The organism is Streptomyces eurythermus (genome assembly GCF_014649115.1).
GTDB classification, from domain to species: Bacteria; Actinomycetota; Actinomycetes; order Streptomycetales; family Streptomycetaceae; genus Streptomyces; species Streptomyces eurythermus.
The window spans coordinates 56,360-112,878 of the sequence record NZ_BMSK01000023.1 but is presented as its reverse complement, the minus strand read 5'-3'; the positions used below and the strand labels follow the sequence as shown (position 1 = coordinate 112,878).

Below are 56,519 nucleotides of genomic sequence, written 5' to 3'. Positions count from 1 at the left end.
GGGTGGTGGTCCGGGTGGCCCATGGGCCGGTCCGGCCGGCGGGGAGGTACGCGTCGGCCGGGGCGGGCGCCCTGCAGGGCGGGCGGGTGGTCCGTGGCGGTCGGTACGGGCGGCTTGTGGGCCGGCGGGTGGCCCATGGGCCGGTCCGGCTGGCGGGGAGGTACGCGCCGGCTCGGAACGGGTGCCCTGCAGGGCGGGCGGGTGGTCCGTGGCGGTCGGTACGGGCGGCTTGTGGGCCGGCGGGTGGCCCACGGGTCGGTCCGGCTGGCGGGGAGGTACGCGTCGGCTCGGAACGGGTGCCCCGCAGGACGGGCGGGTGGTCCGTGGCGGTCGGTACGGGCGGCTTGTGGGCCGGGCGGGTGACCCATGGGCCGGTCCGGCCGGTGGGGAGGTACGCGTCGGCTGGGGCGGGTGGCTCGGGGCGGGCGTCCCGTGGGCCGGCCGGTGGCAGCCCGGGTGGCCCCGTGGGCCGGTCCGGGTGGCGGATCGCGTGGTCTGCCGGCGCGGGCGGCCGGTCCGTTCGGTCCGGGTGGTCCGTTCGGTCCGCGCCGGCCGTTCGGGCTCCCCGGGGCGGTGAGGGGCCGCCGGGCCTCGGTGAGCGGTTGGCGGTCCGGTGGGCGACTGGCGGCTCGGTGGGCGGTCCGCGGGTCTCGGTGGTCGGTCGGCGGCTCGATGAGAGCGCGGTGGTCGGTGAGAGGGCGGTAAAAAGCGTGCTCGGGGGCCATCGTGTCCGGCCGGGCCGCCGGAGGCCTTGGCAGACTGGGGGCGTGCCCCAGACTGTGCTGCTCGCCGAAGACGACCGTGCCATCCGCCATGCCCTGGAGCGTGCCCTGACGCTGGAGGGGTACGAGGTCACGGCGGTCGCCGACGGTGTGGAAGCGCTGGCGCAGGCCCACACCAACCCGCCGGACGTGCTCGTCCTCGACGTGATGATGCCCGGCATCGACGGCCTCCAGGTGTGCCGCGTGCTGCGCGCCGAGGGCGACCGCACCCCGATCCTGATGCTCACCGCCCTGGTGGAGACCGCCGACCGCATCGCGGGCCTGGACGCCGGCGCCGACGACTACGTGGTCAAGCCGTTCGACGTAGAGGAGGTCTTCGCGCGGCTGCGGGCGCTGCTGCGCCGCACCAGCCCCGCCCCGGTCGCCGCCCCCGGCCCCCCGGAGGGCCCGGTGCGGGAGGTGGCGCAGACCGCGAGCCGCCAGCTGGAGGCCGCCGGCCTGCGCATGGACCTCCAGGCCCGCCGGGCCTGGCGCGGCCGGCGCGAGCTGGAACTGACCCGCACCGAGTTCGAGCTGCTGGAACTGCTGGTGCGCAACGCGGGCATCGTCCTGGACCACTCCACCATCTACGACCGGATCTGGGGCTACGACTTCGGCCCCGGCTCCAAGAACCTCGCCGTCTACGTCGGCTATCTGCGCCGCAAGCTGGACGAGCCCGGCGCCCCGCAGCTGATCCACACCGTGCGGGGCGTGGGTTACGTGCTGCGGGAGGACTAGATGGGCCCGCGCCGGCGGCTGCCGGAGCGGCCCCGGCCCAGGCTGGTCTCGCTGCGCACCACCTTCGCGGTCTCCTTCGCCGCCGTCACCGCCGCCGTCACGGTCCTCGTCGGCATCCTGTCGTACAACTCCGCCGCGCGGCTCGTCCGGGTCGACCAGCAGTCGGTGTTCACCCAGGTCGTGCAGGACGTCCGGGACGAGGTCCGGCAGCAGCCGATGGGCCCCGAGGACTTCTCTTCCTCCCGTCCCGGACACGACCTGGTCCGCCCGGCCCGCACCGACGTCCAGGTGCTCGGCGCGTGGGGGCAGATCGTCGACGACGGCTCCCCGGTGCTGCCCGTCACCTCCCGGGACCGGGCGGTGGCCGTCGCCCGGCGGGCCGGGGAGGTCGTCGAGCACAAGGACGTACGGGTGGACGCGGACCTGTTCCGCATCGCCACCGTCTCGCTCGGCGACGGGCGGGGCGCGGTGCAGGTCGCCCAGGAGTTCAGCGACACCGAGGACCTCCTGCGGGCGTTGCAGCAGCGGACGCTGATCCTGATGGCGGCGGTCGTGGTGGCGGCCGGGCTGTTCGGCTGGTGGCTGGCCCGGCGCATCACCCGCCGGCTGGTGGTGCTGACCTCCGCCGCCGAGGACGTGGCCCGCACCCGGCGACTGGGCATCCAGGTGCCGGTGACCGGGCTGGACGAGGTGGGGCGGCTGGGCCGCGCCTTCGACCGGATGCTGGGGCGGCTCGCCCAGTCGGAGGAGGACCAGCGCCGGCTGGTGCAGGACGCGGGGCACGAGCTGCGCACCCCGCTCACCTCCCTGCGCACCAACATCTCGCTGCTGAGGCGCATCGACGAACTGCCGCCCGAGTCCCGGGAGGAGCTGGTCGCCGACCTCACCCAGGAGGCCCGGGAACTGACCGACCTGGTCAACGAGCTGGTCGACCTCGCCGCCGGGCAGTCCGACGCCGAGCCGCCGCAACGGGTGGACCTCGCCGACCTCGCCGAGGACGTGGCCGGGCTGGCCCGGCGCCGTACCGGGCGGCCGGTCGTGCTGCACGCGAGCGGCGAGACGACGACCTACGGGCGGTCCGGGATGCTCCAGCGGGCCATCTCCAACCTGGTCGAGAACGCGGCCAAGTTCGACCGGGACGGCACCGCGCCGATCGAGGTGAGCGTCACCGGCCCGGCCCGGCCGGGCACGGTACGGGTGGAGGTGCTGGACCGGGGGCCCGGGATCGCCGACGGCGACCTCGTGCGCATCTTCGACCGCTTCTACCGCGCCGCCGACGCCCGCTCGCTGCCCGGCTCGGGGCTCGGCCTGTCCATCGTCCGCGAGGTCGCCCTGGCCCATGGCGGGGCGCCGTTCGCCTACCGGCGCGAGGGCGGCGGCTCGGTCATCGGCTTCACGGTGGGCGGCGGTCCGGTGGGGGACGGCGGGGCCGGCGGCTGAGTACGGGTGTGCGTCGGGGGCGGTGGCCGGGTACGGGGACCTGCCCGGGTGGCGGCTGAGTACGGGTACCTATCCGGAGCGGGTAGCCGTGCCCATCCCCGGGCCGCCCGGGGCGCCGTAGCGTCGCCGTATGCCCGACGAGACCACACCGGCCGCGACCACTCCCACCAGCACCGATACCGGCACCGGGCGGGGGCCGGTCGCCGGCTGCCTGGGCTGCGGGGGGCTGCTCGTCGCCGTCGTCCTCGCGCTGGTCGCCGTGCTCGCCTGGAACGCCGGGGCCGGGACGGACCTGCCCCGGGTCGCGCCCCAGGACAGGGCGGACCGCGCCTTCGGGTACTCCCGGGAGGCGTACGGCGTCCTGGGCTTCACCCGCGCCCTGCCGCCGGGCGCCGGCGGCACCGGCGGCCGCGCGCGGAACGAGTTCGGCGCGGAGTACTGCCACGACGGCGGACTGCTCGGCATGGAGGACAAGACCGTCGACGGCGCCTACCGGCTCTACCACGAGTGGGCGCTGGACGACGTCCCCGCCGACCAGGCCGTCCCCGGTCTGCGGCGGCTGCACCGGCGGCTGGCGGACGAGGGCTGGAGGGTCACCTCGTACACCGAGGGCGGGACCGGCAAGGACTGGTCGCTGTACGTCCAGCGGGACCGCCGGGCCGAGTGGATGACCTTCACCTGGGACCCGGAGCAGCGGTACTTCACGGGCGGCGCGGGCGTGCCCTGCGCCTACGACCCCGCCTGGACGCACAGCGACAGCGACACGTACGCCATCGACACGTACGACCCGGACACCGCCGCCGAGGCCGTGACACCGCCCGTGCTCGGACCGGGCGGCCGGTGAGCGTCAGACGCCGTCGCCCGCGTCCCGCTCGCGCCGCCGGTCCGCCGTCAGCAGCCAGGCCAGGTTGCCCACCGCGGCTCCGGCGGCCACCGCGGCGGCGATCACCCCGCCGGTCGCCAGGCCGTCGCTGAACAGGTGCGGGCGCCGGTCCAGGCTGTGCAGCCCGAAGCCGCACAGCTCGTACACGCCGACGGCGGCGATGGCCAGGCTGACGACCAGCACGGTCACCGTCGGCGCGAGACTGTGCGCACAGACCTCCGTGCCGGGCTCCGACTCGGTCGTGTCCTGCATGCGTCCCCCGTTGAACAGGCGTGTGAACGGCCCGGTAGTTGCTGGCGGTTGGGAACCTACAATACGTAGGGTCGGTAGGGTCGGTGCCGTGCGGATCTACATCAGCGCGGACATGGAGGGCGTCACCGGGCTCGTCGACGCCGACGACGTCCAGCCGGGCGGCCGGGACTACGAGCGGGGCCGCGCCAAGATGGCCGAGGACGTGAACGCCGCCGTCCGCGGCGCGCTCGCGGCCGGCGCCGCCCACGTCCTGGTCAACGACGCCCACGGCCCCATGCGCAACCTCCTCCCCGAGACCCTGCACCCGGCGGCCCGCCTGGTGCGCGGCAGACCCAAGCAGCTCGGCATGCTGGAGGGGCTGACCGGGGAGTACGACGCCGTGCTGTGCGTCGGCTACCACTCCCGGGCCGGTGCGCCGGGCGTGCTCAGCCACAGCTTCATGGGGCACGAGATCGAGGACATGTGGCTGGACGGGCGCCCGGTCGGCGAGATCGGGCTCGCCCAGGCCACGGCGGCGGCCCTCGGCGTGCCCGTCGTGGCCCTCACGGGTGACGACGCGGCGTGCGCGGAGATGACGGAGTGGGACGCCTCGGTCGCCACCGTCCCGGTGAAGTACGCCCGCGACCGGTTCTCGGCCGAGCTGCGGCCCGAGGCGGAGGCGCGCGAGGCGATCGAGGAGACGGTGGCCGCCGCGCTGACCCCGGCCCCGCGCCGGCCCGCCCCGTCCGCCGCCGAGGCCACCCTCGCGGTCCGCTGGCAGTCCGCCTCCGTCGCCGCGACCCTGCTCGGCATCCCCGGGGTGACGGCCGACGACCCCCGGACGGTCCGGGCGACCGGCCCGCTGCCCGCGCTGTACCGGCAGTTCGGGGTGTGGATGCGGGTGGCGTCCTCGCTCACCGACCAGCCGCCGTACTGCTGACGCGCGCTCACCGGCCGGCCGCCGTACCGCTGAGGGTTCACCGGCCGGGAGCAGGGGGTGCGGGTGTCCGGGGCGGCGGGCTTTCCGTGACCGGGCCGGGTCGTCCGTCACCGGCGGCGGGGCTCGCGCAGGAACGCCGCGCTGCCGACGGTGCCGACGAGGGCGAGGGCCGCGTTCAGCGCGATCGCGGTCTTCAGTCCGCCGAGCACGGCCAGGGCGCCCGTACCGGTCATGGCGGCGGTGGCGACGGCGCTCATCACCGGCGTGCCCATGGTGATGCCGATCTGCTGGGTCATCGTCGCGAGCCCGGTCGCCAGGCCCTGTTCGTCATCGGCGAGACCGGACGTGGCGGACACCATGAACCCGACGATGACCAGCATGTTGCCCACCCCGCCCGCGAAGGTCGCGGCCAGCAGCAGCCACAGCGAGGCGTGCCCGGTGCCGAGCCCCAGCAGGGCCGCCGTGAACACCGCCTGCGTCAGACCGCCGGCCAGCAGCGTCCGGGTCGCGCCGAAGCGGCCGATCAGCCGCGGGGCGAGCGCGCCGCCGACCACGGTCCCCGCGCCCAGCACGCCGAACGACAGCCCGGCCGCCAGCGGGGAGAAGCCCAGCACCTCCTGGAGGTAGAGGGTCAGCAGGAACACCAGGGACGTCTCGGTGAGGAACGCGACCAGCCCGGCGAGGTTGCCCCACGCCACCGACCGCCGGCCCAGCACCCGGGGCGGCACCAGCGGCGCGGACACCCGGCGCTCCACGGCCGCGAACACCCCGAGCAGCCCCACCCCGGCCGCGAGCGGCAGCAGCGTGGCCGGCGCGCCCCAGCCGTGCTCACCGGCCTGGGTCAGCCCGAGGATGACCGCCAGCAGACCGAGGGTGACCGTGACGGCACCCGGTATGTCCAGCTTCGGCCGCTCGGCGGGCCGGGACTCGGCGATGACGGCGGGCGCGACGAGGAGCACGGCGAGGGCCACGGGTACGTTGACGAAGAACGCCCAGCGCCACGACAGCAGGTCGGTCAGCAGCCCGCCGAGGATCGCGCCCGTGGTGAAACCGGCCGACATCAGCGCCCCGTTGAGACCGAGCGCCTTCTCCCGCAGCGGGCCCTCCGGGAAGGACGTCGTCAGCAGGGACAGCCCGGCCGGGGTGACCGCCGCGGTGGCCAGCCCCTGGAACACCCGGGCGGTGAGCAGTACCTCCGGGTTCTGCGCCAGCCCGCCGGCCAGCGAGGCCGCGCCGAGGACGACGAGGCCGCCGAGGAACAGCCGGCGGCGGCCGAAGAGGTCGGCGACCCGCCCGAACAGCAGGGTGAACCCGGCCGCGCACAGGGCGAACGCGGTGCCGATCCACTGGAGGTGGTCGAGGGAGAAGCCGAGGCCCGCGCCGATCACCGGCAGGGCCACGTTCAGGATGGAGAAGTCCACGGCCAGCATGAACTGGGCCGCGAGCAGCAGCACCAGTACCAGGCGCAGCCGCGGGGTCAGCACGGCGGGCGCGGCGTCGGCCGGCCGTGTCGCTGTGACGGACATGACGGGTCCCTTCTGTACGGCGGGGCCGCCGGGTCTACGGCGGAGTGGGGCGGTGGGGCGTACGGCGAACTCGTCGGGGTTCCGTCCCGTCGGGGTTCCACCGGAGTCGCCGTGCAGAAGACTCGTCCGCCGCGGCCGGCCCAGCCAGCACCGCCGTGGGACCGGTCGCCGTGAGGGTGGTCATCGCGTGACCACCCTCGGGCATCCCGTTCGCGCCGCCGGGCGGGCAGGATGGACGACGACCGCCGTACCCGCCGTACTCGCTTCATTTGCGGTACCTGCCGTACCCGCCGTACTCGCCGCAGGAGTACGCCGCACACCCCGGAGGCATCCATGGACGCGCCGTCCGAGCTCGGAGAGTTCCTGAAGTCACGCCGTGCCGCGCTGCGGCCGGAGGACGTCGGGATCGCGACCGCGCCGGCCCGCCGCCGGGTCGCCGGGCTGCGCCGCGAGGAGCTGGCCCTGCTCGCGGGCGTCAGCATCACCCACTACACCCGCCTCGAACAGGGCCGCGCGGCCGGGGTGTCCGACTCGGTGCTGGAGGCGATCGCCCGCACCCTGCGGCTCACCGAGGACGAGACCGCCCACCTGAAGGACCTGGCCCGCCCCGCCGCCCCGCGCCGCCCGGCCGCGCCCCGCGCCGAGCACGCCTCCGCCTCGGCCCGCCGGCTGCTCGCCGCCATGACGGACGTACCCGCGCTCCTCCTGGACCGGCGGGGCGACGTCCTGGCCTGGAACCGGCTCGGTCACGCCCTGCTCGCCGCGCACCTGCCGTGGGAGGGCCCGGAGACCGCCGGCGGCCGGCCCAACCTGGTGCGGATGCTGTTCCTGGACGAGGAGTACCGGGCGAGGTACACCGACTGGAAGGAGGAGGCCCACCTCGCGGTCGCCTCCCTGCGCCTGGTCGCCGGCCGGCACCCCGACGACCGCGCGCTGGCCGAGCTGATCGGCCGGCTGTCCATACAGAGCGAGGAGTTCACCGCGCTGTGGGCCCGGCACCCGGTCCGCACCTGCGTCTCCGGCACCAAGTCCCTGCGCCATCCGGCGGTCGGCACCCTGGAGCTGGGCTTCGAGAACCTGTGCCTGCCGGGCACCGCCGGCCAGCGCGTGATCACCTACACCGCCGAGCCCGGCTCCCCGTCCGACGCGGCCCTGCGCCTGCTGGCCGCCACGGCGGTACCGGCCGAGCGGGCGGACCTGCCCGCGCTGGACGCGCGCCGAACCGTCTGACGCCGCCCTGAGGCGTGCGGGCGCGTCAGGTCCGCGTCACGGGCTCCGAGGCTGAACCGTTCGACGCCGTCCTGGGGCGCGCGGTCGCGTCAGGTCCGCGTCACGGGCTCCGAGGCTGAACCGTTCGGCGCCGTCCTGGGGCGCGCGGTCGCGTCAGGTCCGCGGTCCGGCCCCGAGGACGTCGAGCATGGCCCGGGTCGCCGCGCTCGGCGGGAAGCGGCTCCAGGCCAGGTACTCCACCCGGTGCGGCCCGTCGGCCACCGGGACCAGCGCCAGCCCGGGGTCGGCGGCGGCCAGCGGCCGGACGAACGCCGAGGGCAGCAGCGCGACGCCGAGCCCCCGCCCGATCAGCCCGGTGATCAGCTCCACCACCCCCACCTCGTAGGCGACCTCGCGGACCAGGCCCGCCGCGGCGAACGCCTGGTCCGACTGGGCCCGGGCGGGCGTCCCGGCCACGAAGTCCACGAACGCCTCCCCGGCGATGTCCCGCAGCGTGACCCGCTTTGCCCCGGCCAGCCGGTGCCCGGCCGTCACCACCAGCACATGCTCGTCGTGGTCGAGCGCCACGCTCTCCACCCCCGTGGGCCGCTCGCCCTCCGGCAGCCCGAGGAAGGCGATGTCCAGCTCGCCGCGGCGGATCGCCGCCGCCAGCTCGTCACTGCGCCCGGACCGCAGCAGCACCCGCACCTCCGGGTGCCGGGCGCGGTAACGCTGCAACAGCTCCGGTACGTCCACGGCGGCGGTGGTCACGATCACCCCGACGGCGAGCCGGCCGCGTACCACGCCGGTCGCGGCGGCGGCGTCGGCCACCGCGCGGTCGACGGCGGCCAGTGCCTCCCGCGCCCGGGCCACGAACGCCTCGCCCGCGTCGGTGAGTTCGACCCGGCGACTGGAGCGGGCGAACAGCCGTACCCCCAACTCCCGCTCCAGGCCCGCGATCCGGTGGCTGAGCGAGGACTGCGTCACGTAACACCGCTCGGCGGCGCGGGTGAAGTTACGGGTCTCGGCGACGGCGACGGCGTACCGCATCTGCTGGAGGTCCACCCAGCCATGGTTTCTGTACATGGCTGTGATGGCAACCATGGCTTGGACGCATGGCCGGCCGGCGACCGAGACTCCTCACATGTCCTCGTCCGCCCAGCCGCAGGCCGCCGCCGTAGCCGCCACCGCCACGCCGGCCGCCCACCGGCAGGCCACCGTCCTGCTGACCGCCCTCGCCCCCGCCGCCTGGGGCACCACCTACGTCGTCACCACCGAACTCCTCCCGCCCGGACACCCGTTGTTCGCGGGCCTCATGCGCGCCCTGCCCGCCGGGCTGGTGGGCCTGGCGCTCACCCGGGTGCTGCCGCGCGGGGACTGGTGGTGGAAGGCCGTCGTCCTCGGCCTGCTCAACATCGGCGGCATGCCCCTGCTGTTCGTGGCCGCCGAACGGCTCCCCGGCGGGGTCGCCGCCACCCTCGGCGCGGCCCAGCCGCTGCTGGTCGCCGGGCTGGCCGCCCTCCTCCTGCGCGACCGGCCGACACCCTGGCGGCTGGCCTGGGGCGTGCTCGGCGTGGCCGGCGTCGGGCTCATGGTCCTCGGCCCCGGCGCCCGGCTGGACGCCGTGGGCCTGCTCGCCGGCCTCGGCCATACGGCGACCATGGCGGGCGGGGTCGTCCTGACCAGGCGCTGGGGCCGGCCGACGGGGGTCGGTCCGCTGGCCCTGGCCGGCTGGCAGCTCACGGTCGGCGGGCTGCTCCTGCTCCCGCTGACCCTCGCCTTCGAAGGCGTGCCGGAGCGGATCGACGCCGGCGCGGCGGGCGGCTACCTGTGGCTGGGCAGCATGGGCGGCCTGATCGCGTACACGCTGTGGTTCCGCGGCATAGCCACCCTCCCGGTGGGTGCCATCGCGCCCCTGGTCCTGCTGTCCCCCCTGGTCGCCACGGCCATCGGCGTGACCCGGGGCGAGTCCCTGAGTCCGTCCCAGACCTGCGGCTTCGCCCTGTCCCTGGCGGCGCTGCTCGCCGCGCAACTCAACCCGCCCCACCGCAGAAGGAGCACCTCCCGATGACTTCCCCCCTGACGATCGCGGTCCTCGGCGCCACCGGAATGGTCGGCAGCCGGATCACCGCCGAGGCCACCGCGCGCGGGCACCGGGTGCTGGCCCTCGCCCGCAAGCCGGCGAGCGGGCACCCGTCCGTGACCCCGGTCCCGCTGGACGCGGCGGACCCGGACGCCGTACGCCGGGCGCTGACGGACTCGGGCGCGCACGCCGTGGTGCTGACCCTGCGGACGTACCCGGCGGACGAGGACTTCCTGGTCGGCACCACCCGGGCCGTCCTGGACACAGCCGCCGGCCTCGGCATCCGGGTCCTGGTGATCGGCGGCGCCGGCGCCCTGCGCAGCCCCGGCAGCCCGGACCTCCTCCTGGCCGACAACCCGGACTACGTCCCCGCGGAGCTACGCCCGGTCGCCGCGGCCGGAGTGGCCCAACTGGACGCCTGCCGCGCCCACGCCCACCCCGACTGGACCTACCTCAGCCCCCCGGTCCTCCTCGAGCCCGGGGCCCGTACCGCCCGCTACCGCCGTGGCACGGACACCTTGCTCACCGCACCCGACGGCCGCTCCTGGATCAGCGCGGAGGACCTCGCGGCGGCGGCCGTGGACGAACTCGAACACCCGGGCGCGGAACGGCACTTCACGGTCGTACAGGCCTGACGGAAAAGATCGCGGGGGCCCCGCGGGGCACGTAGGCTCGGGGCGTGCGGCCGACCGCGGGCGCGCCGGGCGGTGCCCGAGGGGTCGGACGAAGGGAGCGTCCCGCTGTGACGCGTGCGCACGAGGAAGAAGTCCTGGCCCGGATCGCCAAGGGGCTGGTCTACACGGAGTCGGAAGCCGCCTTCCAGGCCCCCCGGCGGCGCACCGAGCAGATCTTCGCGTACAACCACACCCCGCCGGGCGAAACGGAGAAGCGCCGCTCGCTGCTCGTCGAGATCTTCGGCTCGGTCGGCGAACGCACGGTGCTGCTGCCGCCGTTCCACGCCGGGTTCGGCAGCAACGTGCACATCGGCGACGACTTCTTCGGGAACGTGAACCTCACGTTCGTCGACGACGTGGACATCCGCATAGGCGACGGCGTCATGATCGCGCCCAGCGTGACCCTGACGACGACGGGCCACCCGGTGCATCCCGACCGCCGCGCCGACTTCGGACGCTTCTCCGAGCCGATCGTCATCGAGGACAAGGTCTGGATCGGCAGCAACGCGGTCGTCCTGCCCGGCGTCCGCATCGGCTACGGCTCGGTCATCGGCGCCGGCAGCGTCGTCAGCCGCGACATCCCCCCGATGACGGTGGCGGTCGGCACCCCGTGCCGCCCGGTCCGCACGATCACGGAACGGGACCTCACCACGCGCATGGCCGGGGACTGACCCGTGCACGGGGAACCGTAGGGGCGAGACGGCACTACCGCTCCGCGTAGCGCAGGAACTGCCAGCCCAGAACGGCCAGGGCGACTAGCTGTGCGAGGGAGACGATCACGAGCAGAGGCTGGACGGCGGAGGAGCACCAGAAGGCCGTCACGCAGATCACCGGCACGGCCACGTACGTGAAGAGGTCCACCACAAGCTGCAGTCGCTTGCGCGTCGTTCGGGTCGCATCATCGCGGTGGTAGGTTTCCCAGCCGAACACCGCGCCGTGAGCGCCGCTGAGCTCGGCCAGCCGCGGTCCCAGCCGGTCGCGGATATAGCAGCCGACCGCCGAGATCTTCTCGTCATTGACCAGGTAGGTCCAGCCCAGGACCAGGCAGACCGCGGGGGCGGCGAGCAGCAGCTGGGCCTGACTGCTCTCCACGGTGATCGCCACGACCGCGGTGACCGCGGCGAGCGTGAAGTAGAGCAGATTGTCACGGAAGCCTATCCGGGTCTTCTGCTCCTCCTTGAGGCGGTCGTACTCGGTCAGCAGCAGTCTGCTCTCGGTGACGTCGTCCGTGGCGGTCACGGCCATTCCTGATCTCGGGTTCCGACTGGGTGAGGAGTGGGGCGGGAACCGGCGCCGGACCCCGCCCCACTCCGGAGGTCCGGGAGGATCAGCCGACAGCATGGAAGAAGGGCAGGTTCTTGGGATTGTTCCGGTCGATCCAACCCTTTCCGTCCGCCGCGATTCCTTCCAGGAGTTGGAAGGTGTGGACGAAACCAGCCGCATCGAGGTTGATGTCGGTGATTTCCTGGGCATTTTCGCCCGGCAGGAGTTGATCGGCGTCGGCGTCCTTGACGTGGATGTTCCTGGCCGGCCCGTTGGTGAGGTAGAGCTCCAGGTCGTAGCCGGCCTCGCTGTGTTCCGTGACCTGCACGGAGGACAACGCGTCGAACCGGTAGTTGCTCCGCTGCCGGTTGCCGCGCCGCGCGTTGGTGAAATCGAATTCCGCACCGACTTCGCGTACGCCGTCCTGTGTGACCAGGAATAGCCGGAAGGCGTAGCGCGAGTACCGCCAGGGACCACCCTTCACGCGTCCTCGCCTGTAGGGGCGCGCGGGGGTCAGCAGGATGGTGTGGGTGATCAGATCGCGCCAGGTGAGCTGGTAGTGGCGGAGCGCTTCGTCGATGAACAGAGTCTTGTCGCAGGCGAGCCAGGTCTCCATTTCCAGCTCACTGGGACGCGTGGCGTCCAGGTACGACTTCCACTTCTGGTACGCCGCCTGCCGCGCGGCGAGCTGCTCCTGGTATTCCCGGGTCTCCTCTGCCAGGCGGCGCTCCTCGCCCCCGGCCTCCAGCCACGAGGACGCGGCCGCGCGTCCGGACCAGACCGCGCCGGCCACGGCCAGGACGGCCAGCACCAGCTGTGATCCGCCGCCGCCCGAGGCCACCGTTCCGAGCAGGCCCAGTGTCATGAAGCCGAGGACGACGAGGGCGAACACGCACAACAGCTTGGCCCCCGCGGACGTCTGGTTCAGGCGGCGCTGATCGAACAGAGTGCCTTTGCCATACCGGTCCTGGGCATCCTCGGCGAGATGGCGGATCAGCCAGTTGACGCGGTCCACGTCGATCCGGCTTTCGCGGTAGAGGACCGCGATCTCGGCGGCGAGGCTGTCGCGGATGTGGGTGGTGTGACCGAGCCATTCCTGGGAGGTGAGTCCATACGGCACGCGGACGCTGAAGTAGTGGTCGAACGAATGGCGGACACGGTTGGTGAACCCATCCCCGGTGGAGGCGGGATCGCGCAGGTTCGGGATCTGGAGCCAACGGCTCTTGATCTTCAGGTGATGTTCCTGATACCACCACCCGCGACCGAAGTGAGCCGCGGTCAGGCCCGCGACGAGCGCCACCAGTAACTCGACGGCTGCCGAGGCCGGATCCGCGACCAGGGCCAGCACCGCGAGGCCCGCCGTGACGACGGCGAACAGGCCGGCTCGGACGGGGAGAGCCGCCCGGGCGGCAGCAGCGGTGCTCGGACGGGGCGGCAGGGCCCGTGGTCCGATGGGGTCGGGTTCGAAATAGGCCCAGACCCGTTGCACCCGTTGGTTGTCCAAACGCTCCGCCTCGGCCCACATGCGGCGCTCGGCCCACAGACCGTCTTTCAGCCCCCCGGTGAGGACCAGGTCGAAATGATGGAAGATCTTGTCACGCAGGCCGGGAGACAGGGATCGCAGCCGCTCCAGCACGCGTTCCGTCTCGCCGTCCGGGGTGCCGCGCATCGCCAGCAGGTCGAAAGCGACACGAAGAGCGTCCTTCCACTCTCCCTCGGCATAGGCGCGTACGGCCTCGGAGGCGCGCTGCAACTGCTGGCGCTCTTCGGTGCTGAGGTCGTGATAGGCGCGCGTACTGAGCATCGCCAGTACCCAGTGGAAGCGGACCTCCGCGTTGTCGTAATTCTGGGCGATCGCCTGCCTGATCAGGTCACGAGCACGGCTGGGGACGCCATCCTCGAGGAACCGCACGCCGATCTTGTACTTTTCCTCGGGTGTCGCGTCCTGATGGCCGATGGAGATGTGGGCGTTGTGTACGACCCCGGCTTGCATGGCGACGGTGGAGTCGTATGCCGAGTTGTACGTGACACCGCTGTCGTCGTTCATGACAGGCCACCCGCCGCGACGACCAGAGGGGCCAGCCTGGTCACCAACTCGGGGGAGTCCGCGACCAGGCCGCGTAACCTCTTGAGCGCGATGGTCGTCCTCTTCACCGACTCGGGAGCGGTGTCCCTCGCCGCGTGGCGGGCGAGGCCCAGTTCGACCAGTGCCTCCCGGTAGGTGTCGTCGTCGAGAGCGCCCTCGGTGTGGTGGTGGCTCAGCAGCTCCTGGAAGGCGTGGAGTTCGGCTACCAGGTCGGTCGTCGAACCGGTCGCTTCCGGGCTCGTGTGCAAGTGGACGCTGCTTCCGTTGACCGAGCCGGCCATGATGCCGACGGTGCTGTTGTGGGCGGTGTTGCGGACATGGTCCTTGAGCCTGTCCGCCGAACGGGCCCTGTCTTCCTTGGACATTGCGGTCTTCTCCTGTTCCCCCACCAGTTCCACGGCCAGCCGTGTGGCGAACGCCGCCGCGTTCGCCGCGGCTCGTGGCTGCCAGTTGCGGTCCTTCGTGCTGTTCTTCGTGCCGTCCGCGCGGTCGCTGATTCCCCGGATGATGGCCACCGGAGCCCCGTTGAGATGACCGGCCTGCGCCACACCGGCGGCCTCCATCTCGATGGCCAGCGCGTCGTTGTAGTGCTGTCGGATCCACCGTGCCTCGGCGGAGATCGTCGAGTTCTGCACGATCTCGCCGGCGGCGATCGCGCCGAAGCGCACCTGCGGGGGGCGCCCGTGGCCGGGTGTGTCGTCGGCCCAGTCGTTCACGCGGGCCAGGTGCGAGCCGAGCTGGCTGATGCCGTGGGCCGTCTCCCACACCCGGGGTCGGCTCTTGAGCCCGTCGTCCTCGCTGGTCCCGCCGTGGTAGGCGTACACGTGGGTCGCCATCACCACGTCGCCCAGCCTGGCGGTGTCCCACAGAGCGCCGGCGACGCCGACGAACAATACGGCCACCGGTGAGAACTCCTGGATGGCGCGCTCGGCGATCACCGCGGCGGAATGATTGCCTTTGTTCGTCAGGCCGAGCGCGACACGGCACGAAGTGCCCTGCACGGTTCCCACCTCGAACAGCGTCCCCCGCTCGTGCCGGTGCACTTGTGCGCCGGCCAGTTTCCGGCGCACGGCCTGGTATTCGAGATTGAGGGCGGTGAGAATCACCACCAGGTCTTTCGACATCTATTCTCCTTCCTCTCCCGTGCTCTCTTCCGTTGTGGACGGCACAGGCCGGATCAGTGGCGGGATCAGTACCTTTTGGGGTCCGGCCCGGTACAGCCGCGCGGGCCGCCCTCCCGTGCTCCTGCGTCCCGAACCGGCGGGGACGATGAACCCCTCCACGGCCTGGACTTTCCGGTAGAAATTACGGGTGTCGAGTTCGGTGCCCCAAACCGCCTCGTACACCTGTTGCAGCTCGGCTATGGTGAAGAGTTCTCCGCAGAATGCCGAGGCCAGTGCCGTGGATTCGAGCTTGCTACGCGCGCGCTCGATTCCGTCGGTCACGATCCGCCGGTGATCGAAGGCCAGTCTCACCTCGCCCGAGAGGACGGATTCCGCGGGGACCCACGCGGCGTCCGCGGCGTCGGTTCCCGCGACCGGCTCCGGGAGTCCCGGCGCGATCGCCAAATGGGCCACGGAGACGACTCGCCCGCGCGGATCGCGACCCGCTTTCCCATAGGTGGCCAGCTGTTCAAGGTGCACCCACCCGGCGGTGAGAGCGGTTTCCTCACTCAGCTCACGGTGGGCGGCGTCGAGGATGTCCTCCCCGGCGTGATTCAGGAATCCGCCGGGCAGAGCGAGCATGCCCTGGAAGGGATCTTCACCCCGCTCCACGAGCAGGACGCACAACCGCCCCTCGCGCAGCGTCAGGATCACGAGATCGACCGTCAGTAGTACATGTGGCGGTGACCAGTCGTCAGCTTCCATGTGAGTCACCGTACTTGGCTTTCTGTCATTTTGACAAGAAGCGGATGTCGAGGGGGCCCTTGTTGTACGGTGCGGCCCCTCGCAGAGGTCGAGCCGTCGTCCGCTCGTCGAGATCCGGGCGACGAAGACGAGCGTGAAGAAGCCGCCCGGGCCTTCCACGCCCCCGAGGTCGTGGACCGCGTGGGCGATCTTGAGCGCTTCCGGTCGGACGGCCGGACCGGCCTCCTCGCTATAGCTCGCGGACGGCCGTAGCAGTTGCTCGGTTCCCCGGGCTCGTTCCTGTCGGCCGGGAGATCCCACCTGCCCTTGGCGAACTTCGCCCGATCACCACGCTGGAGGGGATCCGCGCGGCCGTCGGTCTCGTCGTGGATGATGACGGCGGCGACCAGCAGGGCCATGGATCCCGCAGCACGCTCGAATGCCTTGGGCCGGTCGTCGGCTATGGGCTGAGCCCTGAGGGGCTTCGCCGACCGGAGTGGGCATGCCGGGGAAGCTCCTCGCGGGCGCGGCGGCGAGTTCGGCGGCGCCGGCAGCCGTCAGGGACGGGCGGACATTCCTGTGCGCTCCGCGAGATCGCAACGCGCGGCATCCGCTTTGAGTCTGCCCTGGACAGGCACGTGGCCCGCAGAAACGCCGCGTGCAGGGAAAGCGCCTGGGCCGCGAAAGCCCTGTGGCCGCCGCGTGTTCACGGTTTGCCCGGCCTCGGTGTTCTGGAAGCGTTCTGGCCTGAGCAGTTGGTTGTGGGGGCGGCAGTGGTCAGCCAGTGGCAAGGCGCGGTTCGCCGTGGAAGACCTGTCGGGTATGCCAGTTGCGGTGAGCTGCGGCAAGAGGGTGCGAGCCGGGCCAGTGGCCGATGGAGGACGGTCCGAGAGGGCTATGACGTGGTCGTGGGCGGCGGAGCTGTGGCCGATGAAGCGTTGTTGGACCCTAGCCTTCAACAATGCCGAGCCGCCCGCTCGCGCATGAGCGCGGGTGGAGCCGTCGGTCAGCCCATCTGCTCGCGGGCGGCCTTGAGATCGTCCACGAGAAAGACGTCTTGAGACCACTGCCCGGGCCATGCGGCGAGTACGAGGTCCTTCGGTCCCGCCTGCGCCAGCAGCGCTCGCTTCTCGGTTATTCGTGTTGCCTGCGTAACGACACCCTTGGCGTCGACCCGGATCAGGGTCACGGTCTGCCCGCGCCAGGGAAAGGACCCCTCCACATCGCTCGTGCGGCGGAGGGAAGAGGCGTCGAAGTCGGCAAATCTCGGCATGGCGCGAACTCTAGTCCGATCTTGAGCGCCGTCGAGGTGCTTTCCCTGCCTTCGTCTCCCCGTCCGGGCCTTCGCGGGCGGGACAAGATTCCCTCCCGCCCGTGATATACGGCTGCCCGCGGCCCCCGACGTACCCTGCCGAAACCGCACCGCTTCAGCCACCAACTGGGAGTCGCCGCATGACCGCACCGACCGCCCCGGACAAGAAGCCCTTCCTGTACGTCGTCGTGTGTGCGGCGGGTGTTGCCCGAGATGTCGGCAAGCTGATCACGGCTGCCCAGGAGGCGGACTGGGATGTCGGTCTCGTCGCCACGCCGCAGGGGCTCGGTTTCATCGACGTCGAGGCGGTCGAGGCGCAGACCGGCTACCCGATCCGCTCAGCCTGGCGGTCACCGGGGGATCTGCGCCCGCTGCCTCCGGTGGACGCGATCGCGGTGGCTCCGGCCAGGTTCAACACGGTCGACAAGTGGGCCGCCGGGATCTCGGACACCCTGGCCCTGGGCATCCTGTGCGAGGCGTACGGCATGGGTGTCCCGACCGTGGCCCTGCCCTGCCTGAACTCCGCCCAGGCCGCCCATCCCGCCTACCGGCGGAGTCTTGACCGGTTGCGGGGGATGGGGGACCTGATCGGCTTGGGCGAGCCGCACCGGCCGAGGGCGGGCGGTGCCGCGGAGCGCTTCCGCTGGGAGGAGGCGCTGGAACTGCTGGAGCCTTTGGTGGGCAGGGTGCGGTGATGCCGTTCGTCGCCCGGTGAGAGTGGACGGCGGCGAGGAGCCGGTCGGGCTCAGCGGCCGCGCAGTGCGGCGAGCGTCGCGTCCAGGTCCGCCGGGCGGGGCCGGTTGTGCGGCAGCTTGCCGAGCACGGCCGCCATGCCGCAGGTGTCGGTGAGGGCGGAGAAGACGAGGCCGCCCGCGATGCCGGCGGAGAGCAGCTGGAACGCCGGGTGCGCGAGCAGGCCGAGAAGCAGCCCCAGGAGTACCACCGCTCCGGCGGTGAAGCGGACCTGCCGTTCCATGCTCCAGCGGGCCCGGGTGTCGCACGCGGTGGGCCGGTGCAGGTCATGGCCCTGCGCGGCCCACCCGTTGGTGCCGCCCGCGAGGCCGGCGGCCGGGATGCCCTGTTCGGCCAGGATCTCGCAGGCGTTCTGCGAGCGGGCACCGGAGGCGCACACCACGAGTACGTCCCCGCGGCCGGCCGCGTGCCGGAGTTCGGGCAGTGCGCGGCGCAGGTGGTCCAGGGGGATGTTGAGGGCGCCCGGCAGATGACCGGTGGCGTATTCGCCGGGGGTGCGGACGTCGATGACGGTGAGTTCGTGGAGCCGTTCCCGGACCTGGTCGGTGCCGAGCGTGGTGGGAGCGAGGGGGCTGGTCATGACAGCGGTGATCCTTGTCGTCGCTTGGTGATCGTCTGGGCGTCTGATCGACCCCGTCCGCGACCGGGGACGTACAGTACCCCTAGGGGTATAGGCGGAGGAGTGATCGTGGAACTGGAGCTCGAGGGCGCGTCCCTGAAGGCCGTGCTGAACCGGCTGCGCAGGGCGCAGGGGCAGATCTCCGGGGTGATCCGGATGATCGAGGAGGGGCGGGACTGCGAGGAGGTCGTCACCCAGCTGGCCGCGGCCTCGCGGGCGCTGGACCGGGCGGGTTTCGCGATCATCGCCACCGGGCTGCAGCAGTGCGTCGCGGACATCGAGTCGGGCAGGAAGAACGGGGAGGACGCGGAGGCGATGCGCGCGCGGATGGAGAAGCTGTTCCTGTCCCTGGCGTGACGGCGGCCGTCACGTCACCGCGTCCAGCAGCATGAAGCCGGCCACCGCGAGCAGGACGAGGGCGAAGACGCGTCGCAGGGTGTCCCCGGGCAGTTTGGCCGACAGGCGTTTGCCGTCCCAGGCGCCGAGGATGGCCGCGCCGGCGAAGGGGCCGATGACGGACCAGTCCAGGCCGCTCGCCGTTCCGGCGCGCACGGCCAGCGCCGCGAGCGAGTTGACGGTGATGACCAGCAGGCTGGTGCCCACCGCCGCCCGCATGCGCATGCCGAGGACGTTGACCAGTGCCGGTACGGCGAGGAAGCCGCCGCCCACGCCGAGCACGCCGGTGACCGCGCCGAGCCCGGCGCCCGCGGCCGCCGTCCTGAGGGGCCGCACCGGTACGGCGGTTCCCGGCGCCGGGCGGTGCCGCAGCATGCGTATCGCGGCGACCGCGGCGACCGCGGCGAAGGACACGGCCAGCACGGCCGCCGGCAGTCGGCCGGCGAGCGCCCCGCCCAGCATCGCCGGGCCGGTTCCCGCCGCCGCGAACAGCAGCCCCGTACGCCAGCGGACCTGGCCCTCGCGGGCGTGCGCGGTCAGCGCGGTGGCGGAGGTGACGGTGACGATGACCAGGCTCGCGGTGGTCGCCGCGACCGGGGTGAAACCCAGCAGGTAGATCAAGGCGGGGACGGCCAGCACGCTGCCGCCGCCGCCCAGCGCGCCGAGGGCCAGGCCGATGACGGCACCGGCGATCAGCGCGAGTATCGCGGCGCTCATGCGACGGTCCCGTCCCCGCCGTGCGCGTCCGCCGCCGGCAGACCGGCAGTGGCCCGGTCCCGGATGCCACCGATCGCACCGACGGTGAGCGGGAGTTCGGCCGCCCGCCGCGAGCGGCTGCCCGAGCGGCGGGTCACGACGGCGGGCAGTCCGGCGCCGGTGGCGAGCGCCGCCAGTGGCATGCGCGCGTGCCCGGCCCGGCACTCGCGGGGTTCGCGTACGTCGATCGGCGGGGCGTCACCGTCCCGTCCGGTGGCGTGCCTGGTGCGGAGCGCGGCGTCCCGCAGCGTCACCCGTCCCGGGCTGCTTCCGCCGCGCCCGAAGAGGCTCGTTCTCACTGCTGTTCTCTCCCGGTTCCCGGTCCCCGGTCAGGAGGTGCGGACGGTGAGCCCGGCCGTCTCGGCCGAGTCGAAGGAGTCGTCCACGGCCACCACCTCCCGGCCGGCCGCGTCCAGCAGGGAGGCGGCGATGGCGGCGCGCATGCCGCCCGCGCAGTGCACCCAGACCCGGCCTGCCGGGATCTCGTCGAGGCGGTGGCGCAGGGCGTGGAGCGGGATGTGGACGGAGCCCTGGACGAAGCCGGCGGCCCGCTCGGAGTCCCGGCGGACGTCCAGCACGACGACGCCGTCCCCGGAGGCCGCCGCGAGGTCGGCGAAGCGAGCGCGCGGGAAGGAGGCGAGGGCTTCGCCGTCCCTCACCCAGCCGGTGGGTGCGCCGGTGGCGGCGGCGGCCGGGCGGTCGATGCCGACCCGGACCAGTTCGCGCTGGGCGGCGGCGAGCTGCTCGGGGGACTCCGCGAGCAGGGTCACGGGCTTGCCCCAGGGGATCAGCCAGGCCAGGTAGGTGGCGAGCTGCCCCTCGGCCTCGAAGTTGAAGGAGCCCGCCAGGTGGCTCTCGGCGAAGGCGACACGGTTGCGCAGGTCGACCACCCACTCGCCGGCGGCCAGCCGGGCGCCGATCTCCTCGGCGTCGGCGACGGGGGGCGGGGTGAGGTCTACCGGAGCGGGTCCGGCGGCGTTGGCCGGTGCCATGTGGGCGTAGTAGGCGGGGGTGTCGTCCAGGCCGGCCAGCAGGTCGGCGACGAAGGTGTCCACGTCCCGGGTGAGCGCCTCGTTGACCGCCTTCTCCGTGCCGATCGTGGTGGCGCCGCCCCGCGCCGGGGAGGAGGAGCAGAAGCTGCCGAAGCCGTGGGTGGGCAGCACGGCCGCGTCGTCGGGCAGCTCGGCGGCCAGCCGGTGCGCGGAGGCGTGCTGGGCGCGGGCGAGGTCCTCCGTCAGCCGCGGCTCGACCAGGTCGGGCCGGCCGACGGTGCCGATCAGCAGCGAGCCGCCGGTGAACACGGCGACCGCCGTGCCGTTCTCCTCCAGGACGTAGGAGGTGTGGTGCGGGGTGTGGCCGGGGGTGGCGAGCGCCCGCAGAGTCAGTCCGGCGGTGGCCTCGATCTCCCAGCGGTCGCCGTCGTGCACGGGTACGCGTGCGTAGGAGACGCGTGCGGCGGCGGGTACGAGATAGGCGGCGCCCGTCACCCGCGCCAGCTCCAGGCCGCCGGTGACGTAGTCGTTGTGGAGGTGCGTCTCCACGACGTGGGATATCCGCACCCCGCGCCGCGCCGCGGCCCTGATCACCTGCTCGAAGTCACGCGGCGGATCGACCGCCACCGCGCCCCGCTCGCCGCCCGCCAGATAGCCGCGGTTGCCGAGCCCGGCGATCTCAAGGGTGTCGATGAAGAACATGAGCTGCTCCACTCCAGTGACGAATTACCCCCCGGGGTATATGTCGACGGTAGCACGGGTACCCCGGGGGGTATTCAGGGGGACGTGGAAGGGCCCTGTTAAGCGCTTCATGCTGCGGACGTATGGGCAGCCGCTCCCCTGGAGGAAGGCCCGGTGCTGCCCTACAGCGAGACCCGCACCCGCGAGGCGGCCGACGGCGCTGCCGCGGAGAACCCGGTCGATGGCCTGGGCGCATCAGTGCCCTGGCGGAAGCAGCGGGCGACGGCCTGAGGACCCCACGGCCACATGACGAGGGCGAGGTCCGAGGTGCTGACCCGGGGGCTCATGACGGACCCGGCCTCATCCGGCGGGGGATTCGCCCTGCGGACCGGTGACGGGGCCCGGTGGGACCACCGGAGGGACCGGCAGGCTTCCAGGGATGGTGATGCGGATACGGGGCGCCAGCCAGTCTTGTGACGGGAGCGGCTCGGCCACAGGGTCGCGACGCACGAATCGGCCCGGACGGAACCAGGACGCATGGCCCCATGGGGGGCTGCCCGGTTCCAAGGCGACCGGTTCCGGTCCGGGCGAACCGATGGCGGCAATCCTCAGGATGTCGGCCTCCTGAGCCATCCCCACCTCCAGCAGACGACCCAGGGCCTCCGCGACTTTGCCCGCACCCTCACGACGCACCCCGTTCAAGACGAGCACGCGGTCCGCGGTCCTGTCGGCCTCCAAGGAGGAGAGCAGCAGGGGAAGTTCCCGTACCGGGCGCAGTTGTCCGGCGGCGAGCAGTACTTCGTGGGCGAGCCGAGCCAGACCGGACCTTCGGAAGTGGCCGACGGCCTGCTGGAAATGGCGGGCGGGCCGGTTGGTCGCCATCCCCCTCACCACCAGATCGGCATCCGTTGGAGTGAGGCCGCCGTCCAGCAACGCGCCAAGGTACGGCGCGGGCCGCGCCGTACCGATCGCCAGCAGGAACGCGTCGGCGGCGGCCGCCTCCCCCGCGGAACGCAGTCGCCGGATGGCGACGAGGGCCAGCTCCGTCGTCCAGTTTTGGGCCGCAATGACCAAAAAGGGGAAGACCTCGTCCAGCGGGTCCCCGCGCCGCAGGGGGAGGATCGCTCCGAAAAGCAGCTCCAGTGCCGCGTTGTCCGCATCTTTGTCCGGCTCGTTGTTCGGGGCTTCCTCGCCGGTCGCCCGGGGGAGCCCGGCCTGGCCGGCCGGTTTGTCCAGTGCCTGTACGGGTGGTTCGTCCACGGCGCTGTCCGGCGTTTCCTCCTGCTCCTCGCGCAGTTCCTCGGCGAGCCGGTTCAGTCGCTCGGCGCCCGTGTCGATGATGCGCGTGGCCTTCATCAGGGCGATGTCGATGTCGTCCGAGGTCCGCTGTTCCGGAAGTACCGGCGTGGGGGCCTCGTGTTCCGGTGCCGCGTCGGTGTCACGGCCGACTGGGCCGTGCTGCTGTCGCAGTCGGGAGAGTTCGGCGGTCAGTCTGTGGACCTGTTCCGCCGACTGCTCGGCCAGCCGGTCCGCCTTCTCCCGTTCGGCACGTGCCCGGCTCAGTTCCGTCTCGGCTTGTGCGCGCTGAGCCTCGCTGTGCCGCAATTGCTCGTGGACCTCGTCCAGGGCCTCGTACGCCCGAGACGGGGCGGCGGCACGCTCACGCTCAGCCGTCAACGTGGCGATGTCGCGGTGGAGCTTGTCGACGAGCGTCAACAGGATCAGCACCATGTGGTGAGCGTCGTTGCGCGCCTTCTCCAGTTCCGCTGTGCGCTGCAGTGCCCGCATGAGCTGATCGGAGAGCTCTAGCGACCGCCGTTGTACAACGACCAGGTCACGCACCGGGACCAACAGGGCAGGTCCTGTGCGGAACGGGGACCGCACCTGCCGGCCGGTACCGCTGTCGCGGGGGCCGGGCCGCGCACCGGGTGGCGCCGATACGGCAGCCTCGTAGAGGGGGCGCGCCTGTTGCCGTAACCGCTCGTACTCGGCGGCGTCGCCGGAACAGGCGTCGGCGACGGCCTCCACGAAGTCCCACCGCAGGTTCATACCGGCCAGCCGGTCCGCGACTGTGGTCCTGCCCGGCACGGTCTGATTCTCGAAGTGTTCGGGCTTCAGCTCGCGCAGCAGGTCGTCCAGACGCAGACCCGCATCATCCAGCCATGCCCGCAGCAGCTCGGCGAGACGGTTGGCCTCCTCAGTGGGCCCTCGTAACCCCGCCCACGGCCGTCCCCGGCGACCCTTGCCCCCCACGGCTCCCCTCCCGCATGTGCCTACGTGACCAGGACTTGTCCGAACTTGTACGCAGGGAGGCCCGGACTTGTGGAGTCAGGGCCGATCGGCCAGCAGGCTGACGGCATCACCCGCCTGCCGTGCCTCTTCGGGGCACGGCACCGGATTGCTTCCTGAGGATCTCCCATGCCCGATCAACTCAAGCACGTACTAGCCGTCATCGCCCACGGATTGCTTGCAGAACTGCCCGCCCAACTCGTCACAGCTACCGTCATGGCCGCATCAGCGACCCTGTGCAGGCGCGTCCGTCGCCGTCGGGCCAAGGCGCAGGCGACACAGAACCCGGAGGACGACTGATCCGTCCGCTCCGACGGACACCGGTGGGCCGCCCGTGTCACGGAACCGCTATCACCGGTTCAGCGGTACACGCTACGCGGTTCCTTAGAAAGGCAGCGTTGCGCTCAACCGAGTGCGGGGTCTCGGGGTGCGGCCGGGCTCGGCTTTGACTCGTCAGTTGAAGGCGAGTTCACGGAAGGCGTTGCGAACCTCGGTCAATGGCCCACGATCCCTTGTGTAGTAAAGCTTGTTGGTCAGGAGCACCGCCCAGCGGCCCCCGATGGGGGAGATCCACATGCCTGTGCCGGTGAAGCCATAGTGCACCCAGATGTCCTCCTCGGAGGTGGTGCCGGGAGCGGGGTGCCAGAACAAGCCGCGCGCGGGCTGGAGTTGACCCGTCTGGATCGTCAGGGAGCGGGCGATCCACTCCCTCCCGAAGCCAGCCTGCAAATGGGACGTGGCAGGGGTGAGCATGTACCGGAGGAAGGCGGCGAGATCGTCGAGGACGGTGAAGACGCCGGCGATGCCGCAGACGCCGCCCAGGAGGCGGGCCGAGAAGTCGTGGGCGACTCCCTTGAGGTGGGTGCCGGTGTCCTGGTCAAGTTCGGTGGGCGCGCAGCGGGCGGCGAGGCCGGCAGGCAGGGGGCCGAAGCGAGTGGAGGTCATGGCCAGGGGGTGCCAGGTGCGGCCGGTGGCCAACTGTTCCAAGGGCTGGCCGGAGAGGTGTTCGGCGAGGTAGCCGAGGATGAGGGCGGCCCGGTCGGTGTACTCGACGGCTTCGCCGGGTGCCCGGTGGAGTGCCTCGTGCAGTACGCCGCGGCGGATGTCGTCCGGCTTGGTGCCGTAGAGGTTCTTCAGTTGGGCTCGCAGTGGGACGCCGGCGGTGTGCGTCAGCAACTGCCGGGCGGTGGCGGATCCGAGTGGGTGTCCGGTGACCTCCGGCCAGAAGCTGCCGAGCGGCTGGTCGAGGTCGAGGGTTCCGTGCTCCCACAAGGTGCCGATGGAGGACCAGACGGCCAGGATCTTGGTGAGGCTGGCGGCGTCGAAGACGGTGTCGGTGCGCATCGGCACCTCCGGCTCGTCGGGGTCGAGGACGCCGGTGGTGCCCTGGGCGAGGGTGCCGGTGGCGTCGCCGAGGGCCCACACGGCACCCGGGTACACCTTGTCGCGGACTCCCTCGTCGAGCAGGGCTTCGATGCGGTCGCGGTCGTACGTCATGGTCTCCCTCTTCGCCGGGGTGTCCCGTCGGCCAGCGTAGTGACGTTCGCGGAGCGGTTCGGGTAGTGACGTGTCGGGTCGTCTGGCGGTCGGTTCAAGTGAGCTGCTGGCCGAGGTCGGTCAGCAATCGTGCGGTCGCCGAGAGGGGATAGCGTGCCGCGTTTGCATAGCCTGTCTGTCTCAGGGCGGCCAGCAGCCCGGGCGTCCTTCTCAGCCGGTCGAGGTCGCGCGCGAATGCGGCGGAGTGGGTGAAGTCGGTGGCCATGCCGGAAGCGGCGAGTGTTTCGCTGAGACCAGGGACGGGCTGGTACAGGACGGGTAGTCCGCATGCCTGGGCTTCCAGCGCGACCAGTCCCATGGCCTCCAGGGTGGTGGACGGCACGACCAGCACGTCGTGTTCGGTGAAGGCTTTCCACAGTTGAGGGCGGCGGAGCCAGCCGAGGTAGCGCACTCTGACGCCTGCCCGTTGCAGCAGCGGGGCCAGGGCACGGAACTGGGCTCTGGGCGCCGCGACGCTCAATTCGACACCGGGCACGGGAGCGAGGCCCTTGATCAGGACCTCTCCACCCTTTTCGGTAGTCAGGCGGCCTGCGTACAGGAGCCGCAGGTGGCTGGTGGAGGGGCGCGCCGGCCGGTCCGGCGGGGTGGTGAGCAGGTGGTCGGGGATGCCCCAGGGGATGTGGGTGATCTTTCGGCGTTCGATCTGCGGCGCGAGCTTAAGGAGGCGGTCGGCCATTGCACTGGTGGGGACCACGATGGCGTCGGCGGCCCTGGCTGTTTCGCAAAGCACTTGGAGCTGGTCTAGGTAGGTCTCGGCGAAGAGCAGGTCCGTGCCGTGGACGAGAGCGATCCGGGGATGCGCGGGCAGAGCGCGGATGAGGGCTGGGGTGGCGCCGAACGCGAGGTGCTGCAAGTGGAGGACATCGATCTGTGTGGGATCGACCGCAGCTGTGAGCGCTCTGCGAAGCGTGGCGACGTAGCGGCTGAAGGCCGTTCCTTCCAGGCATTTGCCTGCAACGGGTAGCAGGTCGAGCCCGACGGGCGGTCGGGGACCGTGACCGGGTGGCGCAAGCATGAAGGCGCGGGCCGGGATGAGGGGCCGCTGGCCGGTGTAGAGGTCGAGGAAGAGCTCGACGCTGCCGCCGGGGCTTCCGACGGGGAGGTCCAGGAAGGTGGCGGCCATCGGGCCGGTGGCCGAGCGAGCGTTCACGGCGTGCCTCCGTCGATCTCCTCGTAAAGGCGCGAAATGTCGATGCCTTCCGTGGTCGCGTACTTTGCGGGCCGTTGCTGGTAGCTGGCCGGTGCGCCGAAGGTGGTGAGGAAGACGAGCTTGCCGAAGGTCATGCCCGGATACACGCGCACCGGTCGGGCGGCGCGGATTTCCAGCGTCCACCGGATCGCATGGCCCTGGTGTCCGAGCGGAGCCGACACGTGGACCCAGATGCCCAGGGAGCCGGTGGTGAGGTTGCCGTTCAGCAGCTGCGCGTACGTCTCCGAACCGGTCCGCTCCAGGGTGATGCCGAGGTAGAGCAGGCCAGGGCGCAGCACGAAGCCGGCGTCGGGGATGGACTGCTCGGCGAAGGCGGTGGGGGTTGCGGCGTCTAGGTCGCCATCGCAGATGCGGATGGTGGCGCCCAGCCGCCAGTCGTAGGCGTTGGGGGAGATGCGGCTGGGCTCGTACGGCTCGATGGTGATCTCGCCGGCCTGGACGGCGGCGGCAATGGCGGGGCCGGTGAGGATCACGATGCCACCACCTGGAGTCGGGCGAGGTCTCGCCAGTAGGCGGAGGGCTGCGGTCCTGTGGCGGCCTGGTACTTGCCGCGGTAGAGGTCCACGGCACCGGTGGAGACGAAGAACATGATCTGCCCGATCTTCATGCCGGCGTACACGCGCAGCGGTCGGATCGGGGAGAGCATGAGCGTCCACTGGCCGTGGAAGCCGATATCGCCGATGGGGGCGGTGATCTCGACGAACAGGCCGAGGCGGCCGACGGAGGAGCGGCCGAACAACAGTGGCACGAAGGTGTCGGAGCCGACCTCTTCTAGGGTGTGGCCGAGGTAGAGCTCGCCTGGCTGGAGGACGTGCCCGTCTGGACCGACGGTGGTTTCGTGGGTGGGGTTGGGCCGGTGGGCGTCCAAGACGGGGCCTGTGTAGGTGATCAGGGTGGGGCCTAGACGCACGTTATAGCTGTTGGGGTTGACCTGGTCGGCGGCGAACGGGTTGATGCGGAGGCGGCCGTCATGGGCGGCAGCGGTGATCTCCGGGCCGGTGAGGATCATTACCTGCCTCCTTCCGTGGTGTCAGGAGCGGTAAGGACGTGCTGGACGGCCTGGTCCAGACGCAGGCCGGCCTCGTGCGTGCGCTCACCGAGGTAGGTGTCGGCGAGGTAGTCGGTGGTTAGCACGGTGGTGACGGAGTCCGGCAAGGGATCGGGAGCGGTGACGACCGGGCCGGTTCGGGTGGTGAGCTGTGACAGCCAGCCTGGGAGGTCGCTTCGTGCTGGATCCGGCACGTGGGCGTGCACCAGCTGGTTGCCGAACGGCTCGATGGAGAGCAGGTCGCCCTGGGTGAGGTTGCCGCCGAGGAGTACGGCGCGTAGCGCCGTCTCGTTGAGGATGACCGCGTCTGCGCCGAGCCCCGTGCGCAGGCGGGCGGTGAGGTCCAGGAGCAGGCTGCGCCGGTCGAGAGCCTGGTGGCGGTATGCCGGACTGATCGGGCCGAGGACGTCGGCCAGCTGCTGCTTGACGTCTTCGATGCGGGAGCGTAGATCCGCAAGCTCCGTCGGAATGACGCTCGGGGTCCGATCGGGGAAGGATGTGGTGCCCGCACCCCATCCCGTACCCACGGGCATGGCGATCGCATAGCCGCCGGCGAGTTCCCGGCCCTTGACGACCAGGGTGCCGTCGACTCGGACCGGGCCGTACTGGTCGCTGTGGCAGTGCCCTGCGAAGACCACGTCGAGGAAGGGACAGGCCGCCGCGATCTCCCGGTCTTCGGCGAAGCCGGAGTGACTGAGCAGGACCCAGCTGTCCACCTCCTGGTGGTGGGCGAGAATCACCTCGCGCAGGGCCTGGAGGGGATCGGTGACGCAGTGGCCGGCTCGCTGGGCGGTCGGGATCGAGCGGAAGGCTTGCCGGCCGATCACAGCGGTTACGCCGACGCGCCGTCCGTCGATGGTGGCGATGTACAGGCGGCGGAACAGAGCGTCGCCGGTGGTGGCACCGACGGCGTTGGCGCAGACAGTGCGCCGGTGAAGGTCGGGTTCGAAGTGGTGGGGCCAGCCGTGGTTGCCAGGGGCCAACACGTCGTACAGCCCGAGCAGGATATCCCGCTCAATTACGCCGCGAGCGAGGCGGTAATACCCGCTGCCTTCGAAGAAGTCGCCACAGTCCACGATGAGCGAGGTCCGGCGGAGTGCGTGGAGGTGGGTCAGAAACGGTGCGGCGTTGTCGAAGGCGGAGTGGACGTCCGTCGTGGCGACGATCTGGCGCAGGTTCCGGCCGTCGGCGGTCACGGGGTGACCTCGCAGATGTCGGCACCCAGGGCGCGCAGCTTGCCGGACAGGTCGGCGTGGCCGCGGCGCAACTGGTCGAGGCCACCGATGGTGGTGACGCCTCGGGCGGTGAGGCCGGCGACCATGAGGGCGGACCCGGTCCGGATGTCGGTGGCTTCGGCGCCCGTGCCCGTCAGCTGCTGGGGACCGGTCAGGCGGCATTCGGTGGTGGAAATCTCCTCGATCTCGGCGCCCAGGCGGCTCAGCTGCGGTAGCAGGTTGCCGTGGCGGCCGGGATTGATGGCGTCGGCGAACAGGTGCGTGCCGGGCAGTCCGAGGGCGAGTGCCATGAGCGGTGGTTCGAAGTCGGCGTCCAGGCCAGCCGGGCTCAGGGAGGCGATGGCCCGCAGGGGACGACCAGTGAGGGCTGCCTCCTGGGCGCGGACGGTAAGGCCATCCGGCTCCGCGTCCACGGGGATGCCGAGCTGATGCAGGGCAGCTATGAACGGGCCGACGTCCCTGCCCTGCACACCATTGATACGGGCAGTGCCGCGCGTCGCGGCGATCGCGCAGGCCAGCGTAGCTGCCTCGATCTTGTCTCCGGGCACAGTCCAGGCAACGGGGGCAGTCGGCGACGAGGAGGGCGGTGAGAGAGTGAGTACATGCTCGCCGGCGCGCGTCTCCCAGCCCACCGAACTCAGGGCGTCGAGCACGCTCAGGACTTCGGGCGAGAGGTTGGGCTGGCCCAGCCGTAAGGGGCGGCCGGTCGTGAGGGCGCGCAGTGTCGCGGCCACGGTCGCACCGCGAGAGCGGAACGGCAGTGTGATGGAGACGGTGCCGGTGTGAGAGGTGAGCGCCTCGATGCCGTAACCGGAGCTGTCCTGCCGGCTCCGGTCGCCGAATGCCTCGTACACCTTGAAGTGCAGCTCCATCCCGCGCGCACCGATCCGGCAGCCGCCCGGCCAGGGCAGCCGTGCCTGGCCGTAACGTGCGAGCAGGGCGGGGACGAGGTAGTACGAGGCTCGGATGTGGGCTGCCTGCGCAAGATCGGGCAGCCCCCGAGATGCCTCCGTTGGCAGGACCACGTAAGTGGTCGGTTCGCCGGCGGGCTGCGCGGCATGCCAGCCCGCCTGTTGCAGAAGAGTGAGCATGATCTGGACGTCGGTGCTGTGCGGGACGTTGCTCAGCCTGAGCGGGCGACTGAGGGCCGCCGCGGTGGCCAAGAGCGGCAGAGCGGCGTTCTTGGAGCCGTCGACGCTCACGGTGCCAGCGAGCGGCGGCCCAGGGCGTACGGCGATCACCTCGGCGGCCACGCTGGGGGCGTGGGTGGTCGTCATCATCAACTCCTTTGGAAGGGAAGGAAACAGGCGACTTCCTGGCTGGGTTTGCTGGTCAGGTCGATCTCGGCCCAGCAGCGCTTGCCGGTCTCGGTCGGTTCGGCGTGGTACCGGTCGGCGAGAGCGGCGACTAGGAACAGGACCCGGCCGCCCTCGCTGTCCGCGTCGGGCAGCGCCGGCTGGGGCAGCACCGGGTTCGTGTCGCAGACCTCGATCCGCAGGACGGCCTCGTCGAGACAGACCACGAGTGAGACGGATCCGGTGCCGGCGTACTGGACCGCGTTGGTGACGAGCTCGCTGATCAGCAGTTCGGCCGCGTGCACCACCTCGGTGCCCAGCCCCCAGCCCCAGCCCGCTATAGCGTCCACGGCCTGGTGCCGGGCCTCGCTTGCTGCGGCGGGCGTCGCGGGTAGGGAGAAAGCGAGCTGGTGCGCTTCCACGAGCGGCCTCCCGGTGTAGGTGGGGCCACACCAAGCAATCAGTCCGTTGCCGTGAGTGGTGAGCCCTGACGCTGGCGCTGCATGACTTATGCAGGAGCTGCATCACCGCCAACTAGGTCTGACCTATGCTCGATTGAGCAGGCAGGATCAGCGACGGCGGAAGGAGCCGTGGCAGATGGCCGATGCGCATGGCGAAGCGAGACGGATCGGAGAACGGATCCGTCGGGCGAGGGTGTCACAGCGGCGTTCACAGGACGACGTGGCCGCAGCGCTCGGGTATCACCAGTCCAAGGTGAGCCGTCTGGAGAGCGGTCGTGGCACGGAGGACATCCGCGTACTACGTGCCATCGGGCAGGAACTGAACATCCCGCCTCATGAGTTGGGCCTCGCCCCATCTCAGGACGTCTCCGCCGCCGATCAAGAAGCTGACGACATGCACCGCCGCACCTTCCTCGCCGCGAGCATCGCAGCGCTCGCGGCCCCGGCCGGCTCTTCGGCCTCGCACATCGCCCTCGTCCAGGCCCTCCTGCCCGGTCCCGGCCCCGCGGGCACCGGTGGCCCACAGGACACGGCCGTCCTGTATGAACGCGTCGGATCAGCGTTGAGGCTTTTCCACACCTGCCACTACACAGAGCTGGAGCGCACCCTGCCGAGCCTGATCGCCGACCTGCGGATGGCCGCCGGCTGTGCGACGGACAGGGACACGGTGTCCCGGCTCCTGGCCACGGCGTACCAGACGACGACGAGCCTGCTCCTCAAGCAGCACGACCAGGGCAACGCATGGCTCGCCGTCGGCCGAGCGATGACGGAAGCCGAACGCTCAGGCGACCCGGTCGTCATCGCCTCCAGTGTCCGTGTCCAGGCCCACGTTCTGGTCCGCGAGAAGCACGCCACCGAGGCCGTGACTCTGGTCAGGCACACAGCCGATCAGCTCACTGGTTCCTACGACCGGCGTTCACCGAAGTACCTCGCCGCCGTAGGGCTGCTGCTCCTGCGCGGTGTGACCGCGGCGAGCAGTCGCGGTGACCGCTCGGCCGTGAAGGAATTCCTCACCGAGGCGAAAGAAGTCTCGCGTTACGTCACGCTCGACCGCCCTGACGCCTGGGCCACCTTCAGCCCGACCAATGTCGCCCTGCACGAGCTGAGCGCACTGGTGGCCTTCGGGGACGCCGGCCTCGCTCTCCAAGCGGCCCGGCCCCTCATGCGCCGGCACATCCCGGTCCCCGAGCGCCGGGCCGCACTATGGGTCGAGGCGGCCCGCGCCTACAGCCAGCAGGGCCGCCTCGCCGACGCCTACCACGCTCTGCGGATCGCCGAGAGCTGCGCTGCCCAGGACATTCGCCGTCCCGACGTCCGCACCCTGGTCGCGGATATGGCCGCCCGCGACCGCCGACGTACCCTGCCGGAGCTGCACCGCTTCAGCCGCCAACTGGGAGTCGCCGCGTGACCGAACCGACCACCTCGGACAAGAAGCCGTTCCTGTACATCGTCGTGTGCGCGAGTGGCGTCGCCGGGAGCGTGGGCAAGCTGATCACGGCTGCTCAGGAGGCGGACTGGGACGTCGGTGTCGTCGCAACGCCGCAGGGACTCGGTTTCATCGACGCCGAGGCGGTCGAGGCGCAGACCGGTTACCCGATCCGCTGCGCCTGGCGTGCACCGGGAGATCCGCGTCCCCTGCCTCCGGCGGACGCGATCGCGGTGGCTCCGGCCACGTTCAATACGATCAACAAGTGGGCCGCCGGGATCTCCGACACGCTCGCTCTGGGCATCCTGTGCGAGGCATACGGCATGGGCATCCCGACCGTGGCCCTGCCCTACCTGAACTCCGCCCAGGCCGCCCATCCCGCCTACCGGCAGAGCCTCGATCGGCTGCGAGGGATGGGGGTCCTGATCGGCTCGGGCGAGCCGCACCGGCCGAGGGCGGGCGGTGCCGCGGAGCGCTTCCGCTGGGAGGAGGCACTGGAACTGCTGGAGCCTCTGGTCGGCACGGCACGGTGACGCCGTCCATCACCCGGTGACCGGCAAAACAATGCACCCTTGATTGCCCTGGCCGACTGAAGGCCCATCCCGGCACATGACGGGGCGGGGTCCGAAGACCCCGCCCGCCGTTCAAGAACCCCGCCTCACGGCCACACCAGGCAATAAGGCTGATGCCCCGCCTCGTGCAGTCGTACCGAGAAGTCCTGCCACTCGTGCAGCAGCTGGTACACGTTGAACGCGTCCCGGGGGCCGCCGCGGTCCGGGACCGTGGACCAGATGAAGGCCGCCGCGCCGACCGCCTCCTCGCCGACGCCGCGCAGGGGGTCGACGACCGTCATGGGGAGTTTGACCACGGCGTAGTCGGGGTGCAGGACGACGAGTTCGAGGGGCGGCACCTTGTGCAGGGGGACGCCCTGGATGCCGGTCAGGACCATCGCGGCCATCGTCTCCGGCTTGATCTTCGTGAACATGCCGTTCATGCCCAGCTCGTCGCCGCCGAGTTCCTCGGGACGCATCGAGATCGGGACGCGGGCCGCGGTCGCTCCGTCCGGCGCGCCGAAGTACTTGTACGTCACCCCCACCCGACCACCGCTCCTGCTCCCCGCGCGGAGGGGCTGCCGGTCGTACCGCTCGGGCTCACCCGGTCCACCCTGTGTCCGACGTGTCTCGGTCGTTTCCTCCGCGTCGCGCCGGTGCCTTCCCCGCCGGGCACGTCGAGGACCCAGGTCGTCAGTCCCCTCGCCCAGTCCGCCACCGCGATGCATATCTCCACCCGACTGCTTTTCTAGGACGCGTGGCCCCCGCCGCGCAACCCGATCATCGTGTCAGTGACCTCCCCCGCGTCCGCCTGCCGAAACGTACGGTGGTACGGCGATCCGCGCGGAAGAATCCCGGCTCTGATCATTACGTGCGTACGAGCCGTGTGTATCAGGTCTCAGTCTCGCAGACGAGGGATGGCACCGCTTCGGTCCCGAGGGTGAGGGCGGCCTCGCCCGGGCGCGGCCTACCCTGAGGAGGTCACCCCGCAACAGGAGCCGAGAAGCCGGAGAAGCCGCACGTCATGAGTGCCACGAGCGAAACGCCCTATCCCTACGACGCGCCCGTCTCGCAGGCGCTCTTCGACCGCGCCTCCGCCGTGACACCGGGCGGAGTGAACTCCCCGGTGCGCGCCTTCCGCGCCGTCGGCGGCACGCCCCGCTTCATGGTGTCGGGCCGGGGGCCCTACCTCACCGACGCCGACGGGCGCGAGTACGTCGACCTGGTCTGTTCCTGGGGGCCGATGATCCTCGGGCACTCGCACCCCGAGGTCATCGCCGCCGTACAGGAGGCCGTCGCCCGCGGTACGTCCTTCGGCACGCCCGGTCGGGGCGAGGTGGAGCTGGCCGAGGAGATCGTCGCCCGGGTCGAGCCCGTGGAGCAGGTGCGGCTGGTCAGCAGCGGCACCGAGGCCACCATGTCGGCCATCCGGCTCGCCCGCGGCTTCACCCGGCGCTCGAAGGTGATCAAGTTCGCCGGCTGCTACCACGGGCACGTCGACTCGCTGCTCGCCGCCGCCGGCAGTGGCGTGGCCACGTTCGCGCTGCCCGACACGCCCGGTGTCACCGGGGCCCAGGCCGGTGACACGATCGTGCTGCCGTACAACGACCTGGAGGCCGTCCAGGAGGCCTTCCACCGGTACCCGGGCGAGATCGCCTGTGTGATCACGGAGGCATCGCCGGGCAACATGGGCGTGGTGCCGCCGGACCCCGGGTTCAACCAGGGCCTGAAGGACGCCTGCGGCAAGAACGGCGCCCTGTTCATCTCCGACGAGGTCATGACCGGCTTCCGCACCAGCCGCGCCGGCTGGTACGGCGTGGAGGGCGTCAAGCCCGACCTGATGACCTTCGGCAAGGTCATGGGCGGCGGGTTCCCGGCCGCCGCGTTCGGCGGGCGGGCCGATGTGATGGCCCACCTGGCGCCCGCCGGTCCCGTCTACCAGGCCGGCACCCTCTCCGGCAACCCGGTCGCCACGGCCGCCGGTCTCGCCCAGCTGCGGCTGCTCGACGACGCCGCGTACGCCAAGGTCGACGCCGTCTCCGAGCAGATCCGGACGCTGGTGGGCGAGGCGCTGACCAAGGAAGGCGTCGCGCACCGGGTGCAGACCGCCTCCAACATGTTCTCGGTGTTCTTCACGGACCGGCGGGTACGGGACTACGAGGACGCCAAGCGGCAGGAGTCGTACCGCTTCACCGCGTTCTTCCACTCGATGCTGGCGAACGGCGTCTATTTGCCGCCGTCGTCCTTCGAGTCCTGGTTCGTGTCCACGGCCCACGACGAGCGGGCCGTGCAGAAGATCGCCGACGCCCTCCCGGCGGCGGCCCGGGCGGCTGCGGAGGCCACGGCGGAATGAGCTCCCCCGAGACCAACAGCGCGGGCACTGCCGGAAACGGCGCCAAGGACATCACCGTCGTGCACCTGATGCGGCACGGCGAGGTGGAGAACCCGGAAGGGATCCTGTACGGCCGGCTGCCCGGCTACCACCTGTCCGAGCTGGGCCGGAAGATGGCCGAGCGGGTCGCCGAGCACCTCTCCTCCCGGGACGTGACCTACGTCTGCGCCTCGCCGCTGGAGCGGGCGCAGGAGACCGCCACCCCGATCGCCAAGGCGCACGGGCTGGACCTGGCCACCGACGCGCGGCTGATCGAGGCCGACAACGTCTTCCAGGGCAAGACCTTCGGCGTCGGCGACGGCGCGCTCCAGCGGCCGGAGAACTGGAAGCACCTGGTCAACCCGTTCCGGCCGTCCTGGGGCGAGCCGTACATCGACCAGGTCGTGCGGATGATGGGCGCGCTGGACGCGGCCAGGGACCAGGCGCGCGGCCACGAGGCGGTGCTGGTCAGCCACCAGCTGCCGATCTGGATCGTGCGGTCGTACGTCGAACGGCGGCGGCTGTGGCACGACCCGCGCAAGCGGCAGTGCACGCTGGCCTCGCTGACGTCGTTCACCTACCAGGGCGACAGGATCGTGTCCGTGGGGTACAGCGAGCCCGCCATCGATCTCGTCCCGGTGCACCTGCGGGCCGGCGCCAAGCCGCAGAAGGGCAAGGGCACGGCTCAGGGGAAGGCCTTCGGCGCCTGAGTCCGACCCGGCCCGGGCGGGCGCCGGTGGTCACTGTGCGTCCGTTTGGCGTGGCTTAGCGCACTGTTGCGCACATAATTGCGAAAAGCATAGGAATTAGCGGAACCTCCCCGATCTTCCTGTCCTCTGACTGGGTGACCAGCAGGCAGTGATGATCGGGGATTTCCATGCGCACCATCTCCCGGACCCTTTCCCGGCGGGGAGCACTCGGCCTCGGCGCGGGCGCGGCCGCCGCCGTGTCGCTCGCCGGGTGCGGCGGCTCCACGTCCTCGGACGACGCCGGGCGTCCGGGCGGTTCCCGGACCCAGGGGAGCAGGGGGGAGGCGCGCCCGGCGCGGCCCATCGGCGACGGCTCCACCTCCTTCACCGGCAGTCAGCCGCACCAGCCGGCGAAGCCGGAGCCGCTGGAGCCGGGGCAGACCCCGCCGCAGTTCGTGGTCTTCTCCTGGGACGGCGCCGGCGAGGTCGGCAACGGTCTCTTCCCGCGCTTCCTGGACCTCGCCAAGGAGCACGGCGCGTCCATGACGTTCTTCCTCTCGGGGCTGTATCTGCTGCCCGAGTCGAAGAAGCGGATGTACGAGCCCCCGAACAACCCGCGCGGCGCCTCCGACATCGGTTACCTCACCGACGAGCACATCAAGGCCACGCTCGCCAATGTGCGCCGGGCCTGGCTGGAGGGGCACGAGATCGGCACCCACTTCAACGGGCACTTCTGCGCGGGCGGCGGCACGGTCGCGCACTGGACCCCGAAGCAGTGGGCCGACGAGATCCGGCAGGCCAAGGCGTTCGTGAAGGAGTGGCGGACCAACACCGGCTGGACCGATCTGCCGTCGCTGCCGTTCGACTACGACAAGGAGCTGACCGGCGGCCGTACGCCCTGCCTGCTCGGCCAGGACAATCTGCTGCCCACCGCCCGTGAGCTGGGCTGGCGCTACGACGCCTCCTCGCCGGGCGGCCGTCAGGTGTGGCCGGTCAAGCGTCAGGGCCTGTGGGACCTGCCCCTTCAGCAGATACCTTTCCCCGGACGTGGGTTCGAGGTCCTGTCCATGGACTACAACATGCTCGCCAACCAGTCGGTCAACTCCACCAAGGCGCCCGCGTACAACTACCCGGGCTGGCGCAAGCAGTCCGCCCAGGCGTACATCCAGGGGTTCCGGCGGGCCTACGAGACGAACCGGGCACCGTTCTTCATCGGCAACCACTTCGAGCAGTGGAACGGCGGCATCTACATGGACTCCGTCGAGGAGGCCTTCAAGCACATCGCGCGCGAGAAGGAGAAGGGGGCCGACGTGCGGCTGGTCTCCTTCCGGCAGTTCGTGGACTGGATCGACGTGCAGAAGCCCGAGGTGCTCGCCAAGCTGCGCACGCTGGGGGTCGGGGAGCGGCCCGCCGGGGGCTGGAAGGAGTTCCTGCGGGAGGCCAAGGGCGCCGCTTCCAACGCCGCCTGATGCCCGGAATGTCCCGTGTAAATACGCCCTGAAATGCGGTTTTCCGCCCGGCAGGGGGGTGCGCGAAATCCCCGGAACGGTCATGCGAAACTTTTCACATGAGTACCCGTAGCCGCGCCGTCCTGCTCACCGCCGCGGCCGCCGCAGCGGCCCTGACCCTGTCCGCGTGTGGCAAGGGCGGTATCTCCGGCGGCGGTGGCGACACCCACTTCGTCACCGGCACCAACGGCATCGACACCGTCGCGGCGGGCAAGCGCGCCACGGCTCCGGACCTGTCCGGCAAGACCATCGACGGCAAGACCCTGGACGTCGCCGACTACAAGGGCAAGGTCGTCGTCATCAACGTCTGGGGCTCGTGGTGCGGACCGTGCCGCAACGAGGCGAAGTACTTCGCCAAGGTCTCCAAGGACTACGCGGACAAGGGTGTGCAGTTCGTCGGCATCAACACCCGCGACACCAGCACCACCCCGGCCGTGAACTTCGAGAAGGAGCACGGCGTCGAGTACCCGAGCCTGTACGACCCCACGGGCAAGCTGATGCTGCGCTTCAAGAAGGGCACGCTCAACCCGCAGATCGTCCCCTCCACGCTCGTCATCGACCGGCACGGGAAGGTCGCCGCGCGGGCCCTGGAGGCGCTCGACGACACCGGCCTGGTGGAGATGATCAAGCCGGTCCTCGCGGAGAAGTGACGTGAGCGCACTGCTGACGCTGGCCGCGGAGACCGGCCGGAACCAGACGGTGATGCACGGCGCCCTGCTGGTCGCCCTGCCGATCGCCCTGTTCGCCGGTCTCGTGTCGTTCTTCTCGCCCTGTGTACTGCCGCTGGTCCCCGGCTACCTCTCCTATGTGACCGGCGTCGCGGGCACCGACCTGGCCGAGGCCAGACGGGGCCGGATGGTGGCCGGCGCCTCCCTGTTCGTGCTCGGCTTCAGCGCCGTGTTCGTCTCCAGCGGGGCCCTGTTCGGCTACTTCGGCGCCAACCTGATCAGCTACCAGAGCACCCTGTCCAAGGTGCTCGGCGCGCTCATGATCGTCATGGGTGTGTTCTTCATGGGCCTGACGCCCTGGTTCGCCCTGCGCGAGTTCCGCTTCCACAAGCGGCCGACGGGCGGCCTGGCCGGGGCGCCGGTGCTCGGCGCGCTCTTCGGCGTCGGCTGGACGCCCTGCATGGGCCCGACGCTGTCCTCGGTGAACTTCCTCTCCTTGAACGAGTCGAGCGCCGCGCGCGGATCGCTGCTGATGGTGGTCTACTGCCTCGGCCTCGGCGTTCCGTTCGTCATCACCGCGATCGCCTTCCGCAAGGCGCTCGGGGCCTTCGCCTGGGTCAAGCGTCACTATGTCTGGGTGACGCGCATCGGCGGCTCGATGATGATCGTGACCGGTGTGCTGCTGCTCACCGGCGCCTGGGGCGAGCTGGTGCAGCAGATGCAGACCTGGACCAACGGCTTCAATGTGGGGATCTGACCGATGAGCAAGACCGACACCGGCACCGGCCGGGACCGGGAGGAGCTGGGAGCGGCCGGCTCCCGGCTGTCCACCGCCCCGCAGGAGGAGGCGGTGAGCCTGCCGGGCCTCGGTGTCATCGGCTGGGCCCGCTGGTTCTGGCGGCAGCTGACCTCCATGCGGGTCGCGCTGCTGCTGCTCCTGCTGCTCTCGCTCGGCGCGATCCCCGGCTCGCTGATCCCGCAGACCGGCGCGGACGCCACCAAGGTCGAGGACTTCCGCGCCGCGCACAAGACGCTGGCGCCGGTCTACGACAAGCTCGGCCTGTTCCACGTCTACAGCTCGGTGTGGTTCTCCGCGATCTACATCCTGCTGTTCGTCTCCCTCATCGGCTGCATCATCCCCCGCACCTGGCAGTTCGTCGGCCAGCTGCGCGGCCGGCCGCCGGGCGCCCCCAAGCGGCTGGACCGGCTGCCCGCCTACACCACCTGGACCACCGGCGAGGACCCCGAGAAGGTCCGCGAGGCCGCCCTCGCCCTGCTGAAGAGGCGCCGCTTCCGCGCCCACGTCGCCGGTGACGCCGTCGCCGCCGAGAAGGGCTATGTGCGCGAGCTGGGCAACCTGGTCTTCCACATCGCCCTGATCGTGCTGCTGATCGCCTTCGCCTCCGGCCAGCTGTTCAAGTCGGACGGCACCAAGCTGATGGTGGAGGGCGACGGCTTCTCCAACGCGCTGCCGATGTACGACGACTTCAAGTCCGGCAGCCTCTTCGAGCCGGACGACCTGGTCCCGTTCAGCTTCGACCTGGAGGACTTCAAGGGGACCTACGAGCTGACCGGCCCCAACCGGGGCACTCCGCGCACCTTCCAGGCGAAGATCCGCTACAGCAAGGGCGCCTACGGCAAGCAGACCGAGACCACCGTCAAGGTCAACGAGCCGCTGGAGATCGACGGCTCCAAGGTCTACCTGGTCAGCCACGGCTACGCACCCGTGATCACCGTCCGGGACGGCAAGGGCAAGGTGGTCTACCGCGACGCCGTGCCGCTGCTGCCGCTCGACGGCAACGTCACCTCCCAGGGCGTCGTCAAGGTCATGGACGGCTACCGCGACGCCAAGGGCAAGAAGGAGCAGCTCGGCATCAAGGCCTTCTTCCTGCCGACCTACGGCGGGGCCGGCATGGAGATCGCCTCGGCCTTCCCCGCGCTGCTGAACCCGGTGCTGAACCTGGAGCCGTACCACGGTGACCTGGGCGTCGACTCGGGCCTGCCGCAGAGCGTGTACCAGCTCGACAAGACCCACATGAAGGACTACAAGGACGCCAAGGGCGCGCAGCTGAGGGTCAACCTCAAGCCCGGCGAGTCCATGAAGCTGCCGAACGGCGCCGGTACCGTCACCTTCGAGAAGGACGTCAAGGAATGGGCCGGCTTCGAGATCGTGCAGGAGCCGGGCGGCGGCTGGGCGCTCGGCGGCGCCGTCGCCGCGATCTTCGGCCTTGCCGGGTCCCTGTTCATCCAGCGCCGCCGCGTGTGGGTGCGTGCGGTGCGCGGCGACGACGGCGTCACGGTGGTCGAGATGGCCGGACTCGGCCGCAGCGAGTCGGCGAAGGTGCCCGAGGAACTGGGCGTGCTCGCCGGACACCTCTACGAGCGGGCGCCGGGCGCACCGGAACCCGACGACGAACACCCCGCACCCACACCAGACCGCCACGTCGTACCTGCCGAAGGGGCTGAGAAGTGACTCTCGCCGCCGCGACCAACGAACATCTCGCGAGCGTCAGCAACACGCTGATCTACTCGTCGATGGCCGTCTACACCCTGGCCTTCTTCGCCTACATCGCCGAGTGGCTGTTCGGCAGCCGCAGCAAGGTCGCCCGGACGGCCGCCGCGCTCACCGCCGACGGCGCGCGGACGGCGGCCGGCCCCGCCGTCGCGGTCCGCAAGGGCGGCGGCACCGCCGTGCTGGAGCGGCCCAAGGTCGTCGTCCGCTCGGCCTCCGGCGCGCGGGACGTGCCGGACGGTCCCGGCGCGCACGGCGGCGACGAGCAGGGCGACCTGTACGGCCGGATCGCCATCTCGCTGACCGTGCTCGCCTTCCTGGTGGAGCTGTCCGGTGTCATCGCCCGCGCGGCGTCCGTGGAGCGGGCGCCGTGGGGCAACATGTACGAGTTCAACATCACCTTCTCCACGGTGGCCGTCGGCGTCTACCTGGCGCTGCTGGCGCTGAAGAAGAACGTGCGCTGGCTCGGGCTGTTCCTCATCACCACGGTCCTGCTCGACCTGGGTCTCGCGGTCACCGTGCTGTACACGGCCAGCGACCAGCTGGTGCCGGCCCTGCACTCGTACTGGCTGTACATCCACGTCTCCACCGCGATCTTCTGCGGCGCGGTGTTCTACGTCGGCGCGGTCGCCACGATCCTGTACCTGTTCAAGGACTCGTACGAGAACAAGCTCCAGACCGGCGGCAAGCCCGGCGCCTTCGCCCGCTCGGTGCTGGAGCGGCTGCCCGCCTCCGCGTCCCTGGACAAGTTCGCGTACCGGATCAACGCGGCCGTCTTCCCGCTGTGGACGTTCACGATCATCGCGGGCGCGATCTGGGCGGGCGACGCCTGGGGCCGGTACTGGAACTGGGACCCGAAGGAGACGTGGTCCTTCATCACCTGGATCGCCTACGCCTGCTACCTGCACGCGCGGGCCACGGCCGGCTGGAAGGGCCGCAAGGCCGCCTACCTGGCGCTGATCGCGTTCGGCTGCTGGCTGTTCAACTACTACGGCGTCAACATCTTCGTCACCGGCAAGCACTCCTACGCGGGCGTGTAAGCCTCCCTTCCGGCACGAGGCACGAGGCCGGTCTCCGTGGCACGGGTCACGGGGGCCGGCCTTCCGCCGTCCCGGGCAGGCGTGCGTGAACCCGGGGCCGGGGGCAGGCTGGAGGCATGAGCGGTTCCATCGCACAGGGTTCCAGCCAGACCCACGGGAACACGCACATCCTGCACTTCGTCGTGCGGCTCCCGCGGCGCATGGAGGACGTCTGGCCCGCGGTGTCCACGCCCGAGGGGCTGGCCGCCTGGTGGACCCCCGCCGAGGTGCTCGAACCCCGGCTCGGCGGCGCGGTCACCCTGGGCGGGCTGGGCAGCGGGCACGTCACCGCGTGGGACGTGGACCGGGTGGCGGAGTACACGGTCGAGGGCGGTGGCCGGATCCGGTTCCACCTGGAACGCGAGGGCGAGGACGGCAGCGCGCTCCGCTTCACCCACGAGTTCCAGGGGGAGGAGGAGACGGAACGGCGCTGGCGGGACCGATTCGAACGACTGATCGAAGTCCTGGGGCCGGACCGGTCCCGGCCCGGTACGGACCCCTGGTGACCTACGACACCGCGGACAGGCTGCCGTCGGCCACCGAGACGATCCGGTCCCGCAGCCGCTCGACGTACAGCCGCATGTTCTTCGCCGCGATGTCCGTGTCCGGGTACCGGCTCGCCAGCCACAGCCCCTCGGGCAGCCGGTTGACCCACACGCACGCCTGGTCGCCGTACGACACCCGCATCAGCCCGTACGCCTTCAGCTCGGCCCACCGCTCGGCGCCCGGCAGACCGCGGGTGTCGACGTAGGACACGATCGAGTACAGGTCGGGGGAGACCGGACGGAAGTCGGTGCCGAGCAGGCCCAGCACCCGGGCCAGCGGCATCCGGGCCAGCGCCCGGTTGGCCCGCAGCTCCGCCCGTACCGCCCGCAGGGCCTCCGGGAAGCCGCGGGTGCGGCCGACGGGCACCTCGATGGGGGCGCCGCCCACGTACCAGCCCACCGACTCGCTCCAGCGGGAGGCGACCCGGGTGTGGAAGGGCACCACGGTCCGGTACACCGGCTGCCCGCCGAGTTCGTGCACGATCAGCCCGGTCGCGGCCAGCAGCCCGGTCATGCTGCCGCCGTAGGGCCGGCAGTACGCCTCGAACGCGGCGGCCGTGTCCGCGTCGGCCAGCGGCTCGGCCAGCATCCGCTGCCGGGGCAGCGGATCTCCCGGCACCAGGCCGAGGTCGACCGGGAAGGCGGGCAGGGTGCCGTCGCAGCGGTGGATGAACTCCCGCCAGCGCTCCACGATCGCGTGCCGCCCGTCGACGCCGTCGGCGTGCGACCGCTCGATCTCGCAGAAGTCGACGTAACTGGCGGCCGTCGGGCCGGCGTCGGCCACGGCCGTGCGCGTGCCCTCCGTGTACAGCTCGTGGATCTCCGCGGGCATCCGCTGCACCGAGTAGGCGTCGACGTTGCTGTGGTCGAAGGCCAGGTACACGCTCGCGCCGTCGTCCCGCAGGACCGCCGCGTACACGAGGTTCGGCCAGCGCAGCGCGTCCGCGATCGTGTCGAAGCGGTCCTGGAGGTGCCGGACGAGACCGTCGGCGTCGGGGAAGTGGCCCGCCTCCCGCCGGCGCAGGGACACGTCGGCGGCGTCCAGGGTGAACCGGCGCAGCTCGTCACCGGCCCAGCGGAAGCCGCTGCGCAGCGTCTCGTGCCGGACGGTCCAGGTGTGCAGGGCCCGTTCCAGCGCGTCCAGGTCGACCGGGCCGGGCAGGTCGAAGGCGGCGCCGACCCAGGTCGGCACGAACAACCCGTCCTCCCTCAGCGACCGGGCCGTCCTGATGTGCGACTCCTGGATGTAGGCGGGCGGCCGGGAGTCCTCGGGGAGTGCCGTCGCCGCCGCGACGGTCGCCGGGCTCAGCGTCCACTCCACGAGCCGTCCCGGCCGTACCTCGCAGCGCTGGATGTCAGTGATTCGCACGCGTCTCCCATCGAAGAAGGGGCCCCTGGATGCGGGCCCCCCTCCAAGGCAATGCCGTGGGGCGCGGCCGGGACATGCCCGTCCGGTCCATTTCAACGGAACGGGTGGCGGGCCGAACGCGGAAGTGATTAACGGTCGGTGACCGTCCGGCCCCGGCCGCCGGCCGGTTTCCGCCCCGTGACCTGCCGGTTCAAGGTTTCCCGCAAGGTTCGTCCCAGGACGGCCCGCCAGGGTGGGTGACGTGGTCCCGGCCGTCGGCCGGCGGATGGTCCACGGGGGACGGTACGGGGAGGGACACCTCCCCGTACCGGGGCCTTCAGCCGAGGGCGTCGAGCAGGGCGCGGGTCTGGGCCACGCGGGCGGGGTTGACCTCCATGTCCCGGAAGACGTCGAGGGCCTGTTCGTAGCAGCGGCGGGCGGTCTCCCGGTCGCCCAGGGCCTGGTGGGCCTCGCCGAGGTGGACCAGGGCCTCCGCCTCGTTGAAGCGGTGGCCCAGGGCGCGGTGCAGTTCCAGGCAGCGCTCGTGGCACAGCAGGGCCTGGGTGTGCTCGCCGAGCTGCTGGTAGGCGTAGCCGAGGGTGTCCCAGGTGTCGGACTGGCCGCGCAGGTCGCCGAGTTCGTCCTGGAGGGCCAGGGCCTGCTCGCAGCGGGCCACGGCCTGCCGGTGGCCGCCGGTCTGCACGTGGTCCCACGCCACCGCGTTCAGGGCGCGGGCCAGCCCGGCCTGGTGGCCGAGCCGGGCGAAGAGCCCGACGGCCAGTTCGTCGTGGCGCAGCGCCGCCGCGCGGTCGCCCGTGTGCTCGTACAGCCAGCCCAGGGCCAGATGGGTGTGCGCCTCGGACAGGGTGTGGCCACTGCTTTCGGCCAGGGACAGCGCCTGGTCCAGCCGCTGCCGCGCCGCGGCGTGGTCGCCCGCCTCGATGCGTTCCAGCGCCAGCACCCGGTACGACTCGCCCCGCGCGGCCGCGTCACCGAGCCGGGTCGCGGCCCGCAGCGCCGTGGCGTGCACGGCGGCGACGTCGCTCCACCGGCCGCGCCGGGTCAGGAAGGTGGTCAGGGCCCAGGCCAGCTGCCAGGCGTGGACGTCGTGGCCGTGCCGCGCGGCTTGGTGCACGGCGGCGACCAGCGCCGGCTGCTCCCGGGCGAACCACGCCATGGCCCCGTCGTGGGTGGTGATCTCCTCGGGCCGTACCCCGTCGGCCGCCGGCGGCAGCCGGATGGGGTCGCGGTGCGGAAGCAGCAGCCGGTCCGCCGACCAGGCGGTGCGCAGACAGTGGTCCAGGACCCGCAGCCGGGCGGCCCGCGCCTCCGCCTCGTCCCCGGCGGCGGCCTCCAGCGCGTAGGCGCGCAGCAGATCGTGGCCGGCGAACCGGCCGGGGGCGTGCTCCTGGAGCAGGTGGCGGGTGCGCAGCCGGTGCAGCGCCTGGTGGGCCCGTACCGGTCCGAGCCCGGTGAGGCTGCCGGCCGCGGGCACGCCGATGTCCGGGCCGGGCGCCTGCACGAGCTGCCGGAAGACCCGGGCGGTATCGGCGTCGAGGGCCCGGTAGGAGGCGGCGAGCACGGCCCGTACGTCGGTGGCGTCCTCACCGGTGCTCAGCGCGTCCAGGCGGCTGCTCTCGCGCAGTTCCTCGGTCAGGGCGGTCAGGGTGGCGACCGGATTGGTGGTGACCCGCCCGGCCAGCACGCTCAGGGCGAGCGGCAGTCCGGCGCACTGGCCGACCAGTTCGGCGGCGGCCTCGGGTTCCGCGGCGACGCGTTCGGCGCCCAGCCGGCCGGCCAGCAGCTCGTGCGCGGTGGCCGGGTCGAAGGCGTCGACGGTCAGATGGGTGACCTGGTGCGCGGCGGTCAGCCCGGTGAGCTGGTCCCGGCTGGTGATCAGCACCGCGCAGCCGGGGGTGCCCGGCAGCAGCGGCAGGACCTGCGCCGAGTCCCGGGCGTTGTCCAGGACGACGAGCATCCGCCGGTCGGCCAGCAGACTGCGGTACAGCGCGGCCTGGGCGTCGAAGGCCGCCGGGATCCGCCCGGGCTCGACACCGAGCGCGTCGAGGAAGCCGCGGACCACCACCCGGGGATCGGCCGGTTCCCCCGACGGGGTGAAACCGTGCAGGTCGACGAAGAGCTGCCCGTCGGGGAAGTGGTGCTGCCGGCGGTGCGCCCAGTGCAGCGCGAGGGAGGTCTTGCCGACCCCGCCGATGCCGCAGACCACCGTCACCGGCAGGGTGGCGCGCGGCTCGGCCTGGGCGGCCAGCGCCTTGTCCAGGACGGCGAGTTCGGCATCCCGGCCCACGAAGTACGCTGGCGGGGCCAGCAGTTGCCGGGGCGCGGCGGAGCGGACGCCGGCGGGCGGGGCCGGCTCGGGCGGGGACAGCGCGGGGTCGTTGGCGAGGATGCGCCGGTGCAGGTCGAGCAGTCGCGGGCCCGGGTCGGCGCCCAGCTCCTCGGCCAGCCGGTGCCGCAGGTCCTGGTAGTGGGCGAGGGCCTCAAAGGGGCGGCCGGCCCGGTACAGGGCGAGCATCAACTGACCGGCCAGCCGTTCGTCCAGCGGGTGTTCGCGGGCCTTCACGGCCAGCTCGGACAGCAGCTCGCCGTGTTCTCCGGCGCCGAGACGCAGGTCGATGTGGTCCAGCTCGGCCGCGAGCCGCTCGCGCAGCAGCACCTGGCGCTGGTCGTCGAACCACGGGACGTCCACGGTGGCGAACGGCTCCCCACGCCACAGCCCGAGCGCCCGCCGCATCAGCGCCACCCCCTCGGTTCCGCCGGCCGTGCGGGCCCGGGTGACCAGGTCACGGAACAGGTGCAGGTCCACCGAGAGCGGATCGGCGTCCAGGACGTACCCGCCGGGGCGCCGGGCGACGGTCACCTCCGGGGCCGGGCGCAGCGCCTGGCGCAACCGGGACAGATAGCCGTACAACGTGTCCTTGGTGCGCTGCGGCGGCCGGTCGCCCCACACCCGGTCGACGAGCGTGTCCACCGGGACCGCCCGGCCCACGTCCACGAGCAGCGCGGCCAGCACACACCGCTGCCGCATGTGCCCCACGTCCACCGTGCGGCCCCCCAGCCGCACCTCGATCACGCCCAGCAGGCCGAACTCCACCGCCATCGCGTCCCTCCCCCTGTCCCACCGTAGGCACACGGCCCCCGCGCCCGCCATCCGTCCGACGGCTGCCGGCAGTGTGAACGACGGCCTCCACAACTGTCTGACGGGCGTTCACTTTGCTTGACACGCCCGTTGGTTGGGCGTTCCGTCGAGCGTCGTCCCGTCCGTGCACGATCCTGCCCCCGCCGACGCAGGAGAACCGGGTGGCCACTCACAGATCCGACAGCGACAGACCCCGGCAGGGCCGTGAACCCCGTCTGAAGGTCGGCGCACCGGCGGTCGCGCCCGCGCGCCGCTCCCTGGCACGCAGGCTCCTGCCGCGCGCCGTCGCCGCCGGCACCGCGCTGTGCGCGATCGTCGTCCTCGTCCAGGGGCACGCGGCGCTGCCGTTCGAACGGATCGTCACCATCCAGGCCAAGATGGCCTCCAAGGCCGACTTCTTCGAGGACCCCGAGGTCCGGCGGCTGCTCGTGCGGCACGGCTACCGCGTGCGCCTCACCCGCATGGGCTCCCGGGGCATCGCCACCCAGCGCTACGACGGCTACGACATCGTCTTCCCGTCCGGACAGCCCGCCGCCGACCTGATCACCTCCCGCCGCGCGGCCGAGGGCCATCCGGCGACGACGTACCGCCCGTTCGTCAGCCCGATCGTGCTCGGCACCTACCGGGAGTACGCCGAGACCCTCCGGGAGGCCGGGATCGCCACCCCGCTGCCGGGCGTGCCCGCCGGGGCGAAGCCGATGTACTACTCCCTGGACATGCGGAAGTTCCTCGGCGCGTCCGCCGCCGGGCGCCGCTGGGACGACCTCGGCACCACCCCGGGCGGCCGCCGCGTCGGCATCGGCCGGCACGGCATCCACAACGGCAACAAGGTCCTCGCCCAGACCTCCGACATCTGCCAGGCCAACTCCGCCGGCACCTACCTCGGCCTGGTCTCCTACGTCCGGAACCACCAGGACATCCCGCAGACCCCCGCCGAGGCCACCCGCTTCGCCGAACGGATCCGGCTCCTCCTCAACGACCAGGGCATGCCCTCCTCCGAGAAGAACGAGACCTACGTCTCCGCCGAGGGCAAGAGCATCTCCCCGATCGCCGTGATCTACGAGCACCAGTTCCTCGCCCACCAGATAGCCGCCCGGTCCGCCACCGGCCACGTCGACGCCGAACGGGTCCTGCTCTACCCCTCGGCCCGCTTCGTCACCGAACCCCAGCTCATCGCGCTCACCCCGCGCGGCGACGCGCTCGGCGAGCTGATCACCAGGGACCCGGCGCTGCAACGGCGCGCGATGGAACTCGGCTTCCGGGTCCGCGACGCCCAGGGCGGCTCGGCCACCAGCGACGCCCTGACCCGCTTCCTGACCGGGCGCGGCATCCAGGCCCCCGTGCTCTCCGACGACGACACCAAGGCCGTACTGCCCCGCCTCGACCTGCTGGAACGCATGATCGAAACCGTCGGCGACTGCCCCCCGGCCGCCCCCGCCACACCCTCCGGGGAGACCCCATGACGCCCGCCCCCCGCACCCTGCCGCTCGGACCGCTGTGCCTGTGCCTGGTGCTGGCCGTGGTGCTCGGCGGGCTCTCCTCCTGCTCCGGCGACGGCGGCACCAGGACCACCCTGCGCGTCCTCGCCAGCGACGAACTCACCGACATGAAGCCGCTGCTCGACCGGCTCCGCGAGGACACCGGCGTCCGCCTGGACCTGGACTACCGCGCCACCAACGACGCCTCCGACACCCTGCTCACCGGCCGCCACTCCTACGACCTGGCCTGGCTCTCCTCCGACCGCTACCTGCGCCTGCGGGCCAAGCGCGCCCCCGCCGGAGCCACCCCCGCCACCGGAGTGCAGAGCGCCTCCATCATGCGCTCCCCGGTCGTCGTCGGCCTCACCCCCGACGCGGCCCGCGCCCTGGACACCAAGGCCCCCGGCGGACGCCTGTCCTGGGCCGACATCGCCGACGCCGCCGCCACCGGCACCGTACGCTTCGGCATGGCCGACCCCCGGCGCAGCAACAGCGGCCTCGCCGCCCTGGTCGGTGTCGCCACCGCCGCCGCCGGCACCGGCCGCGCCCTGCGCCCCGCCGACGTCAGCTGCGACCGGCTGCGCGGCTTCCGCTCCGGCCAGACCCTCACCGCCGCCGGCTCCCGCGCCCTGCTGGACGCCTTCGCCACCCGCCCCGGCCGCACCAACGCCCTGATCACCTACGAGTCCGAACTGCTCGCCCTCAACGCCTCCGGCCGGCTGCGCGAACCCCTGCGGATCGTCCACCCCGCCGACGGCATGGTCCTGTCGGACTACCCGCTGCTCCTGCTCGACCCCGGCCGCCGCGACGCCTACGACCGGGTGGTGGACTGGCTCACCGCCCCCGCCCACCAGCGCGAGATCATGCACCGCACCCTGCGCCGCCCGGTCAGCACCGAGGTACCCCGCGACGCCAGGCTGACCGCCCCCCTCGACAACGCCCTCTACTACCCGGACGACCCGGCCGTCCTCGACCGCCTCCTCGCCGACTACGGCGACCCCGCCCGCCGGGGCGCCGACCAGGTCATCTTCCTGCTGGACTTCTCCACCTCCATGCGCGGCGCCCGCACCCGCGCCCTGCGCGCCGCGTTCGCCGCGCTCAGCGGAGCCGACGGCTCCGCCCGCGCCAAGTTCGTCCGCTTCCACCAAGGGGAGCGGCTGACCGTCGTCCGCTTCGGCGGCCGCCCGCTGGCCGAGCGCACGGTCACCGTGCGCGGCCCCGCCGACCTGAAGGCGCTCGACGGCTTCGTCGCCGAGGACGGCTACGACGGCTCCACCGCCGTCTGGTCCGCCCTGGACCACGGCTACCGCACCGCCGAACGGGCCCTGCGCGCGGACCCCGGCCGGCTGGTGTCCATCGTGCTGATGACGGACGGCGAGAACAACGCGGGCATCGGCCCGGCCGCCTTCGCCGCCCGCCACCGCTCCCGCCCCGCCGACGTCCGCGCCGTACGCACCTACCCCATCGGCTTCGGCGACGCCGACGCGGACGCGCTGCGCCGGGCCGCCGAACTGACCGGCGGGCGCCTCGTCGACGCCCGCACCTCCTCCCTGTCCACCGCGTTCAAGGAGATCCGTGGCTGTTCTTGACGGCACCTGGTGGAGCGCCTGGTGGGGCCCGATGGCCTGGTGGCTGCTGGCCCTCGCCGGCCTGCTCGCGCTGGCCGGGCGGGCGCTGCGGCGCGGACTGGCCCGGCTCGGCAAGACCGCCGCCGACCCCGCATACCTGCCCCTGTACCTCGACAACGACGCGGTCATGGGCCTGTTCAAGATGGGCAACTACAAGGCGGCCCTGCGCAAGGAGGTCGAGGAGCGGCGCATCCGCAACGCCGGCTGCCTCGCCGTCATCCCGCTGGTCTCCGTGCTGCTGAAGGTGACCGGGGGCAGCACCACCGAAGTGGTCGCCAAGTACGTGGAGAACAGCGAGCCCATCTCCGTGATCGGCCTGCTGCTGTCCGTGCTGCGCCGGGGCGACGCCCTGGTGGAGGTCCGGCTGCGGCCCGACTCCGGGACCGTCATCCCCAACCGCGCCCTCCTCGGCGAGCTCGCCCGCACCGGGCCGGCCACCGCGGTGCCGCTCAGCGAGATAGGGGAGTTCGTCATGGTCACCGGCCGGTTCGAGGCGGGCGGCAGCCGGGGCGAGACCCTGCTGATGCGGGCCCCCTACGCCGACGGCGGCCCCACCGCGCACCTCAGGGTCGTGCTGCGCGGCGACGGCCTGCTCACCCCGGACAAGGAACTGCCCGAGGGCCAGTTCCAGGCGCACTGCCTGGGCAAGGTCACCAGCTGGGACCCCGACGCCCGCGAGGTCGTCCTCCAGTACCCGGTCGCCGTCTTCCGCTGACCCGGCCCCACGCCGGAACCGGGGGGTGGCCACCGGGACAAAGCGGTACGTCGGCGATACTGGGGCACATGGCTTACGACGATCTTCGCTCCCTGCTCCGGGCGCTGGAGCGCGAGGGCGACCTCAAGCGCATCAAGGCCGAGGTCGACCCGTATCTGGAGGTCGGGGAGATCGTCGACCGGGTGCAGAAGGCCGGCGGCCCGGCGCTGCTCTTCGAGAACGTGCGCGGCTCCGACCTGCCCCTCGCCATGAACGTGTACGGCACCGACCGCCGGCTGCTGAAGGCGCTGGGCCTGAAGTCGTACGAGGAGATCTCCGACAGGATCGGCGGCCTGCTGCGGCCCGAGCTGCCGCACGGCTTCGTCGGCGTGCGCGAGGCCTTCGGGAAGCTCGGCGCCATGGCCCACGTCCCGCCGCGCAAGGTCAAGGAGGCGCCGGTCCAGGAGGTCGTCCTGCACGGTGACGACGTGGACCTGGAGCGGCTCCCGGCGCTGTTCACCTGGCCCGAGGACGGCGGCTCCTTCTTCAACCTCGGCCTGACCCACACCAAGGACCCCGAGACCGGCATCCGCAACCTGGGCCTGTACCGCCTCCAGCGCCATGACAAGCGCACCATCGGCATGCACTGGCAGATCCACAAGGACAGCCGCAACCACTACCAGGTGGCCGCGCGCCGGGGCGAGCGCCTCCCGGTGGCCATCGCCTTCGGCTGCCCGCCCGCCGTGACCTACGCCTCCACGGCCCCCCTCCCCGGCGACATCGACGAGTACCTCTTCGCCGGCTTCCTCGCGGGCAAGCGGATCGAGATGACCGACTGCAAGACGGTCCCGCTCCAGGTGCCCGCCAACGCCGAGGTGGTCCTGGAGGGCTGGCTGGAACCCGGCGAGATGCTGCCCGAGGGCCCCTTCGGCGACCACACCGGCTTCTACACCCCGCAGGAGCCGTTCCCGGCCCTCAAGATCGACTGCGTGACCATGCGCCGGCGCCCGCTGCTCCAGTCGATCGTCGTCGGCCGCCCCCCGACGGAGGACGGCCCCCTCGGCCGGGCCACGGAACGCTTCTTCCTGCCCCTGCTGAAGATCATCATCCCGGACATCGTGGACTACCACCTGCCCGAGGCCGGCGGCTTCCACAACTGCGCGATCGTCTCGATCGACAAGAAGTACCCCAAGCACGCGCAGAAGGTGATGCACGCCATCTGGGGGGCGCACATGATGTCCCTCACCAAGCTGATCGTGGTCGTGGACGCCGACTGTGACGTCCACGACCTGCACGAGGTCGCCTGGCGGGCCCTCGGCAACACCGACTACGCCCGTGACCTCACGGTCGTGGAAGGCCCCGTCGACCACCTCGACCACGCCTCCTACCAGCAGTTCTGGGGCGGCAAGGCGGGCATCGACGCCACGCGGAAGTGGCCGGAGGAGGGCTACACCCGCGACGGCGGGTGGCCGGAGATGGTCCTGTCGGACCCGGATACGGCGGCCCTGGTGGACCGCCGCTGGAAGGAGTACGGGCTGTGAGCAGCGCCGCCGCAATCGCCCAGCCGGGCCGGACCAAGGCGTTCCTCCGCCTGGTGATGATCGAGCACTCGGTCTTCGCGCTCCCCTTCGCCTACATCGCCGCCCTGACGGCGATGTACGAGTGGGACGAGAACATCCACTGGGGCCGCCTGCTCCTGGTCACCGTCTGCATGGTGGGCCTGCGCACGTTCGCGATGGCGGTCAACCGGATCATCGACCGCGAGATCGACGCCCGCAACCCGCGCACCGCGCACCGGGAACTGGTGACGGGGGCGATGTCGGTCCGGCACGCCTGGACGGGCGCGCTGATCGCCCTCGCGGTCTTCCTGGGCGCGGCGGCCCTGCTCAACCCGCTGTGCCTGGCCCTCGCGCCGGTGGCGGTGGTGCCGATGGTGGTCTACCCCTACGGCAAGCGGTTCACCAACTTCCCGCAGGCCATCCTCGGTCTCGCCCAGGCCATGGGCCCGGTCGGCGGCTGGCTGGCGATCAGCGGGGAGTGGTCGTGGAACGCGGTGATCCTCGGCCTGGCCGTCGGCGTCTGGATCGGCGGGTTCGACCTGATCTACGCCTGCCAGGACGTGGAGACCGACCGCGAGATCGGCGTGAAGTCGGTCCCGGCCCGCTTCGGCATCCCGGCCGCGATCTGGGGCGCCCGCGCGTGCCACACGGTCACCACGGCCCTCTTCGTCTGGTACGCCCTGGCCACCGACGCGGGTGCTTTCTTCTGGCTCGGCCTGGTGATCGTCGCGGCGGCCTTCGTCTACGAGCACACGATCGTCCGCCCGCACGACCTGACCCGTCTGAACAGGGCGTTCTTCTCGGTCAACGGGTTCATCGGCATCGCGCTCTTCGTGTGCGCCCTGCTGGATCTCCTGGTACGGGGGCTCACCGTCTAGCCCGTTTCCCGCCGTTCGCGGGGTCTTCGCCCGGGTGGCCGTGACCCCTACCGGTCCTGAGCCCCTGTGCGCGCGCCGGTACGCTCAAGGTGTGAACGCAGGAGAAACGCAGCGCGTGCCTTGGATCGTGGGGGTGTCCGGAGCTTCCGGGACGCCGTACGCGGCGGCCGTGCTGCGGGCGCTGCTGGCGGCCGGGGAAGCGGTGGACCTGGTGGTCAGCCGGGCCTCGCGGCTGACGCTGCTGGACGAGACGGGCCTGCCCTTCCGGGACGCCCACTGGCAGGACGACCTCGCGGAATGGCTGGCCCGCGGCGCCGACGGCAAGCCCGGGACCTTCGACGTGGACGTCAGCGGCGTCCGCTACTGGAAGGCGGGCGACCTCGCGGCCGGGCCGTCCTCCGGCTCGTACCCGGCCCGCGGCATGCTCATCGTGCCCGCCTCCACCGCCTGCGTGGCCGGCGTGGCGCTCGGCCTGTCCAAGGACCTCCTCCAGCGCGCGGCGAGCGTCACGCTGAAGGAGCGCCGCCCGCTGGTGGTGTCCGTACGGGAAGCCCCCCTGAACGGCCAGACGCTGCGCCACCTCGTCGCCCTGGACGACGCCGGCGCCTCGGTCGTCCCGGCCTCGCCCGCCTTCTACGCGGGCGCCGCGCACATCCAGGACCTGGTGGACTTCGTGGCCGGCCGGGTGCTGGACGCGGCGGGCGTCGCCCACGGCCTGTACCGGCGCTGGCGAGGAGACCTGGGCGGCGGCGCGGCGGACGGCACCCGGGGCGATTAGCAGTACGTACCTCTCATCACTTCAGGAACTTTCACCGGAAGGCTTCGATCGCATGGACGCGGTGGACAGGCAGCTCATCCAGGCCCTGAGGGAGAACGGCCGGGCCTCGTACGCGGAGCTGGGGCGCCTGGTCGGCCTGTCGGGCCCCAGCGTCACCGACCGCATCAACCGGCTGGAGGCGGCCGGTGTCATCACCGGCTACCGGGCCACGGTGAACGCGGCCTCGCTCGGCCTCGGGGTCACCGCCCTGATCGGCATCTCCCTCTCCGACGCGGCCGACCACGAGGACGTCGCCCAGCGGCTGCGGGACCTGCCGGAGATCGAGGACTGCTGGTTCATCGCGGGCGACGACTCGTACATGCTCAAGGTCCGGGCGTCGGACGTGGACGGGCTGGAGCGGACCATCCGCCGGCTCAGCGGCACCAAGGGCGTCTCCCGGACCCGTACCACCATCGTGCTGTCCACGAAGTGGGAGAACCGGGTCGGGGAACTTCCCGAGGAAGTCTAGGGATACCGTTGGTCGGGCTGTCGTAGAAAGGTGTTGCCATGGACGTCGGGCTCAAGCGCGAGCTGGAGGAGAAGGTCCGCTCCGGGGAGCGGCTGACCCGCGAGGACGGCATCGCGCTGTACGCGTCGGACGACCTGGCCTGGCTCGGCGGCCTCGCCCACGAGGTGCGGACCCGCAAGAACGGTGACGTGGTCCACTTCAACGTCAACCGTCACCTCAACATGACGAACGTGTGTACCGCGTCCTGTGCCTACTGCTCGTTCCAGCGCAAGCCGGGCGAGAAGGACGCGTACACGATGCGCATCGAGGAGGCCGTCAAGCTCGCCAAGGCGATGGAGTCGGAGAACCTCACCGAGCTGCACATCGTCAACGGTCTGCACCCGAACCTGCCGTGGCGGTACTACCCGCGGTCGCTGCGGGAGCTGAAGAAGGCGCTGCCGAACGTCTCGCTGAAGGCGTTCACGGCGACCGAGATCCACCACTTCGAGACGATCAGCGGGCTGTCCGCCTCGGAGATCCTGGACGAACTGATCGACGCGGGCCTGGAGTCGCTGACCGGCGGCGGCGCGGAGATCTTCGACTGGGAGGTCCGGCAGCACATCGTGGACCACCGCACCCACTGGGAGGACTGGTCCCGCATCCACCGGCTGGCGCACGAGAAGGGTCTGAAGACCCCGTGCACCATGCTGTACGGCCACATCGAGGAGCCGCGGCACCGCGTCGACCACGTGCTGCGGCTGCGTGAGCTGCAGGACGAGACGAACGGCTTCCAGGTCTTCATCCCGCTGCGCTACCAGCACGACTTCGTGGACATGAAGGACGGCAAGGTACGCAACACGCTCCAGGCGCGGACCACGATGGCGACCGGCGCGGAGGCGCTGAAGACCTTCGCGGTGTCCCGGCTGCTGTTCGACAACGTGCCGCACGTGAAGGTCTTCTGGGTGATGCACGGCGTGCAGACCGCCCAGCTGGCCCTCCAGCACGGCGCGGACGACATGGACGGCTCGGTCGTCGAGTACAAGATCACGCACGACGCGGACAACTACGGCACGCCGAACAAGCTGACCCGGGAGGACCTCCTGGAGCTGATCCGCGACGCCGGCTTCCGCCCCGTGGAACGCAACACCCGCTACGAGATCATCCGCGAGTACGAGGGCCCGAACCCGACCCGCCGCGACGAGCCCCAGCCGATGCGCGTCTGACGCACCGGCCACTTCTGAAGCGAGGCCCCGGCGCCCCCACCCAGGGGCGCGGGGCTGTGTTCGATATGCGGCTCCGCCGCGTGGGCGCGACCAGCCACGACGCGCCCGCAGCCGGGCGACGGCCTGAAACAACCCCTCGCTTCTCCGCCGGAACGAGGGGTACTCGCCCGGCATGCCGGCAGCGAAGGCACCCGAGGACGCGTACACCGCGGAGCCCTTCGTCCCCGAGGGCGCTGACCTACCTACCCTCCGCCAAGCCGCCGCAGGCTGTCGCGGTTGCCCCCTCCACCGCGCCGCCACCCAGACGGTCTTCGGCGCCGGAAGCACCGACGCCCGCGTCATGCTCGTGGGGGAGCAGCCCGGCGACCAGGAGGACCGTCAGGGGAGACCGTTCGTCGGCCCGGCGGGCAAGCTGCTCGACCGGGCGCTCGAAGAGGCCGGTATCGATCCCGCCGAGGCCTATGTGACGAACGCGGTGAAGCACTTCAAGTTCACCCGGGCCGAACCCCGCAAGCGCCGCATCCACAAGGCGCCGGCCCTGAGGGAGATGACGGCCTGCGGCCCCTGGCTGGCGGCGGAGCTGGCGCTGGTGGAGCCGGAGCTGATCGTGGTTCTCGGCGCCACGGCGGGCAAGGCCCTGCTGGGGTCGTCGTTCCGGGTGGGCGAGGTACGCGGCACGGTGCTGGAGCGGGAGATCCACGGCCGCCCCGAACGCCTCGTACCGACCGTGCACCCCTCGTCGGTGCTGCGGGCGCAGGACGACGACCGCAGGGCCGCGTACCAGGGCCTGGTGGCCGACCTGGAGATCGCCGCACACGCCCTCGGGTAATAGATACACTCCGCTGGTGCCTCTTACCTTCACCTTGGACCCAGCGATCACCCCCGCCCTCCGCGACGGCATCCTCGACCTGTGGACGGACGTCTCGAACGCGGGCGGTTCCGTCGGCTTCGTACCCCCGGTGACCCCCGACGAGATACGGCCCGAGCTGGTGCGCCACTTCGTGGCGATGGCCGAGGGCCGCACCCGGCTGCTCGTCGGCCACGACGAGGCCGGCCGGGTGGCCGCGACCGCCTTCCTCGCCCGCAACACCCACCGGCTGATGACGCACTGGCTGTGGCTGTACACGGTGATGGTCCACCCCCGTCACCAGGGCCGGGGCTACGGCCGTGACCTGCTGACCGCCGCCGAGGAGGCCGCCCGCGGCCTCGGGGGCATCGAGGGGATCCGGCTGACCTGCCGGGGCGGGCACGGCCTGGAGCGGTTCTACGCCTCCTGCGGCTACAAGGAGGTCGGCCGGGTCCCGGACGCCATCCGGGTCGGGCCCGGTGACGACCGCGACGAGATCGTCATGCTGCTGCCGCTGCGCTGACCCCGGGCCCGGCGCCCGTACCCCCCTTGCGCGACCCCCTTGCATGATCGCCGCCGGGTCGTGCTTCACTGGGCGATGACCCTATTTGGAATCGGACGAGTGGATTGAGATGCTCCGCTACACGCTGATGCGCCTCGGTATCTTCGCGGGCTGCCTCGTGATCGTCTGGGGAGCCGTCTACTCGGGCATCTTCCCGCGCGGCTTCGGTGACTCCAACTTCCTGTGGGTGCTGCTGCTCTCCCTGGTCCTGTCGGCACCGATCAGCTGGGTGGTGCTGCGCAA

General features: G+C 71.7%; 54 protein-coding genes and 1 pseudogene (1 of these 55 cut by a window edge). 31 read left to right on the top strand and 24 right to left on the bottom strand.

What is annotated here, in order from left to right:
* Positions 1–767 precede the first annotated feature (767 nt).
* From IE251_RS34185 to IE251_RS34175, 3 genes are all read left to right on the top strand, one after another.
* Positions 768–1,499: a response regulator transcription factor gene (locus IE251_RS34185; RefSeq protein ID WP_189756821.1), complete on the top strand. Its 732-nt coding sequence runs from the start codon at positions 768–770 to the stop codon at positions 1,497–1,499.
* The gene (locus IE251_RS34180; protein WP_189756820.1) at positions 1,500–2,939 is read left to right on the top strand and encodes a sensor histidine kinase; all 1,440 of its coding nucleotides are present in this window, start codon (positions 1,500–1,502) and stop codon (positions 2,937–2,939) included.
* A gap of 130 nt (positions 2,940–3,069) precedes the next feature.
* Positions 3,070–3,783 (top strand): hypothetical protein, encoded by a 714-nt coding sequence (locus tag IE251_RS34175; protein ID WP_189756819.1) that lies wholly within the window; start codon positions 3,070–3,072, stop codon positions 3,781–3,783.
* 3 nt (positions 3,784–3,786) lie between these two features.
* On the opposite strand, the gene IE251_RS34170 is transcribed toward IE251_RS34175, so the two are convergent.
* On the bottom strand, positions 3,787–4,074 hold the full coding sequence (locus tag IE251_RS34170) for a hypothetical protein (protein WP_189756818.1): 288 nt from the start codon (positions 4,072–4,074) through the stop codon (positions 3,787–3,789).
* 88 nt (positions 4,075–4,162) lie between these two features.
* Between IE251_RS34170 and IE251_RS34165 the strand changes: the two genes are divergently transcribed.
* Positions 4,163–4,993 carry a M55 family metallopeptidase gene (locus IE251_RS34165; RefSeq protein ID WP_189756817.1) on the top strand — a complete coding sequence of 277 codons (831 nt, stop codon included), beginning with the start codon at positions 4,163–4,165 and terminating at the stop codon, positions 4,991–4,993.
* Between the two features lie 107 nt (positions 4,994–5,100).
* Here the strand turns inward: IE251_RS34165 and IE251_RS34160 are convergent, their stop codons facing one another.
* Positions 5,101–6,519 carry an MFS transporter gene (locus tag IE251_RS34160; protein WP_189756816.1) on the bottom strand — a complete coding sequence of 473 codons (1,419 nt, stop codon included), beginning with the start codon at positions 6,517–6,519 and terminating at the stop codon, positions 5,101–5,103.
* 333 nt (positions 6,520–6,852) lie between these two features.
* Between IE251_RS34160 and IE251_RS34155 the strand changes: the two genes are divergently transcribed.
* Complete coding sequence (locus IE251_RS34155; RefSeq protein WP_189756815.1) at positions 6,853–7,749, top strand: helix-turn-helix transcriptional regulator; 897 nt, start codon at positions 6,853–6,855, stop codon at positions 7,747–7,749.
* Between the two features lie 153 nt (positions 7,750–7,902).
* On the opposite strand, the gene IE251_RS34150 is transcribed toward IE251_RS34155, so the two are convergent.
* Positions 7,903–8,793 carry a LysR family transcriptional regulator gene (locus tag IE251_RS34150; RefSeq protein WP_189756853.1) on the bottom strand — a complete coding sequence of 297 codons (891 nt, stop codon included), beginning with the start codon at positions 8,791–8,793 and terminating at the stop codon, positions 7,903–7,905.
* A gap of 79 nt (positions 8,794–8,872) precedes the next feature.
* Between IE251_RS34150 and IE251_RS34145 the strand changes: the two genes are divergently transcribed.
* The 3 genes from IE251_RS34145 to IE251_RS34135 all read left to right on the top strand — a co-directional run bounded on the left by IE251_RS34145 (position 8,873) and on the right by IE251_RS34135 (position 11,156).
* A complete protein-coding gene (locus IE251_RS34145) occupies positions 8,873–9,799 on the top strand; it encodes an EamA family transporter (RefSeq protein ID WP_189756814.1) in 927 nt (308 codons plus the stop codon).
* Positions 9,796–10,446: an NAD(P)-dependent oxidoreductase gene (locus tag IE251_RS34140; RefSeq protein WP_189756813.1), complete on the top strand. Its 651-nt coding sequence runs from the start codon at positions 9,796–9,798 to the stop codon at positions 10,444–10,446. Before IE251_RS34145 ends, IE251_RS34140 begins: the two co-directional genes overlap by 4 nt.
* A gap of 107 nt (positions 10,447–10,553) precedes the next feature.
* Positions 10,554–11,156 (top strand): sugar O-acetyltransferase, encoded by a 603-nt coding sequence (locus IE251_RS34135; protein ID WP_189756812.1) that lies wholly within the window; start codon positions 10,554–10,556, stop codon positions 11,154–11,156.
* A 34-nt stretch (positions 11,157–11,190) separates the two neighbouring features.
* Here IE251_RS34135 and IE251_RS34130 read toward each other — a convergent pair whose 3' ends face one another.
* The 6 genes and pseudogenes from IE251_RS34130 to IE251_RS34110 form a co-directional block, all read right to left on the bottom strand.
* Positions 11,191–11,730, bottom strand: a complete 540-nt coding sequence (locus tag IE251_RS34130) for a hypothetical protein (RefSeq protein ID WP_189756811.1) — start codon at positions 11,728–11,730, stop codon at positions 11,191–11,193.
* A gap of 82 nt (positions 11,731–11,812) precedes the next feature.
* Complete coding sequence (locus IE251_RS34125) at positions 11,813–13,795, bottom strand: hypothetical protein (protein ID WP_189756810.1); 1,983 nt, start codon at positions 13,793–13,795, stop codon at positions 11,813–11,815.
* Complete coding sequence (locus IE251_RS34120; protein WP_189756809.1) at positions 13,792–14,958, bottom strand: phosphorylase family protein; 1,167 nt, start codon at positions 14,956–14,958, stop codon at positions 13,792–13,794. The genes IE251_RS34125 and IE251_RS34120 overlap by 4 nt, the downstream gene beginning before the upstream one ends.
* A complete protein-coding gene (locus tag IE251_RS34115; RefSeq protein ID WP_189756808.1) occupies positions 14,959–15,702 on the bottom strand; it encodes an NUDIX hydrolase in 744 nt (247 codons plus the stop codon). It lies immediately after the preceding gene.
* Positions 15,703–16,458: 756 nt separating this feature from the next.
* A pseudogene (locus tag IE251_RS42215) lies at positions 16,459–16,628 on the bottom strand (phosphorothioated DNA-binding restriction endonuclease); the annotation flags it as partial.
* 59 nt (positions 16,629–16,687) lie between these two features.
* Complete coding sequence (locus tag IE251_RS34110; protein ID WP_189756807.1) at positions 16,688–16,954, bottom strand: hypothetical protein; 267 nt, start codon at positions 16,952–16,954, stop codon at positions 16,688–16,690.
* 179 nt (positions 16,955–17,133) lie between these two features.
* On the opposite strand from IE251_RS34110, the gene IE251_RS34105 reads away from it, so the two are divergent.
* Complete coding sequence (locus tag IE251_RS34105; RefSeq protein ID WP_189756806.1) at positions 17,134–17,688, top strand: flavoprotein; 555 nt, start codon at positions 17,134–17,136, stop codon at positions 17,686–17,688.
* 50 nt (positions 17,689–17,738) lie between these two features.
* On the opposite strand, the gene IE251_RS34100 is transcribed toward IE251_RS34105, so the two are convergent.
* Positions 17,739–18,326 (bottom strand): rhodanese-like domain-containing protein, encoded by a 588-nt coding sequence (locus IE251_RS34100; protein ID WP_189756805.1) that lies wholly within the window; start codon positions 18,324–18,326, stop codon positions 17,739–17,741.
* A 108-nt stretch (positions 18,327–18,434) separates the two neighbouring features.
* On the opposite strand from IE251_RS34100, the gene IE251_RS34095 reads away from it, so the two are divergent.
* The gene (locus IE251_RS34095; protein ID WP_030778221.1) at positions 18,435–18,722 is read left to right on the top strand and encodes a metal-sensitive transcriptional regulator; all 288 of its coding nucleotides are present in this window, start codon (positions 18,435–18,437) and stop codon (positions 18,720–18,722) included.
* 9 nt (positions 18,723–18,731) lie between these two features.
* On the opposite strand, the gene IE251_RS34090 is transcribed toward IE251_RS34095, so the two are convergent.
* The 11 genes from IE251_RS34090 to IE251_RS34040 form a co-directional block, all read right to left on the bottom strand.
* Positions 18,732–19,478 (bottom strand): sulfite exporter TauE/SafE family protein, encoded by a 747-nt coding sequence (locus IE251_RS34090; protein ID WP_189756804.1) that lies wholly within the window; start codon positions 19,476–19,478, stop codon positions 18,732–18,734.
* Positions 19,475–19,816 (bottom strand): rhodanese-like domain-containing protein, encoded by a 342-nt coding sequence (locus IE251_RS34085; protein WP_229897048.1) that lies wholly within the window; start codon positions 19,814–19,816, stop codon positions 19,475–19,477. The genes IE251_RS34090 and IE251_RS34085 overlap by 4 nt, the downstream gene beginning before the upstream one ends.
* A 30-nt stretch (positions 19,817–19,846) precedes the next feature.
* A complete protein-coding gene (locus tag IE251_RS34080; RefSeq protein WP_189756803.1) occupies positions 19,847–21,211 on the bottom strand; it encodes an MBL fold metallo-hydrolase in 1,365 nt (454 codons plus the stop codon).
* Between the two features lie 339 nt (positions 21,212–21,550).
* Positions 21,551–23,443, bottom strand: a complete 1,893-nt coding sequence (locus IE251_RS34075) for a hypothetical protein (RefSeq protein WP_189756802.1) — start codon at positions 23,441–23,443, stop codon at positions 21,551–21,553.
* A gap of 489 nt (positions 23,444–23,932) precedes the next feature.
* Complete coding sequence (locus IE251_RS34070; RefSeq protein ID WP_189756801.1) at positions 23,933–24,976, bottom strand: serine hydrolase domain-containing protein; 1,044 nt, start codon at positions 24,974–24,976, stop codon at positions 23,933–23,935.
* Between the two features lie 94 nt (positions 24,977–25,070).
* Positions 25,071–26,159, bottom strand: coding sequence for a glycosyltransferase family 4 protein (locus tag IE251_RS34065; RefSeq protein WP_189756851.1), 1,089 nt, complete (start codon positions 26,157–26,159; stop codon positions 25,071–25,073).
* Positions 26,160–26,182: 23 nt separating this feature from the next.
* Positions 26,183–26,719, bottom strand: coding sequence for a dCTP deaminase (locus tag IE251_RS34060; RefSeq protein WP_189756800.1), 537 nt, complete (start codon positions 26,717–26,719; stop codon positions 26,183–26,185).
* Positions 26,716–27,255 (bottom strand): dCTP deaminase, encoded by a 540-nt coding sequence (dcd, locus tag IE251_RS34055; RefSeq protein WP_189756799.1) that lies wholly within the window; start codon positions 27,253–27,255, stop codon positions 26,716–26,718. Before dcd ends, IE251_RS34060 begins: the two co-directional genes overlap by 4 nt.
* On the bottom strand, positions 27,255–28,490 hold the full coding sequence (locus IE251_RS34050; RefSeq protein ID WP_189756798.1) for a metallophosphoesterase: 1,236 nt from the start codon (positions 28,488–28,490) through the stop codon (positions 27,255–27,257). Before IE251_RS34050 ends, dcd begins: the two co-directional genes overlap by 1 nt.
* Positions 28,487–29,806, bottom strand: a complete 1,320-nt coding sequence (locus IE251_RS34045; protein ID WP_189756797.1) for a carboxyvinyltransferase — start codon at positions 29,804–29,806, stop codon at positions 28,487–28,489. The genes IE251_RS34050 and IE251_RS34045 overlap by 4 nt, the downstream gene beginning before the upstream one ends.
* A gap of 2 nt (positions 29,807–29,808) precedes the next feature.
* A complete protein-coding gene (locus IE251_RS34040; RefSeq protein ID WP_189756796.1) occupies positions 29,809–30,246 on the bottom strand; it encodes an ATP-binding protein in 438 nt (145 codons plus the stop codon).
* 175 nt (positions 30,247–30,421) lie between these two features.
* On the opposite strand from IE251_RS34040, the gene IE251_RS34035 reads away from it, so the two are divergent.
* Both IE251_RS34035 and IE251_RS34030 read left to right on the top strand, forming a co-directional pair.
* Complete coding sequence (locus IE251_RS34035; protein WP_189756850.1) at positions 30,422–31,693, top strand: helix-turn-helix domain-containing protein; 1,272 nt, start codon at positions 30,422–30,424, stop codon at positions 31,691–31,693.
* Positions 31,690–32,244 carry a flavoprotein gene (locus IE251_RS34030; protein WP_189756795.1) on the top strand — a complete coding sequence of 185 codons (555 nt, stop codon included), beginning with the start codon at positions 31,690–31,692 and terminating at the stop codon, positions 32,242–32,244. The genes IE251_RS34035 and IE251_RS34030 overlap by 4 nt, the downstream gene beginning before the upstream one ends.
* Before the next feature lie 125 nt (positions 32,245–32,369).
* On the opposite strand, the gene IE251_RS34025 is transcribed toward IE251_RS34030, so the two are convergent.
* Positions 32,370–32,990 carry a hypothetical protein gene (locus IE251_RS34025; protein WP_189756794.1) on the bottom strand — a complete coding sequence of 207 codons (621 nt, stop codon included), beginning with the start codon at positions 32,988–32,990 and terminating at the stop codon, positions 32,370–32,372.
* Positions 32,991–33,286: 296 nt separating this feature from the next.
* On the opposite strand from IE251_RS34025, the gene hemL reads away from it, so the two are divergent.
* The 8 genes from hemL (at position 33,287) to IE251_RS33985 (ending at position 41,595) form a co-directional block, all read left to right on the top strand.
* On the top strand, positions 33,287–34,615 hold the full coding sequence (hemL, locus tag IE251_RS34020) for a glutamate-1-semialdehyde 2,1-aminomutase (protein ID WP_189756793.1): 1,329 nt from the start codon (positions 33,287–33,289) through the stop codon (positions 34,613–34,615).
* On the top strand, positions 34,612–35,343 hold the full coding sequence (locus IE251_RS34015; RefSeq protein ID WP_189756792.1) for a histidine phosphatase family protein: 732 nt from the start codon (positions 34,612–34,614) through the stop codon (positions 35,341–35,343). The genes hemL and IE251_RS34015 overlap by 4 nt, the downstream gene beginning before the upstream one ends.
* Positions 35,344–35,510: 167 nt before the next feature.
* Positions 35,511–36,791: a polysaccharide deacetylase family protein gene (locus IE251_RS34010; protein ID WP_189756791.1), complete on the top strand. Its 1,281-nt coding sequence runs from the start codon at positions 35,511–35,513 to the stop codon at positions 36,789–36,791.
* Between the two features lie 98 nt (positions 36,792–36,889).
* Positions 36,890–37,480: a TlpA family protein disulfide reductase gene (locus tag IE251_RS34005; RefSeq protein WP_189756790.1), complete on the top strand. Its 591-nt coding sequence runs from the start codon at positions 36,890–36,892 to the stop codon at positions 37,478–37,480.
* A gap of 1 nt (position 37,481) precedes the next feature.
* On the top strand, positions 37,482–38,255 hold the full coding sequence (locus IE251_RS34000) for a cytochrome c biogenesis CcdA family protein (RefSeq protein WP_189756789.1): 774 nt from the start codon (positions 37,482–37,484) through the stop codon (positions 38,253–38,255).
* Positions 38,256–38,258: 3 nt separating this feature from the next.
* Positions 38,259–39,971, top strand: a complete 1,713-nt coding sequence (gene resB / locus IE251_RS33995; protein WP_189756788.1) for a cytochrome c biogenesis protein ResB — start codon at positions 38,259–38,261, stop codon at positions 39,969–39,971.
* Complete coding sequence (gene ccsB, locus IE251_RS33990; protein WP_189756787.1) at positions 39,968–41,050, top strand: c-type cytochrome biogenesis protein CcsB; 1,083 nt, start codon at positions 39,968–39,970, stop codon at positions 41,048–41,050. The genes resB and ccsB overlap by 4 nt, the downstream gene beginning before the upstream one ends.
* A gap of 116 nt (positions 41,051–41,166) precedes the next feature.
* Positions 41,167–41,595: an SRPBCC domain-containing protein gene (locus IE251_RS33985; RefSeq protein WP_189756786.1), complete on the top strand. Its 429-nt coding sequence runs from the start codon at positions 41,167–41,169 to the stop codon at positions 41,593–41,595.
* Position 41,596: 1 nt separating this feature from the next.
* Here the strand turns inward: IE251_RS33985 and IE251_RS33980 are convergent, their stop codons facing one another.
* A complete protein-coding gene (locus tag IE251_RS33980) occupies positions 41,597–43,003 on the bottom strand; it encodes a condensation domain-containing protein (protein WP_189756785.1) in 1,407 nt (468 codons plus the stop codon).
* Between the two features lie 316 nt (positions 43,004–43,319).
* Positions 43,320–46,103 (bottom strand): AfsR/SARP family transcriptional regulator, encoded by a 2,784-nt coding sequence (locus tag IE251_RS33975; RefSeq protein WP_267925976.1) that lies wholly within the window; start codon positions 46,101–46,103, stop codon positions 43,320–43,322.
* Positions 46,104–46,303: 200 nt separating this feature from the next.
* On the opposite strand from IE251_RS33975, the gene IE251_RS33970 reads away from it, so the two are divergent.
* From IE251_RS33970 to IE251_RS33920, 11 genes are all read left to right on the top strand, one after another.
* Positions 46,304–47,605, top strand: coding sequence for a hypothetical protein (locus IE251_RS33970; RefSeq protein WP_229897047.1), 1,302 nt, complete (start codon positions 46,304–46,306; stop codon positions 47,603–47,605).
* Positions 47,602–49,209, top strand: a complete 1,608-nt coding sequence (locus IE251_RS33965; protein ID WP_189756784.1) for a vWA domain-containing protein — start codon at positions 47,602–47,604, stop codon at positions 49,207–49,209. The genes IE251_RS33970 and IE251_RS33965 overlap by 4 nt, the downstream gene beginning before the upstream one ends.
* Positions 49,196–49,963, top strand: a complete 768-nt coding sequence (locus tag IE251_RS33960) for a hypothetical protein (protein ID WP_189756783.1) — start codon at positions 49,196–49,198, stop codon at positions 49,961–49,963. The genes IE251_RS33965 and IE251_RS33960 overlap by 14 nt, the downstream gene beginning before the upstream one ends.
* A 68-nt stretch (positions 49,964–50,031) precedes the next feature.
* On the top strand, positions 50,032–51,483 hold the full coding sequence (locus tag IE251_RS33955) for a menaquinone biosynthesis decarboxylase (protein WP_189756782.1): 1,452 nt from the start codon (positions 50,032–50,034) through the stop codon (positions 51,481–51,483).
* Entirely contained in the window at positions 51,480–52,379 is a 900-nt protein-coding gene (gene mqnP / locus IE251_RS33950) for a menaquinone biosynthesis prenyltransferase MqnP (protein ID WP_189756781.1), read from the top strand. The genes IE251_RS33955 and mqnP overlap by 4 nt, the downstream gene beginning before the upstream one ends.
* Before the next feature lie 115 nt (positions 52,380–52,494).
* Positions 52,495–53,157, top strand: a complete 663-nt coding sequence (locus tag IE251_RS33945) for a UbiX family flavin prenyltransferase (protein ID WP_189756780.1) — start codon at positions 52,495–52,497, stop codon at positions 53,155–53,157.
* A gap of 52 nt (positions 53,158–53,209) precedes the next feature.
* Entirely contained in the window at positions 53,210–53,665 is a 456-nt protein-coding gene (locus tag IE251_RS33940) for an Lrp/AsnC family transcriptional regulator (RefSeq protein ID WP_030601569.1), read from the top strand.
* A 38-nt stretch (positions 53,666–53,703) separates the two neighbouring features.
* Positions 53,704–54,867: an aminofutalosine synthase MqnE gene (gene mqnE / locus IE251_RS33935; protein WP_189756779.1), complete on the top strand. Its 1,164-nt coding sequence runs from the start codon at positions 53,704–53,706 to the stop codon at positions 54,865–54,867.
* Between the two features lie 172 nt (positions 54,868–55,039).
* Complete coding sequence (locus IE251_RS33930; protein WP_189756778.1) at positions 55,040–55,696, top strand: UdgX family uracil-DNA binding protein; 657 nt, start codon at positions 55,040–55,042, stop codon at positions 55,694–55,696.
* Positions 55,697–55,712: 16 nt separating this feature from the next.
* Complete coding sequence (locus IE251_RS33925; RefSeq protein ID WP_189756777.1) at positions 55,713–56,237, top strand: GNAT family N-acetyltransferase; 525 nt, start codon at positions 55,713–55,715, stop codon at positions 56,235–56,237.
* A gap of 109 nt (positions 56,238–56,346) precedes the next feature.
* Positions 56,347–56,519, top strand: the 5' portion of a protein-coding gene (locus IE251_RS33920) for a DUF4229 domain-containing protein (RefSeq protein WP_189756776.1). The gene runs 136 nt beyond the window's last position; the window shows 173 of its 309 coding nt (coding positions 1–173); its start codon is at positions 56,347–56,349; its stop codon lies off the right edge, out of view.

Excerpts from the sequence above, each read along its gene's own strand:
- hemL (WP_189756793.1), top strand. The coding sequence starts at position 33,287 with ATGAGTGCCACGAGCGAAACGCCCTATCCCTACGACGCGCCCGTCTCG.
- IE251_RS34105 (WP_189756806.1), top strand. The coding sequence starts at position 17,134 with ATGACCGCACCGACCGCCCCGGACAAGAAGCCCTTCCTGTACGTCGTC.
- resB (WP_189756788.1), top strand. The coding sequence starts at position 38,259 with ATGAGCAAGACCGACACCGGCACCGGCCGGGACCGGGAGGAGCTGGGA.
- IE251_RS33955 (WP_189756782.1), top strand. The coding sequence starts at position 50,032 with ATGGCTTACGACGATCTTCGCTCCCTGCTCCGGGCGCTGGAGCGCGAG.
- IE251_RS34130 (WP_189756811.1), bottom strand. The coding sequence starts at position 11,730 with ATGGCCGTGACCGCCACGGACGACGTCACCGAGAGCAGACTGCTGCTG.
- IE251_RS34065 (WP_189756851.1), bottom strand. The coding sequence starts at position 26,159 with ATGGCCGCCACCTTCCTGGACCTCCCCGTCGGAAGCCCCGGCGGCAGC.
- IE251_RS34005 (WP_189756790.1), top strand. The coding sequence starts at position 36,890 with ATGAGTACCCGTAGCCGCGCCGTCCTGCTCACCGCCGCGGCCGCCGCA.
- IE251_RS34090 (WP_189756804.1), bottom strand. The coding sequence starts at position 19,478 with ATGAGCGCCGCGATACTCGCGCTGATCGCCGGTGCCGTCATCGGCCTG.
- IE251_RS33930 (WP_189756778.1), top strand. The coding sequence starts at position 55,040 with ATGCCGGCAGCGAAGGCACCCGAGGACGCGTACACCGCGGAGCCCTTC.
- IE251_RS34160 (WP_189756816.1), bottom strand. The coding sequence starts at position 6,519 with ATGTCCGTCACAGCGACACGGCCGGCCGACGCCGCGCCCGCCGTGCTG.
- mqnE (WP_189756779.1), top strand. The coding sequence starts at position 53,704 with ATGGACGTCGGGCTCAAGCGCGAGCTGGAGGAGAAGGTCCGCTCCGGG.
- IE251_RS33965 (WP_189756784.1), top strand. The coding sequence starts at position 47,602 with ATGACGCCCGCCCCCCGCACCCTGCCGCTCGGACCGCTGTGCCTGTGC.
- dcd (WP_189756799.1), bottom strand. The coding sequence starts at position 27,255 with ATGATCCTCACCGGCCCGGAGATCACCGCTGCCGCCCATGACGGCCGC.
- IE251_RS34170 (WP_189756818.1), bottom strand. The coding sequence starts at position 4,074 with ATGCAGGACACGACCGAGTCGGAGCCCGGCACGGAGGTCTGTGCGCAC.
- IE251_RS34145 (WP_189756814.1), top strand. The coding sequence starts at position 8,873 with ATGTCCTCGTCCGCCCAGCCGCAGGCCGCCGCCGTAGCCGCCACCGCC.
- IE251_RS34080 (WP_189756803.1), bottom strand. The coding sequence starts at position 21,211 with ATGTTCTTCATCGACACCCTTGAGATCGCCGGGCTCGGCAACCGCGGC.
- IE251_RS34115 (WP_189756808.1), bottom strand. The coding sequence starts at position 15,702 with ATGGAAGCTGACGACTGGTCACCGCCACATGTACTACTGACGGTCGAT.
- IE251_RS34175 (WP_189756819.1), top strand. The coding sequence starts at position 3,070 with ATGCCCGACGAGACCACACCGGCCGCGACCACTCCCACCAGCACCGAT.
- IE251_RS34010 (WP_189756791.1), top strand. The coding sequence starts at position 35,511 with ATGCGCACCATCTCCCGGACCCTTTCCCGGCGGGGAGCACTCGGCCTC.
- IE251_RS34035 (WP_189756850.1), top strand. The coding sequence starts at position 30,422 with ATGGCCGATGCGCATGGCGAAGCGAGACGGATCGGAGAACGGATCCGT.
- IE251_RS33940 (WP_030601569.1), top strand. The coding sequence starts at position 53,210 with ATGGACGCGGTGGACAGGCAGCTCATCCAGGCCCTGAGGGAGAACGGC.
- IE251_RS34045 (WP_189756797.1), bottom strand. The coding sequence starts at position 29,806 with ATGACGACCACCCACGCCCCCAGCGTGGCCGCCGAGGTGATCGCCGTA.
- IE251_RS34125 (WP_189756810.1), bottom strand. The coding sequence starts at position 13,795 with ATGAACGACGACAGCGGTGTCACGTACAACTCGGCATACGACTCCACC.
- IE251_RS34100 (WP_189756805.1), bottom strand. The coding sequence starts at position 18,326 with ATGACCAGCCCCCTCGCTCCCACCACGCTCGGCACCGACCAGGTCCGG.
- IE251_RS34110 (WP_189756807.1), bottom strand. The coding sequence starts at position 16,954 with ATGCCGAGATTTGCCGACTTCGACGCCTCTTCCCTCCGCCGCACGAGC.
- IE251_RS34140 (WP_189756813.1), top strand. The coding sequence starts at position 9,796 with ATGACTTCCCCCCTGACGATCGCGGTCCTCGGCGCCACCGGAATGGTC.
- IE251_RS34155 (WP_189756815.1), top strand. The coding sequence starts at position 6,853 with ATGGACGCGCCGTCCGAGCTCGGAGAGTTCCTGAAGTCACGCCGTGCC.
- IE251_RS33975 (WP_267925976.1), bottom strand. The coding sequence starts at position 46,103 with ATGGCGGTGGAGTTCGGCCTGCTGGGCGTGATCGAGGTGCGGCTGGGG.
- IE251_RS34120 (WP_189756809.1), bottom strand. The coding sequence starts at position 14,958 with ATGTCGAAAGACCTGGTGGTGATTCTCACCGCCCTCAATCTCGAATAC.
- IE251_RS34015 (WP_189756792.1), top strand. The coding sequence starts at position 34,612 with ATGAGCTCCCCCGAGACCAACAGCGCGGGCACTGCCGGAAACGGCGCC.
- IE251_RS33985 (WP_189756786.1), top strand. The coding sequence starts at position 41,167 with ATGAGCGGTTCCATCGCACAGGGTTCCAGCCAGACCCACGGGAACACG.
- IE251_RS34025 (WP_189756794.1), bottom strand. The coding sequence starts at position 32,990 with ATGCATCGCGGTGGCGGACTGGGCGAGGGGACTGACGACCTGGGTCCT.
- IE251_RS34180 (WP_189756820.1), top strand. The coding sequence starts at position 1,500 with ATGGGCCCGCGCCGGCGGCTGCCGGAGCGGCCCCGGCCCAGGCTGGTC.
- IE251_RS34070 (WP_189756801.1), bottom strand. The coding sequence starts at position 24,976 with ATGACGTACGACCGCGACCGCATCGAAGCCCTGCTCGACGAGGGAGTC.